We start from the raw sequence: 57,671 nt of genomic DNA on the forward strand, positions 1-57,671 counted from the left end.
AGTGGTGACCGCCTCAATGGCCCGATGCAGGTCAATGGGCCGCTGCCATAGCTGCGCCGCCGCTTGCGGGCTGCGATCATGGGTCGTGGTGCCGGGGTGGTTGACCGCTGCGACAATGTAACTCTTATGGGCCAATGCACTCGCCAACCAGTTCTGATTGTTCCAATTGCCTCTGAATCCATGGGAGAGCACCACCAATGGGTGCTCGCCAGCAGAGGGTGGCGCGTTGCGAACCGCAGAAGCACCGACAAACACCACATCGTCGCCGATCAACTGTGGGGTGACGGTCGTTGTAGCCATAAAATGCTCCCTCCTTTCGGCAGAAGCCAACACCGCGGTCAGCACTGCCCGGGAGGTTGTGCTGACCGTGACCTGGTCTCACCGAACCAGTTCGACCTCGCTCGGGCGCCACTCTTTCGTGAAGAACGACTCAAGGGGGCTGTAGAGGCGCAGGAGCATGAACCAGCCCTTGTCGGGCATGGTTTGTATCCAGTTGCCGGCTTTGGCGTCCGCTGGTTTGGAAGGCCCGAAGTAGATGGTCATGGAACCATCCGCGTTTTCGACGGCCGCCGGTGAAGGGTAGGTTTGACTGCCGGCACGCGGGTAGCGCTGTGGTGTCTGGAGCATGGAGCGCGTCTGGTTATCGTAGACGGTGAAGGACCAGAATTTCGCGGCAGGGATCTTTGGTGGCAGGGTCACCTTGTAGGTCTTTGCGCCATCGAAGGGATTCTTGTCGGCGTCAGAGAAACCCATGAGGTACTGCGAGCCAACGTTGGGCAGCCGCATGATCATGCCCGGCGAATCCATTGTGTAGCCGTAGTAGAAGGCCGTGCGCGAATCAAGCGTACGCGCGCCAGTCGGCGGTAATGCCTTGAACAGGCCTTCCTTGGTAATCAACGGCGGCGGTGTTTCAAAATTGAAGCCGCCTTGCCACAGCATGTTGGCCCACATCGAGTTCGGGTAATAGGCCCAGCCGGGATACTCGGCGGCACGCCAGTTCAGCGCTCGTCCAGCGGCGTTGCCCACGGCTGCCGCGTCGCTGAGGATCTTCTTCATCCGCTCGTCCGGAGCAAAGGGTTTGCCCTTCACGATACCAATGGCCGCCAATTCGCCCATGAGTTCCGGGCTGAACGAGGTGGCGGGTTCCAGCTGTACGAGCTTGTCGAGCATCTCGAAGTAAGAAAAATCGTTAGGCGGGATGGTGTTGAAGGATTTGCCACTGCCCTCGATGAACTTCGTGGGCGGTATCGGGGGGATGGGCTCCAACCGGACTTTGCCGTCGAGTGCCGTGGCAATGCTGGTGCCGTAGCCACCCGGTGTGTAGGGGTAGATCTTCAGCTTGTCCTTGATGAGATCAACAGCAGGTTTCGGGTCGTTGCTCTCCATAAAGGCGCGAACGGCGTAGAGCACATGGTTGGTTTTCGAGCGGCCAATAAAGTAACCGCCATCAGGAACAGGACCCTCGTAGTCCGGCGGCAGAATCAGGTATTTACCGCCTTCACCCCGATCAGGCCCGGGTGCGCCGATGTCGATGATCCAGCCAAACCACATGTCATTAAGCGTGCCGAGAGCCTTCGGTGGCACTTCAACCACCAACGGCCCTTTCGTCAAGTCGAGCGTTGCCACCGTGTAGATAGTATCGGCGTTGGCTGTGAGAAAGAGCGAGTTGGAGTCCATCAACTCGGAGAAGATGACCACCGAGTTGTCTTCAGCGCCAATGCTGTGGAAGCCCTCGCGAATCGCATAGGCCGAGGCGCCCGAAAAACTGTTCACAAATGCATCGACACCGCGTGTGAACGCCAGTGTGTCATAAACATTCTGAGCGGTTTTGGCGCTTGGAGCGCCATCCTTGAATTCCAGCACGCCGATTCGGGTCTCGATACGATCCGGCGTCTTGACGGCGGGTGGAATGTCGGTAGCCGCCTGCGTCGAGGTCAGCACCGGCAGCATCAGGGTAAAAAAGGACGTTAATACGGCGATTGGTTTGAGAATGTGCGCCATGGTTTTCTCCCAGGGGAAGTTTGAAGCATTGACTACTCAAACTGAGGAAGGGCATTGCGCAAAGGATTTTCGAAAGTCAGGCAAACTACAAACCTGGTTCCAGGATCATCGAAGGCGTGCTGAAACTGATACGCCCGGATGACCTTTGACGGATATTGCGCACAGGTGACGGAGCAGCACGGAATGCTCGATCAGTTCTTCCAGCAGACCCAAGCATAGGTGCACATTTGCCATCGCTCCAGCCACCGTCAACTATTGGCCGTTAGCTACCCCTCGTGAAAAGCAGCTTCACGCCCTGAGGAAGTCAGTCAACCAAAATCGAGGTTCTTCAGGAGCGATGAACCACGCTTCCTCAAGGCATTCAAATAGGTGGTTTCATCGTAGAGCATCCTTGTCTTGCAACAGACCCAGGAATACCGGGATGGCTTCCAAAGGATTGATGATTGCCAGCAGGGTAGTGAACATGCCGAAGAACAGGGTGAAGCAGGCGCTCATGGATGATCTGCCCAATCGCGTGGTTGACCGACTTACCTTGGCTGATCAGGAGCAAATCAACTCAAACCACTGCCGCACTGTTCGGAACGTGTGTACCGAAACCGCTGACCTCCAGCAGCAGCGCCGAAGGTCGATTCATCGGCAGGATCACCTGCTCGCGGACACCCAGTCCGCCGCGCGTTCGGCGATCATGATTGAAGCGGCGTTGGTGTTGCCGCCCACCAGCGTCGGCATGATCGAGGCATCCACCACCCGCAGCCCCTCGATGCCATGCACGCGCAATTGGCTGTCCACCACTGCATGCTCGTCGTTGCCCATCTTGCAGGTACCGACCGGGTGATAAATGGTGTCGGTACGCTGGCGCAACAGTTCGATCAGCTGTTCATCGCCGTACAAGCCCGCGCTGAACATATCCTTCAAGCCATAACGCGCCATCGGCGCTTGTTGAATGATGTTCCGGGTCATGCGGTAGCCCGTGAGCAGGGTCTCGACATCTTCGTCATGCCCGAGAATGTTCGGGTCGATGCGCGGTGGGGCGCTCGGGTCGTTTGATTGCAAACCGACGCTGCCGATGCTCTTGGGCCGTAGCACGCAGACGTGGCAACTGAAGCCGTGACCCCAGTGCAGCTTGCGGTTGTGGTCGTCGATCATCGCGATCACCGAATGCAGCTGGATATCCGGGCGTGCAAGTGTGGCATCGGTTTTCAGGAAGCCACCACCTTCGGCGAAGTTGCTCACAAAAGGGCCGCGCCGATGACGGGCATAGTCGATCAATGCCTTGCCCATCTTCACACTGCCGCGCAGTGAGACACCCATCAATGACGTATCCTGGCTCCTGTAGCTGAGCACGACATCCGGATGGTCCTGCAGGTTTTGCCCGACACCGGGCAGTTCGTGCTGCACTGTGATGCCTTGGGGTTTGAGTTCCTCTTGCGGGCCAATCCCCGAGAGCATCAGCAATTGTGGGCTGCCGAAACAACCGGCACTCAGCAGGACTTCCCGGCGTGCTTTTATGGTCTGACGATTGCCCTTGAGGCGCAGCTCGACACCGACGGCTTTTTTGCCTTCGAGCACAATGCGTTCGGCAGCGGCCGAAGTCAGCACCGTGAGGTTCTTGCGCAGGTGTCGAACCGGTTTGAGGAACGCGGTGGCCGTGCTCCAGCGCCGACCGTTGCGGATTGTCACATCGAACTGGCCAACGCCCTCCTGGTCGACGCCATTGAAGTCGGGATTGTGGCGGTGTCCGGCCATCTGCCCCGCCTCGATGAAAGCTTGCGTGACGGGATGCATCGGATTCCTGCCGACATAGAGTTCGCCTTGCGCCCCGTGGTAGTCGCATGCGCCGCGGTGGCTCATTTCACTCTTGCGAAAGTACGGCAGTACATCGGCGAACGACCAGCCGGGATTGCCCAGCGCCTGCCAATCGTCGAAGTCACTGTGGTGGCCACGGATATACACCATGCCGTTGATCGAACTGCTTCCGCCCAGTACCTTGCCGCGTGGCTGGTAGCCGCGACGTCCGTTCAAGCCGGGCTGCGGTACTGTGTGAAATGCCCAATTGACGTGTCGGCTGGGCAGGATCGCCGCAACGCCCACCGGGGCATGGATCAATGGCGAGCGGTCTTCCGGACCGGCCTCCAGCAAACATACCGTGATATCGGGATTTGCACTCAAGCGGTTGGCCAGGACACAGCCGGCTGAACCGGCACCAATGATTACGTAGTCGAATTCCATCACACAATGATCCCGAGCGAGCGAACAGGGGCTGCTTCACCAGGAAGCAACAAAGTTACCTGGGACCGATTGTTGGCTGAAGGCGTTAGAAAATAATTGACCTCTCATGCCAATTATTTGATCTTTGACGACATGACTACATTGATCAGAACAAGCTCGTTTACCGGATTCCGTGAGGTGGCAAGCCAGCTCGGCGGGCAAGCTGACCTCATGCTCGAGCGCTTCCGCATCCATCCGGACGTGCTGATGGACGAGGAAGCACGGGTACCGTTGCGTTCACTGGTCGGGCTGCTGGAGTTTGCCGCACGAGAGCTCGATTGCCCTGATTTTGGCCTGCGCATGGCCGAGTACCAGGACTTGCACGTCTTGGGGCCGATTGCGCTCATCGCTCGAACGTGCGCAACGGCAGGGGAGGCGTTGGAGCAAATCATCCGTTTTATCGGTTACCACAGCCCGGGCATCCAGCTTGATCTGGACCTGAGCGAGAACCAGGCGCCGCGCTTGTTGATCGACATCCGCCTGACCGGACCGACCCCGCGACGGCAAATGGTGGAGCTGGCAATGGGGGTGGCGCATAACGGCATGAAGTTGCTGTATGGCGACAACTTCGTTGCCCAGGCCGTTCTGTTTTCCGCCAATCACTCAGTGGCTCAAGCAAGGTACCGGCGCTACTTCAAAACCGTGGTGTGCACCGGTCAATCCTGTAACGCCCTGGTACTTCGTGACGAACAACTCAATCAGCGGATTGAACAGCAGGCCCCTTACTTGCATCGCGCACTGGAGCAGTATTTCCAGCAGTTCGACTTGCAAGCGACGTCGGATGTTGTCAGTCAGGTCGAGCGCCTGGTATTGCGCATGATGCCGATACAGCGTTGCCGTTTGCCATTGATTGCCGAGCAACTGGGCATGCACGTGCGTATGTTGCAGCGAAGGCTGGCCGAGCAGGGGCGAAGCTTCGATGAAATAGTCGAGAGCCTGCGGCGTGACCGTGCCGACCACTATCTGGCAGAGCGGCACATGCCGATGTCCCAGGTTGCCGGACTGCTCGGCTATAGCGAACAGAGCGTGTTCAATCGCGCTTGCCAGCGCTGGTTTTCCATGTCGCCGGGAGCCAGGCGCCGTCAGTTGTTCGAATGAAAGGTTATCGATCTTCGCGCGGGATCTGATGGCTGGCGAAGTCGAGACCGTCGCCGAAATTGCCGCTATTGCGAATCACAGCCTTTAGCCAGCGCCGCAGCCGCAAGACTTTGGGAGACATCTCATTGCCATTGAGACACAGCAAGCGGTAAGCCGACACTCGCTCCAGCTTCTCCTTGAAAGGCAGGACCAATTGGCCATTCTTCAGGTGCTTTTCGATAAGCCCCAGCGGAGCCATCATCAATCCGTGACCGTCAATGGCCGCCTGCAGGCCATCACTCAGACTTTCAAAAAGCAGCTCACGCTGTGGCGGGATATCCATGCGTCCGGCGGCTTGATTCCAAAGCGTCCAGACACCAGGTGCCTGGGCTAGCGCAATGCGAGGGATACTCTCGATACGTTCCCCGGCAACGAGTCTTGCCGCTATTTGCGGTGCACAGACAGGCGCACCGGATACATCCGCCAGTTTTTCGGAAAATACGTTGAATCGGGTTTGCGTGGTATGGCGAATGGCGATGTCCAGCTCGCGGGCTTCCAGATCGGCCACTCTGGATGAAAACTCCATATGCACGGTGATATCCGGGTTCTCACGTTCGAACTGCGCCATGCCCGCACTCAGGTAGGTAGCCGCGAAACTGGGCGCCACACTGATGCGTAAAGGGCTGGTGTCACTGGCTTGTTTGACCGCCTGAAGCCCGATAGAGATCTCGGCCAGCCCCCGGCTGACGTGAAGCTGCAGCTTGCGCCCGCTTTCGGTCAATTCGATTTGCCGATTGCGTCGAACAAACAGCGCCACACCCAACACGCCTTCCAGCCTTCGAACCTGGTGACTGATTGCTGAAGGCGTCAGGTGCAGGAACGTCGCGGCCTCTTGAAAGGAACCCAGCCGCGCAGCGGCTTCAAAAGCATTGAGCGCGGGTAGTTGTCGCACGCTCTCCGCAGGAATGAGGATCTTCTTTTCACGTGACATTTTGTCATCCAAGTAAAACCAATGTCGTTTGTCGAGCTCACGACCCCGCTCGTACTGTGGTTCACGAGTCGATGACCCGTCAGGCACACCAACGTGCCTCGGAACACGCGATGACCAATACCACGAGCGGGGTAAATACATGAATTCATTTCTGTCGCAAAGGCCTTTGGAAGTACCAGCCGGTTCCTTTGCCGGGCTATTGCTGGAGCGAATCCAACACTACGCAGACAACCCGGCGCTGATCGACGGGCTGAGCGGTGAGCAACTGACCTACGCCGAACTGTCCCGGCATGTGCGTGTGCTTGCCGCCAACCTGATAGAGCGTGGTCTGGAGCCGGGTGAGGTCACCGCCATCATAGCGCCGAACAGCATCTGGTTTCCGGTGGCTCTGTACGGTATAGCCTTCGCCGGCGGCGTGTACTCCACACTCAATCCCATGTCCTCGCCAGAAGACGTGCGAGAACTCCTCAAGCTGGTTGGCGCCACGCGTGTGATCGTCACCCCGCAAGTCTTCGAAAGGCTACGCGACACCTTGATCACGTTGCAGTTGAAAGACATTTTCGTGCTGGGTGAGTCCGCGGGCCTCACGCCGTTTTCCTCGTTGCTGGTGGGCAAGCCTCTGGCCGAAGAGCGCTGCCGTGATGTGCAAAAAGACCTGTTGGCCCTGATGTTCTCCAGTGGCACCAGCGGCTTCCCCAAGGCGGTGATGCTCAGCAATCGCAACTACGTTGCGGCGACCGAGCAGGTGACCGCCGCCCAGGTTTTCCGCAGGTCCGATACCATCCTGGCGGCGCTGCCGTTCTTCCATATCTATGGACAAACCAGCTTCATAGGCTCGGCTCTTTCTCAGGGCGCGCGCTTGATCGTGCTGCCCGCGCTCGACCTGGAAGTGACTTTGCGCGTGATTCAGGACTACAAGATCACTGTCGCTCCGGTCGTTGCGCCCGTTGTCTTGCAGTTTGCCAAGCATCCTTTGGCCGATCACTTCGACCTGTCGAGCCTGCGCTTGGCCATCTCCGGTGCCTCACCCATCAGTGCCGACCTGCTGAAGAGCGCCGCCGATCGATTGAAAGTGCCGGTGCTCAACGGCTGGGGCCTTACCGAATCCACCACCACCGGAGCCGTTTCCGAGCCAGGCATGCCGAAAGAAGCCGAAGGTTCGGTCGGCCGGGTGATGCATGGCATTGAGGTGCGGGTCGTGGAAATCGGCGGCAGCCAAGACGTGGCGCCAGGTGCGGATGGCGAGCTGCTGATACGCGGTCCCAACGTGATGCTCGGCTACTTCAACAATCCGGCGGCAACCGCCGAAACGATCGATGCGCAGGGCTGGCTGCGAACCGGAGATGTAGGCCGGATCGATGAGCACGGCAATCTGCGAATCATCGACCGCGCCAAAGAGTTCATCAAGTTCAAAGGCTTCCAGATCAGCCCGGTCGAACTCGAAAGTGTGTTGTTGATGCACCCCGCGGTGGCGGATGCCGGCGTCGTGCCTAGTCCTGATACCGAATCCGGTGAGGTTCCCAAAGCCTTCGTTGTGCTGCGCTCACCTGTGACCGAAGCCGAACTGATCGACTTCGTCGCACAGCGTGTAACCCCCTACAAGAAACTGCGCGACATCGAGTTCATCGACGCCATTCCGAAAAACCCGGCAGGGAAAATCCTGCGGCGGATCCTGGTACTGCGCGAGCGCGAAAAACGCGAAACCCATGCCGCGTCCGGCGACCGTCTTGAGGATCGAGTCGTTATCACACGCCACGGTAATGTGCTGTCGATCTGCCTGGACCGTCCGCGCAAGATGAATGCCTTCGACCGCGACATGTTCATCGGCCTGGCCAAGGCCATGGCGATCTACGAAGACGATCCAGGCCTGCGTTGTGCGGTATTGCATGCCAACGGCCTGGTCTTCACCTCGGGCATGGACATCGTCAGCACTGCGCCTCTCGCCGCGCGGGGAGAGTTGCGTATCGGCGATCCATCGCTGGTGGATATGCTCGAGATTGACCCGGCCGTTCGCCGTCGGAGCAAACCGCTGATACTCGCCGTGCAAGGCAAGTGCATGAACCTGGGGGTGGAGCTGGCGGCAGCGGCGGACATTGTTATCGCCGCGCAAGATGTCACGTTCATTCAGCGCGAAGTCGCAGTCGGGTTGTTCCCGTTCGGTGGTGCCACTGTGTTCTTGCCGGCAAAAATCGGTCTCGGAAATGCGCTTCGCTACATCCTGACGGCGGAGGAGTTCGATGCTCAGACCGCTTGCCGGATGGGACTGGTGCAAGAAGTCGTACCGCAGAGCCAGCTGATGACGCGCGCCTTCGAATTCGCACGGTTGATTGCGCAGAACTCACCGTCCGGCATCAACGCTGCGCTTGCGTCAGTGCGCCTGGCCCGTGAAAAAGGCCCTGAGGCCGCGCTCGCAACACTGCTAGGTGAAGTCGCCCGGTTGACCGGTGCAGCGGACTTCAAAGAAGGGGCCGCGGCCTTCCTGGAAAAACGGGCGCCAAACTTCAAGGACCTGTGAGTGCCACACCTGCTGCATTGAATCCTTTGCAATGAAAGGGGAGCGGCTGCGCGACAAGCGTGGCCAAACCCGTTGCCGTTTCTCAATCACTACACAAGGACCTCAGCATGAGTGCCCTACATTTGGCCCAGCCCATCATTCCTCCCGCCATGCAATCCTGCTTCGAGCAGCAACGCGCCGCTTACCTTGCCACGCCCGAGCGCAGCCATGCCCAGCGCGTGGAAGACCTCAAGAAGTTGGCGCAGATGCTGAAAGACAACCGCAAAGCACTGATCGAAGCGATCAACCAGGACTACGGCAACCGCTCCACCTTCGAGACGCTGTTCGCCGAGTTTTTCGTCGTGCTGGGAGATATCAAGTCCACCATCAAGCATCTGAAGAAATGGATGAAGCCACAGAAGCGCCACATCGATCTGATGGTCTATCCCACCTCCAGCAACCGTGTCATTCCCCAGCCGCTGGGCGTGGTCGGCGTGATCGTACCCTGGAACTTTCCGCTGATGCTGTCGTTCGGGCCACTCTGCGCCATCTTCGCCGCCGGCAACCGGGCGATGGTCAAGATGTCGGAAAACTCAAACAACCTGACGCGTCTTCTGATGTCCATCACACCGAAGTATTTCCCGCCGCAACAGCTTCAGTTCTTCGAAGACAGCGGCGTCAATGGCTCGGTGGGCCCGGCTTTTTCCTCGATCCGCTTCGATCATCTGTTCTTCACGGGTTCGGGTCAGACCGGCCGTGCCGTGATGGCGAACGCTGCGCGCAACCTGACCCCGGTGACACTGGAGTTGGGCGGAAAGTCACCCGCCGTAGTCGCGCCGGATTTCCCGATGACCCTGGCCGTCGATCGCATCATGTGGAGCAAGGCCTTCAATGCGGGCCAGATCTGCACCAACGTCGACTATGTCTTCATTCCCGCCGGCTCCGAGGCGGACTTCGAACGCGAAGCCCAGCGGGTAATAGCCGAGCGCTACCCCGATATCAATCATGCCGATTACACCTCCATGATCGACCAGCGCGCTTATGACCGCATGCAGGCCACGCTGGATGACGCTGTGGCCAAGGGCGCGCGGGTGGTCAATCTTTTCCCCGACCAGACGCCGGACAAGACCCTGCGCAAATTCCCGCTGACCCTGATATTCAACGTCAGCGACGACATGGTCATCATGCAGCGCGAGATCTTCGGCCCGCTGCTGCCGGTCAAGACCTATACCACTCGCGAAGAAGTGGCCGGTTATGTCAACAAGCACGACAGGCCACTGGCGCTGTATCCCTTCACCAGGGATCGCGCCCTGCAGGACTACTACGTGACCCACATCATGTCGGGCGGCGTATGCATCAACACCGCGCTGCTGCACGTGTCTCAGCACGACATGCCCTTCGGCGGCGTCGGCGCCAGCGGTATGGGCCACTACCACAGTTACGAAGGCTTTCAGACCTTTTCCAAAATGCGCCCTGTCTATCGTCAGGGCTTCTTTGCCGCCACCAGGATGATGCTGCCGCCCTACGACAAGGGGCCCCTCAAGCCCAACAAGCTGATCGAACTGATCACCAAGTTGAAGGGCTGAAGCGGTAAGCCCTGTGTACCTGACTGTTCCATAACGTCTTCAAAGGAGTTTTCCATGCCCCTCTATGAATGCCAGACCGTCAAAGGAACGCTCAGCGAGCGTCAACGCCAATCGCTGGCCGAGTCCATCACATCCATTCACACCAAGGAGACTGGCGCGCCGGCCAGCTACGTGCACGTGCTATTCAAGGAGCTTGAAGCGGGAAGCGCATTCACCGCCGGCCAAGTCGCGACCCCCGCGATAATTCGCGGCCAGATACGTGCAGGACGACCACAAGCGACGCGCCACGCCATCCTGCGCGCAATCACCGACGTTTACATGGCAGTCACCGGGGCCGATGCGAATGCTGTGGTCGTGGCAGTGGTCGACATTCCCGCTTCATGGGCCATGGAAGGCGGTCATATTTTCCCGGAACCGGATCAGCCCCCTGAAGTGGCATGACACGCTTCGCTGCGACGAAAACATTTCCGCTTTTTTTGACGGCCGATAACTTTGCGATCGCCGTACGCGCCCCTTACAAAAAGGAATCACTCATCATGTCCAACGAAAAAACCTTGTTGATCACGCGTCACGGCGCCGTTATGTCCATCAGCATCAATGACGCACCGATAAACCGAATGAGCTTCGCCTACATCGATGCTCTGGAGGCGGCGGTTGAAGAGGCAGCCACCGATTCAAGTGTACGTGCCCTGCTTTTCACGGGTGAAGGTGAGGCCAACTTCTCCGTTGGCATGGACCTCAAGGAGGCGATGCGCGAGGTGCCAGCCCGCGGTGGTTGGGACACTGTGCTTGACCAGCGCCTACGCGTTCTGGCGCGCATCGAGTCCCTGGGCAAGCCGTCCGTTGCCACCCTGTTCGGCTACTGCCTGGGCGGCGGGCTCGAATTGCCCCTGGCCTGCCATTTCCGTCTCGCCGCCGATACTGGCACTCAGATAGGTCTGCCCGAGATGGATCTGGGAACCGTGCCGGCATGGGGCGGTTCGGTGCGTCTGACTCGCTGCATTGGTCGTGACAACGCGCTCGATATGGTGCTGCGTGCCCGCCGGATTGACGGTCACGAGGCCTTGCGCATGGGGCTGGTGCGTTCCGTTCACCCAGTCGCCGAACTCAAGACAGCAGCGATGGCGCTGGCGCAGGAACTGGCGGAGAAGGCACCGCTGGCCGTGGACGGTGTACTGCGCTGTATCGTAGGCGCCGACGAGAGGACGCTGGACGAAGGACTGCGTGAAGAGCGCAAGGCTTTCCTGCACTGCGCGGCGAGCAAGGATCAGGCTGAAGGTGCACGCGCCTTTTTCGAAAAACGCAAGCCGGTATTTACGGGCAATTGACCCTGTGAGGGATGGTGGCCCGGAGTTGTACCCATGATTTTTTGCCTATGCGCTTGAACTGTTTTGTTACCTGTGTGGGTGAGTCATCCCCGTCTTTTTTCTTGCCTTTCTTTTCGGAAGATTTCGAAAGAGCCGGGGCCGCAGCTGATTTCTTTGCCGGTGAAGACTTTTTGTCTTTCAATTCCTTGCTGGCGTTCGCAGCTTCAGTCTGGCACTCAAGATGCCGAGGTGAGGAGGAGGCCATCCCATTGCTTCTGGCCGATTTGAGCCTGACGCGTAGGACAGCGGCAGCAGTCAACCCCTAGTGGACGGTAGGCAATTGTCGCCACGCGCAACACAGGTGGCAGAGTTTCGTTGGTGAAGGTCCCACATCCCCGACGCGTCAATGCCAGGCTTTGGGCTCGAGGTCTACGAGGGCGTGTATGACGGTTTAATTTTATAAGCCCGCGGGTTCAGTCGATTGGCCTGTCGCAGCCTTACCGATCGGATCAGGTCTCTTGCTCACCTCCCACTCTGCGTTGAATTGAACTGATACTCAGAAATTCAGAGCGCGCTCGATTTCCAGGCGTCTCGCGGCGCTGTGCCTCGCTGAAGCGCATGCCCTGATACCCAAGGCGGCCAAACGTTGACGAAATGTGTACAGATTTACATCGCTATATTGATTGATTAGTCTCAATCTTGTTTCTGTTTGTATATGTTGATTTATTAATCAATATATATGCTTGGTTATGGCTTTCGAACGCCCCGGCGCTTTGGAGGCCTACGGGCGAGCGGAAACGACCTCCGCATTCTGCTCGTACAAACACAATAATAAGGTGGACGGGAAGTGAGACTAGTCACAATAAAACACGCCGGCTTGGGTAGAGGTCGTGGTTGGGTGGGAGCACTGGCATTGCTCTGTCTATCGCCAGCCAATGCGGTGTCTTTCAACATCGGTGAGATTGAAGGAAAACTGGATTCCTCGCTGACATTCGGAACCAGTTGGGCTTTGCGCAATCCCGACAAGGATTTTGTAGGCTTCGCCAATGGTGGGCGCGGCGATTCGCGTACAGCGGACGATGGTCGATTAAATTTTAGAAAGGGGGAAGTCTTCTCCCAGGTGTTCAAAGGTGTACACGATCTTGAGTTGAAAAGTGGTGATACCGGTGCGTTCCTGCGGGGCAAATACTGGTACGACTTCGAGCTCAAGGATGGGCACCAACATCTGTATGACATCCAGGACGAGCATCGAGAAGCGGGCGCGCAATCTTCCGGTGTGCAACTGCTTGATGCATTCGTTTATCACAACTATGAACTGGCCGATCAAGCCGGATCGGTGCGAGTCGGTAAGCAGGTGGTCAGCTGGGGCGGCAGCACCTTTATCAGTGGCGGGATCAACAGCATCAACCCTTTGGACGCCAGTGCCTTACGTCGTCCTGGCTCGGAGCTTAAAGAGGGCTTGATTCCGGTCAACATGATCTACGTTCAGCAGTCGTTGAACGATGTCGTGAGTGTTGAAGGCTTTTATCAGTTGCAGTGGCAGAAAACCGTCATTGATAACTGCGGTACGTTCTTCGCGAGTTCAGACATCCTCGCCAGAGGGTGTAATGACCGTTACGTAGTGAAGGGCGCCGATATGAAGCCGGGCGCTTCCGACAACAGTGGCCTCAATGGCAATACCATTTATCTGCCACGCGGGCCCGATGATGATGCCCGTGACAGCGGCCAGTTTGGTGTCGCCTTGCGCTGGTTGGTACCGGAACTCAACGATACGGAGTTTAGTTTTTACGGTTTGAATTATCACAGCCGAACCCCGGTGGGTAACTCGACCATGACCACCGTCAATCCGTTTACCAATCCGTCCTTCGGGGCGGCCCATGCGACTTATTTCCTCAGCTATCCCGAAGACATCCGACTCTACGGAATGAGTTTCAATACCACAGTTGCCGGGGCTTCGGTCGAAGGTGAAATCAGCCATCGACCGAATATGCCACTGGCTTACGACGACCTGACCTATGCCACATTGCGTCTCGCACCGCTGGTGCCATCGGCGATTCCGAACTCGGGAATTCCCGGGGACGAGATCAAGGGCTATACGCGCAAGCCATTCACGCAGGCAACACTCAGCGTGACGCAGACGGTTGACCAGATCTTGGGCGCAAGCCGTCTGATCATGCTGGGTGAAGTCGGTTACAGCCATATATCCGATATCTCGGAAGGCCAGGACGGTAAGCCGCGGTTCGGTCGAGCCAGTGTGTTCGGTCCTGGCGAATACACCGGTGCAGGCGGAATCGATGTCTGCCGCGCGTTACTCAGCGGAAGACCGGAGTACTGCAACGATAAAGGCTTTTTTACTCGTGACTCATGGGGATATCGCCTGCGCGCCGGCCTGACCTACAACGGTGTGGTGGGTGGCCTGGACTTGAGTCCGAACATGGCGTTTTCCCATGACGTGGACGGTTATGGGCCGACCTTCACCGAAGGCAGCAAGGCCATCAGTATCGGCCTCAACGCCACCTATCTCTCTAACTACAGCGCCAGCATCAGTTATACCGATTTCTTCGGCGGTGATTACACCACCAATACGGATCGGGATTTTGTGAGTGCCAGCGTTGGTGTGACGTTCTGAGGAAACAAAGCATGAATACAACAATAAAAACGCTGGGCCCGCTGTTGCTCTGGCTGTCAGTGACTTCGGGTCAATTACAGGCTGCGGTGGATGCGAGTGAGGCGGCTAAACTAGGGACTTCCCTCACGCCTGTAGGTGCCGAAAAGGCTGGGAATACCGCTGGGACCATTCCGGCCTGGACCGGTGGGCTGCCCAAAGACGCCGGCAAGGTCGTGGATGGTTTTCGCCAGGATCCGTTCGCGGCGGAAAAACCGTTGTTTGTCATTGATAGCAAAAACGCCGTTAGTTACCAGGCGAACCTGACTCCGGGTCAATTGGCGATGTTCAAGCGCTATCCGGATACCTACAAAATTCCGGTCTACACCACGCATCGTAGTGCCAATTGGCCTGAGTCGACCTACGAGAAGATTAAGAAAAACGCGCTTCAAACTCAGAGCATTGCCGGTGGCAATGGTCTGGAAAATTACAACAGTCCGTTAGCCTTCCCCATTCCAAAGAACGGTCTGGAATTGATCTGGAACCATATCACTCGTTATCGCGGCGACAGTTATGAACGTGTCACATCGTCTTTCATGACGACGCCATCCGGTGATTACTCTTGGAAGACTGAACGCGACAAATTGGCCTTCAGCGAACAACTGAGCGATTACGATCCGCAAACACAGAAAAATATTCTTTACTACTTCACGTCTGAAAACATTGCGCCAGCACGTGACGTAGGCGGGGTGCTACTGGTCCACGAGACACTTGATCAGGTAAAAGAACCGCGCATGGCCTGGCAGTACAACTCCGGTCAGCGTCGTGTGCGTCGTGCACCGCAGGTGGCATACGACAGCCCTGGTCCGGGCAACCTGCGAACCAATGACCAACTGGACATGTTCAATGGCTCCCCGGATCGCTATGAGTGGAAACTGGTCGGCAAGAAAGAACTCTACATTCCCTACAACAGTTACCGCTTGGCAGACCCGGCCAACACGGTCGAAGATTTGATCCGCCCTGGTCACCTCAATCAGGACAAAACCCGCTACGAGTTGCACCGGGTGTGGGAGGTGGTCGCTACGCTCAAACCGGGGGAGCGCCATGTTTATTCAAAGCGGCATCTGTTCATCGATGAGGATACCTGGAGTATCGTCGAGGCGGATCATTACGACAGTCGTGGGGATCTGTGGCGAGTCTCCGAAAACCATTTGTTGGCGCTCTACGATGTTCGAGTAACCATCTCGGCTGCCGAGATGACCTATGATTTGACGTCCGGTCGTTACCTGGCCAACTATATGATCAACTCGAACAAGAATGCCTACCAGTTTGGGGTGAAAACCAAGAGCTCGGATTTCACGCCAGCGGCATTGCGTAACATAGGCATTCGCTGACCAATACTAAAAAGCCCGCCCTTGCGTGAGCAGGGCGGGCTTTTATTTATGCATGACAAACAAGTACTTCAGTCCGGTAAAGGCCCAACGTATTTGGCTCTCGGCCTCAGCAACGGTTGTTGTTGATACTGCTCGTTGGCATGCGCCAGCCATCCGATGACGCGCCCGACGCCTCCAAGGGCCACCTCCTGGTTGTTCAAATTCAGTTTGCGGCCAAGAAAACTCAACAGCAACAGAAAGGCGGGTGGTTGCTGGGTCAGCTCCTGGGCCACTTGCGTCGCCTTGAGCAGCTTCAAGAACTCGGCATCGCTGGAGAACACTGTCGACATTGCGTCCAGCAGACATTGCGCACGAGGATCGGTCAATGCATGCAGGTTTGTATCGAACCCTGGAATCGACTCGCCTTGGCGATAACGCTGCAATATGGGCGCGGCTGGATCCTTGGCCAAGCAAATTTCTTCCAGCAGCCGTGTGACGGTCTCACTGCGACTGTAGCTCAAGCGTCGACCGCGACTGGCGGCCAGTCCAACGATCGCCGCGTAGTAAGGGGTCACGCCGACGTTCGCGGCAACACGGACGGTATAGGTGGTTGGATCTAATTCATGGTCGATACAGAGGATCAAAGCACGACGTATCAGGTCAGCGAAGGCACTGTCGACACCCAGAAATTCGGCTATGAATTGGTGGAGTGGGCGTGCATCGGGACTGTTGGCGCCCACCGCTAATGCTGCCAGCCAGCGCACGACATCGACGCCTGTACGGGCGTAGCCCTCAGGTGAAAGATCATGGGCGCGCGGATTCTCGTGCTCGATCAGCGGAAACAACACAATCGCTTTTTGCGCAGTCGTCATGCCGTCCAGTGACTTGAGCAATGCACCGACGCCTTTCGGCCGTTTTGGCAATGGTGTACTTTCAAACACTCCAGGGCTTTGCCACATCAACTCAGCGGCTTCTTCAACGGTGGAGTGTTGTGCCAGGTCCACCACGTCTCGCCCGCGGTAGTACAGCCCCTTGTCAGTCAGCAAGGTAATCGAACTGCTGGCAGCGATCCGTTGCAGTTCGGGCATGCCGCCGACATCCACTTTGTTCTTGCTAAGGCGTTCGATGTCTGCGGCCCAATAACGTCGACTGCGCGAACCCTCGACCTTCAGCGAGCGCAGATTTTTGCGACTGACGTAGGCATACAAGGTCGCCAGGCTGATGCCGAGGCGGCTCGCTGCTTCATCGGCGGACAGGTAAAGGTCTTCTTCTTGCGCATCCATCGGGAGGCTCTCAGGTTGATGAATTTCGTACAGATTTACACTTAATAATCGGCTGTATATCGTGCTGTCAACAATCATAACAATACATATATTGATCAATATATGACAGTGCTTGGAGGCTTATCGTGGAAGTAAGGGTGTTGGCGCCTACTGGCGTAATTGGGGCAGGCTTCAAAGTCAGCTCTTTGGAGCGAGGCATCTCTCTCAAGCCTCATGTTATCGCCTGCGATGCGGGTTCCACCGACTCTGGCCCGGCTGCGTTGGGCAGCGGCAAAGCCAAGCTCTCCCGCGACGCCTGCAAGCGTGATCTACGTCTATTGTTGCTGGCCCGACAGACCCTGGATGTTCCTTTGATCATCGGGTCTTGCGGTACCAGCGGCCGTGACACCGGGGTGGACTGGATGGCTGACATTGCCCTGGAGATCGCCGACGAAGATGGGCTGCATTTCAAGTTGGCGTTGATCTATGCCGATCAATCGCCAGAAGTTCTCAAGCAGTGTCTTGCAGAAGGGAAAATCCAGCCTCTGGTTCCCGCCCCTCATCTGGATGAGCAAGTCATCGATAGCAGCCACATCGTGGCAATGATGGGCATCGAACCGTTATCCGCCGCCTTGGATACGGGCGCCAATGTGATCCTCGCCGGTCGCGCCAGTGATTCGGCTTTGTACGCTGTTGTGCCGGAGCGCATGGGTGCGGACCGCGGTTTGACCTGGCACGCCGCGAAAACCATCGAATGCGGTGCCGCTTGCTGCATCACACCGGCGGCCGACGGCCTGATCGCCTACATTCGTGACGATCACTTTGAAATCGAACCGCTGGATCTGGATGCCCGGGTCACGCCGTTATCCGTCGCAGCGCATACGCTTTACGAGAATGCCAACCCATTCCTGTTAACCGAACCTTCCGGCGTGGTCGATACGGAGCACGCGGTGTATCACGCGACCAGTGACCGAAGCGTACGGGTCAGCGGCTCGGATTTTCATCATGCATCGATCTACAGCTTGAAGCTCGAAGGCTCCCAGCTGGTCGGTTACCAGACTGTGGTCATCGGCGGAATCCGCGACCCCAAAATCTTCATGTCTCTTGAGGCGCTGCTACCCAAGGCCCAAGTGTATTTTCAAGCACGTATTGCCGAATTGTTTGGCGATCGGTTGAGCCCGACTGATTACGACATCGACTTTCGCATTTATGGACGGGGTGCCGTCATGGGGGCGCTGGAGGTCGAGACCGATACGGTGCCGACGGAAGTGGGCATCCTCATCACGATCACCGCGCCGTCACAGGAACTGGCGAGCAAAATCGCCAAGTTTGTCAGTCACGTCAGCGCCCATTTGCCGGTGCCCGGGTATGAAGGGTTGATCAGCACCATCGCATACCCGTTCTCGCCGCCGGAATTGGAACGGGGCCCCACGTACCGCTTCAGCGTCAACCACGTTCTGCTGCCCGAGAACCCGCTGGAAATGTTCCGTACCAAATTGATTGAGGTGTGACCATGACGACAATTGCCGAGCTGTGCAGCCTGGTGCGGTCAAAAAACGCCGGCCCATTTGTGCTGACGTTCGACTTGATGTTCACCGACCAAGTCAATTATGAACGCGTCCGAAGAACCCGCCCGGTCACCAAAACGCTGTTGGCACGCCTCTACAAGCAAAAAGAGGAAGACATCACGTTGGTCTATCACGACCAGGCGCGGGCGATCAAAGCGTCGTTTCCCAGGCCGGTGTTTCAGGGTGAACTGTGTGACAGCGACTGCTATGGCGGTCAGCAATATGTTCCGCTGATGTCGATCATCGTTCCCGAGTAATTTATCCGCGCACGACACCATGTATTTCATTGCGTCGTGCGTATTCAGTCTTCAAAACAATAAGGAATACAGGCATGGCGCTGGTTGGTTTTGGCATGGTGATCACGTTCATGTACCTGATCATGAGCAAGCGGCTTTCCGCAATCGTCGCTCTGATCCTCGTGCCGGTATTATTTGCGTTAGCCAGCGGTTTTGGTTCAACCGCTGGAATCATGGTGCTGGACGGCATCAAGCAGTTGGCCCCCACGGCAATGATGCTAATGTTCGCCATTCTGTTTTTCGCGATCATGTACGACGCCGGATTGTTCGAACCGGTGATCAAGCGTGTAATCGCTTCGGTCGGCAGTGATCCTCTGCGCGTTACTGTGGGCACGGCGCTGCTCTCCTCAGCGATCTCTCTCGACGGCGATGGCTCAACCACTGTTCTGGTCGTGGTGACTGCGCTGCTGCCGGTCTATTTGCGGCTGGGCATGAACCCACTGATCATCGCAGCCTTACTACTACTGACGAATAGTCCGATCAATCTGGTGCCTTGGGGTGGACCGACTGCGCGCGCGGCCAGCGCCTTGCATTTGGATGCGATGGTACTTTTCGTTGGCTTGATTCCGGTCATTCTTGGTTGTCTGGCCTTCGCGTTTGGCGTTGCCTTTTGGCTCGGATTACGAGAACGCAAGCGTTTGAATTGGGAGCGGAACGCTACCTCGGTGCCCGCTGCCGAGATCACGACAGGCAAGGCTCGCGACAGTCACCGTCCCGGTTTGATCTGGGTCAATCTAGCGCTCACGTTGGGCCTGGTCGTCGCCATGGGACTACGTCTCGGTCCTTTGCCCGTATTGATGATGGTCGCTTTCGCTTTAGCCTTGGTGATCAATTACCCCAAACTGGCGGATCAAAAGCAGCGGATCGCCGCTCATTCGGACAGTGTGTTGAGTGTATTGGCGTTGATTTTTGCGGCGGGGGCATTCACTGGCATTCTCACTGGGACAGGTATGGTGGATGCGATGTCCAGTCAATTCATCGCTGTGCTACCAGACAACGCCGGTCCGCACTTGGCAATCATCACCGCTTTTGCCAGTTTGCCGTTCACATTCTTCATGTCCAACGATGCGTTTTTCTTTGGCATCGTTCCCCTGCTGGCCAAGGCTGCAGCACAGTACGGCGTCGACCCCATGCACATCGCTCGCGCCGCAGTACTGGGACAGCCGGTGCATGCACTGAGCCCGTTGGTGGCTGCTGGTTATTTGATGAGTGGTTTACTGAGTCGTGATGTCGGTGAATTGCAGCGCTTTTGCTTGAAGTGGTCGTTTCTGAGTGCACTAGTTGCCATTGCCATGGCGTTGATCTGTGGAGCAATCATCTGACTGACATTTTCTAGATGCTCGATGCTATGTGTGGCGCCCAGCATCTTCGACACACTGTGTGCCTTTGCAAACTGGACGGCGACCTTCCACCGAATATCACCAGTACTGCGCCAGCCGCAGCTTGCCTTCTGTATTGGCTCCCGTTATCGAAGCCTTGCGTCAATCGAGGTCGGAGCCAAAGCTGAGGAGCTTCAAATTTAGTTTCAGCTATGAGGTGTGGGTTCAACCGGTCGATGCACGAAGTTAACGTTATGTTTTAACGTGTCAGTTTGCAAAAGGTCTGTGTTGACCAATTCTTCAACACTGATTCGACTTTTTCGATGAGTTGGACAATGGTTTTTTTCATGAGCCAATGGGGTGTTCTGTCGAGACTTTCTGTCGCTTCTTTCTGAATCGGCCCTCATTTCATAGGTGCATGTGAAGGGCTGCTTCTAGCCGATTCTGTTGAAAAAGTAGCCCCCCTGTCTGGCCTGCGGCAAAATCTCTGCATTGGCCAGCAGGGAAGCACACTGCATGATGGGACAGTTATCGAGTGGGCAGGATCGACTGTTTTACTCGTTCAACCTTGAAGATCACATCCCAGCCAATCACCTTCTGCGCAGCATTGATCAGTGTCTCGATCTGAACGACCTGCGCCATTACCTCGCCGATTTTTATAACCCGATCGGGCGTCCGTCGATTGATCCTGAACTGATGATCCGCATGCTGATCGTGGGCTATTGCTACGGCATTCGCTCCGAACGGCGGTTGTGCGAAGAGGCCCATTTGAACCTGGCGTATCGCTGGTTCTGCCGGTTGAGCCTTGAAGATGAAGTCCCCAATCACTCGACCTTTTCCAAAAATCGACACGGCCGTTTTCGGGACAGCGATCTGTTTCGCTGGTTGTTCAACGAGGTGCTGCGGCGTTGCATGGATGCTGGCCTGGTCAAAGGCGAAGGATTTGCTGTGGACGCCAGCATCATCAAAGCAGATGCGAGTCGGCAGCGCGGCGTACCGGGTGATGAACAGGTCAACTGGAGCGACCCGGCCCTGAGCACCCGCGCCGTGCGTGAGTACCTTGAAGCCCTCGATGAAGAGGCTTTGGCCGAAACGCTACCGAAGCGTTTATCACTGATTGATCCTCAGGCTCGCTGGACCGCTGCTCCAGGCGGAACCGCGTTCTACGCTTACTCGGCGAATTATCTGATCGATACCGAACACGGCGTCATCGTGGATGTGGAGACTACACCCGCTCATCGAACGGCCGAAGTCGAGAGTACCAAGACGATGATCGATCGCGTTGAAGTGCAGTTCGACATCAAGCCGGAACGCCTCATTGGCGATACCGCGTACGGTACAGCGCCGATGTTGGCCTGGATGGTGGAGGGAAAAGACATCGAACCTCACGTGCCGGTGTGGGACAAAACCGAGCGCAAGAACGACAGTTTTTCGAGCAACGATTTCCACTGGAATGAAGAGATTGAGGAATACCGCTGCCAGGCCGGCAAGGCATTGCGCAGTGAATGGCGAGCCTTCAAGAACGAGCGTTCACACGTCACCAAGGCCAACACCATCATCTTCCGATCCCGGCAGACCGACTGCGTAACGTGTCCGATGAAAGCCAAGTGCTGCCCGAACACTGCGTTCCGCAAGATCGCTCGCAGCGTCCATGAAGCCGCTCGTGATGTGGCGCGGCGCATTGCAGCAACGCCGGCATATCAGCGCTCTCGCCACGAACGTAAAAAGGTCGAAATGTTGTTTGCCCACCTCAAGCGAATCCTGAAATTGGATCGCTTGCGACTACGTGGCATGAGCGGCGCGACCGATGAATTCACGCTGGCCGCTGCGGTGCAGAACCTGCGACAGCTGGCCAAATTTTCTTCTCAAGGGCCATCGGTCACGGGATAGGTGCGCCTGCACTCAGCAAAAAACCTCAAATTAACCCACTAACTGAGCAGCAACGGTCAACGAAGGGCCGAAAAACCACTCAATGTGGTGAGTCGGTTCTTAGGCGATGATCGTGCCTGAGTTCAGGTCAGCTGAAAATCCGACTTTTTCAACAGAATCGGCCGGTTTCTGCCTGTCAGCAAGATTGAAATGATCGTTGATCCAGGATCAAACACCGCGACGGCGATCAGACCGCCGTCACGGCGTTAGTGCTCAACCGCGAATGAACGCCAACAAATCGGCGTTGATCTGATCCGCGTTGGTAGTCGGCATACCGTGAGGAAAGCCTGGGTATGTCTTGAGCGTGGAATGCTTCAATAGTTTGGCCGAGAGCGGCGCAGAGTCGGCAATCGGCACAATCTGATCATCCTCTCCGTGCATGACCAGTGTTGGCACCTGAATCGCCTTCAGATCTTCGGTGAAGTCGGTCTCGGAAAACGCTTTGATGCAGTCGTAATGAGCTTTTGCACCGCCCATCATGCCTTGACGCCACCAGTTGTCGATTACGCCTTGCGAAACCTTGGCCCCGGGTCGATTGAAACCGTAGAACGGCCCCGATGGCACGTCCACGTAAAACTGTGCGCGGCTGGCGGCCAGAGCCGAACGGAATCCGTCGAACACTTCCAGAGGTAAACCGCCGGGGTTCTTCTGTGACTTAACCATGATCGGGGGAACCGCGCTGATCAGTACGGCCTTGGCAACGCGTCCCGGTTTGGCTCGAGCGGCGTAGCGCGCTACTTCACCCCCACCGGTCGAATGGCCGACATGGATCGCACCTCTAAGGTCGAGCGCATCGGTCAGCTCGATGACGTCAGCGGTATAGGTGTCCATATCGTTGCCCACCCACGTTTGGGTCGAGCGCCCGTGACCGCGGCGGTCGTGCGCGATCACCCGATAGCCTTTGAGCAAGAAAAACATCATCTGGTTGTCCCAGTCGTCCGCGCTCAATGGCCAGCCGTGGTGAAACACGATGGGCGTCGCGTCTTTCGGACCCCAATCCTTGAAGTAAATCCGGGTGCCGTCTTTGGTCGTAATGGAGTTCATGGTGTGCATCTCCTTGTGATCTGGTTTGTGTTGGGTTGTAGAGGGCTTGTTAGCGGCCTGCGTCAACCCGGAAAAACTGGAAAGCGGAACCAACAAACTGGCGGCCACTACTGCTGAACTTGTCAATATGGCCCGACGCTGGAGATCTATTTCCTGATTGGAGTCTTTCATTGGCGGTCTCTCGATCTGTTTTGTTGCTCAGGGAGATTCGCGCCTCGGCCCATCCTCTACACCCCCGTGCGAGCAGGCGACTTGGCTTGGACGCAGGCACAAACCCGACAAGCGATCAGTAGTCCCAGAAGGCCGCTACCCAGCGAAAAGCGTCACCGTCCACCGCCACCCGGCCAACGGAGGGGAACGGCAGGTGAGTAGCCACGAACAGCTCACCGCTCGCCGCCGCCTCTTGCATAAGGCGGACACGGACGCGAATCGATTCCTCAGGGTCATGTTCAAAGCCGTTATGCCAGTCGGGGTGTTCGAAGGCGACCGGGAACAGGGCGTCGCCTGCGAAGGTCAACCGCTCACCACCGGATGTCACGTAGACCACACTGTGCCCCGGGGTGTGGCCGCCGGTGAGCTTGACGACCACGCCTGGTGCCACCTCGTACTCTTCCTCGAACGTGCGCACCTTGCTGCGGTATTCGTTAATGAACTGATTGGCCGTTGCCCGCAGAACGTCCGGCACCGGCGACGGCATGGCGGTGAGGGAGAAATCGGGCGACTCCCAGAAAGCGACCTCGGTGGCTGAAACGTGGATACGAAGATCCGGACGCAGTTGGCTCTTCACCTCATCGACAAGCAGCCCGCCAATATGGTCCATGTGCATGTGGGTGATCACCACGTCGGTCACGGACGCAAGATCGATACCGGCGGCCTTCAGTCGTTTGGGGAACTGCCCGGCCCGCGGAAATCCGGGGAATTGCCCGCCCAGTCCAGCGTCGACGAGGATGAGCTTGTCGCCACTGCGCACAACAAGTACGTTCAGCGCCCAATCAAACGCGTCCGGTCCCAGGAACATGTCCTTGAACCAGGCCGCGCGGGCGGCAGGGTCGGCATTGGTGGACATCGTCTCGGTGGGCAGAGGCAGCACCCCATCGCTGACCACCAGCACGTCAATCTCGCCGATCCGCAGCGCATAGCGTGAAGGAACCAGCTCTTCGAAGCTCATGTTTGACTCCAGCTGGCTGTTGCTTTTCTGATGCGTTCCATCCTTTTGGGTGAGGTAGTTCAGATGCTGTGTCATGGTCGTTCTCCTATTGCTTGGGTCAAGAACTTCAGGCGAAAGCCGCTCTCGGCGCGAGAGCGACGGATTTCCTCGAGAGGTACAGCGATGCCCGGCGGAGCTCGCGGTGCTGGCACGAGCGACACGTTCAGGCAGGGTCTTCAGGCCACCGGAATCATCGGGTCTGCTGCTGCCAGGGCGGTGGCCCGATCAGCTGCAGGCGGGTAGATCCACAGGGTGTTGATCTGCGTCTTGAGCTCTTTGGCCGGTTCCTTGACCAGCTTGAGCTGGCGATCCCAGCCTTCGGTAAACACCGCGCCCCAGGCGCCCAGATCGAGGCAGGTCACGTACTTGGGCTGACGGTAGGGGGTGGGCGCGACACCTAGCAGGTCCGCAGCGACGTTGTTCCCGGCGTGACGGCCTAGAGAGATCGCATGCTGGCAGGACATTGCTGCGAAGTTGCCGAGGTCGTCGGTGGCGGCATAGGCGACGTCTCCAGCAGCGTAGACATGCTCCTGGCCAAGCACCTTCAGGTTCTCATCGACGTGCAAGCGTCCCTGAGCATCACGAACGCTGGACATCTGTCCGGTGAGCGGGCTCGCGCGAAAACCGACAGTCCAGATCACGGTATGGCTTTCAATGCGACGACCATCGGCGAGGGTAGCGCCGTTGGCATCTACCGCAGCCACACTGGTGTTGAGCACCCATTCGATACCCAGGTGTTCAGAGGCCTCGACGATCGACGGGCGAATCTCATCCCCCATGGCAGCTGCGATCCGAGTACCTCGGTCGACGATGATCACGCGGATGTCCTGATCGTCACCGAGTATTGACCGCAGGCGTGCCGGCATCTCGGTGCCGGTCTCGATGCCGGTAAAACCTCCACCTGCAACGACTACAGTGTTGCGGGCAATGCTGACGGGGCGGTTTTTGAGGGATTTCAGGTGGCTCTCCAGACGCACCGCCGATTCGATCTGATCAACATCAAAGGCATGGGAGCCGAGACCTGGCACTGCCGGGCGGGATAATTGGCTGCCAGCCGCCAGTACCAGACGGTCGTAGGTCAACGTGCACCAACGGCCAGCCTCATCGCGGTAGCCAACGGTCCTTGCCAGTTCATCAATGTGCTCGGCGGTGCCTTTGATGAATCGCACACCTACCGAGTCGAACAACCCGTCCAGGGGAGCGAACATTTTGTGTACGTCGCTTTCATAGAAACGGGGACGTATGCGCAATTGCGCCTGGGGCGCCAGCAGCGTGATTTCCACGTCGCTACGACTGTGCTTATCCAGTAGGCGGGCGGCGCTCAATGCACTCCATACACCACCGAACCCCGCACCAATAACCAGAATATGCTGTTTCATCAGTTGTTCCTCAAAAAAGGTTTTCAATGTTCTTGAAGTTGTTCTTCAAGTTTGGTGGAGCGATACATAGGCGTCGAAAGTTAAGGCGTCTATGTTGAGTTCAGCAGGTCGCCCGCTGTGGATTCATGTTATTTCTGGATTCTTTCCGGCGCACTTCTACATCGGTTCAGAAAATCCATACGTCAGTGGTATGGGGGTATACGAAGGTTTGTATTGGATGCAAAAGAGTGCTTTCAGTTTTGCTGGAGGAGGGCTGTTTCGATGAAGCTCAGAAGCTTCTTGGTTTCACAAGGTTTAGGCAGGCAGGCAATCGGCGCAGACATATCGGTGCCAAGGGAAGGGACGGCTTCAGGGTAAGCCGTGATGAATAGAGTGGGAATGTGAAGGCCCATCGCGACGAGCTGCTTATGAAGCTCCAAACCGCTCATTCCCGGCATCTGGATATCGGAAACAAGGCAATGTGTCTGAGCGGGGTCATTCGTGTTGAGAAACGCCAGAGCACTGCAATAAGTTTTAACTTTGTAACCAGTGGATCGCAACAAACTTTCAAGCGCTGTCCGAACCGAGTCATCATCATCGACGATTGCGATAGTCATTGAGTTGCGTATTTGCGTATATTGCTTCATGTGGGGGCGCTCGTGACAGCTTCTGCCGTTACTACAACATACGCCAACTCATAAGGCATAGAAGTATACCAATGTATGATCTGCTAAGACCAAAGTGTAGATGTTCTACTTGAGCGTTCAATAAAATCACCCAGGTGAGTCTTGTGCTACGGAGTCGCGATTCATTTCAGAAAAATCGCGTGTCCGGTTTTGCAAGAGATCTGGGTATACCCATGTACAAGGCGGCACAACCAAGGGATGCATCGGTTGAACCCAGGTACAAGTGACGTCTTGCCGTTGGCCTGCATAAGCTTGAACCACCTCGCTGGCCTCCGGCAAAACGGGTTGTGCAGCGAACCGTTGTTGGATGTCCCCTTACCCATGCGGCCTTGTGCCTAGGCGGTGAACGTGATGAACAGAAATGATCTGCGGCGTGCCGACATCAATCTGTTGATTGTCTTTGAAACAGTGATGCGCGAACGCAACGTGACCCGGGCCGCAGAGAGACTTTTCCTGTGTCAGGCCACTATTAGCACAGCCCTCGGACGACTGCGTTCGATGTTCAATGATCCGCTGTTCATCCGCACTGGCAGAGTGATGGAGCCGACTGCGCGGGCAGAAGAAATTCATGCGCGGCTGACGCCGGCGCTGGATGGCATCGCTATCGCCTTGAGTTGTGCCCAGACGTTCGACCCACTGACCAGTGACGAGACCTTTCATATCGGACTCTCTGACGATGTCGAGTACGCGCTGCTTCCACGTTTGATCAAGCATCTGCGCGATGAGGCGCCAAACATCACGCTCGTGGTGCGCAGAGTGGACCATCGGCAATTACCCCAGTTGCTGGCCTCGGGAGAGATTTCCGTGGGTATCAGCTTTGCGCAAGAACTGCCGGCCAGTGCCCATTGCAAAAGCCTGCGGCCGATGCACCCCATGCTATTGCGCGCCGATTCGGACCCCGGCGCCCTTGATCTGGATGACTTTTGCAGGCGGCCTCATGTGGTTGTCTCTTCGATGGGAAATGTCATCGACGATGCCGACCATGCCCTGAGCCTGGTTGGTCGGCAGCGCAGGGTAGTCCTGGCTGTTCCGCAGTTCAGTGCCTTGCCCGCTTTGCTCGCCGGCAGCGACATGATTGCGATCGTACCGGACTACGTCGCCCGGGCCATGGAGCGAATGGAAGGGATGCGTGCCGACTTTGCGCCGTTGACGCTACCGGCGCCGGACTTGTCCATGGCCTGGCGCGGCGCGGCCCACAACGACCCTCGGGAACGCTGGTTGCGTTCGTACTTCTGTCGCTATCTCGGTCAGCATCAAGAGCAGTCCGTGCCTCTGGCCGTAGCGTGAATTGAGGCTACGTTGTTCCGTGAAGCATCTCCCCGGCAGGTCGTGCGGCGGCGCTGTTTCTGGCCAGTGATGAAAGTGGCTTTATCACCGGCATTGACCTTTGTGCTGACGGAGGGCTGGGTCAGATCTGAGTTCTAATAGTGCTGGAAGTTGTTGTAGGCTCTATCAACCAGGGGGGCGTCCGTCAAAAAACTAAAATCCGGGCATCCATCCGCAGCCACGCAAGCTCGCTCCGATGGATAACAACATGCAGATATTATGGAACGATGGTGAGCGCACCTTCTGTCGGGAGCTGCGCTCGGGTGTGAAAGGCGACCGCAGTGTTCTCGTTGCACGACCCACTGCTGAACAACCGCTTCCGGATTGTCTTGGCCGTTTCGCCCACGAGTTTGGCCTGAAGGATCAACTGGATGGCTCTTGGGCGGTGCGTCCGATCGAGATGGTGCGGGAAAGTGGGCAGATGTATTTACTGCTGGAAGATACGGGTGGCACGCCGCTTGTGCAGCTGTTGGTTGCCCCCATGGAAACGCCAACGTTCCTGCGTCTTGCGATCAGCATCGCGCAGGCATTGGGAAAGCTCCACCAGCGCGGACTCGTCCATAAAGACATCAAGCCCTCTCATATTTTGGTGAACTGCTCCGACGGTCAGGCTCGGCTTACAGGGTTCGGCCTCGCCTCGTGGTTACCGCGTGAGCGGCAGGCGCCTGAGACCATCGCCGGCACACTCGCCTACATGGCGCCTGAGCAGACCGGCAGGATGAATCGCTCGATCGATTTGCGCAGCGACCTCTATTCCTTCGGCGTCACGCTTTACCAGATGCTGACGGGCTCGCTGCCGTTTACGGCATCTGACCCGATAGAATGGGTGCACTGCCATATCGCCAAAAAACCGCAGCCACCGAGCGTGCGGGTCGAAACCGTCCCCAATGTGCTTTCCCGGATTGTCATGAAGCTGCTCGCCAAGACCGCCGAGGAGCGCTACCAGACGGCTGCGAGTGTTGAACATGATTTGCGGCAATGCCTGGCAGACTGGGAGACCTTGGGCTACATCAATGCCTTTGCGTTGGGCGAGCAAGGGACATCCGATCGGCTGATGATTCCCGAGAAACTCTACGGGCGCGAGTATGAGGTCAGTACCTTGATCGCCGCGTTCGATCGGATCATCGCAAGCAGCGCGCCGGAACTCATGTTGGTCACCGGCTATTCCGGTATTGGCAAATCCTCTGTGGTCAATGAACTGCACAAAGCGCTGGTCCCGCCGCGAGGACTCTTCGCTGCCGGCAAGTTCGATCAATACCGGCGCGATATTCCCTATTCGACGCTGGTGCAGGCATTTCAAAGCCTGGTGCGCACGCTGCTTGGCAAGAGCGACACAGAACTGGCGCAATGGCGCGACGCATTACAGAGCGCACTGGATGCCAACGCGGGGCTCATGACTGACCTCATTCCCGAACTGAAACTCATCATTGGTGAGCCGCCACCGCTGCAGACACTTGAGCCTCAACAGGCGCAACGTCGTTTCCTTCTGGTGTTCCGGCGCTTTATCGGTGTATTTGCCCGGGCGGAGCATCCGCTTGCCCTGTTTCTGGACGATCTGCAGTGGATCGACGCGGCAACGCTCGACCTGCTGGAGGATCTGTTGACCAGCTCGGATGTGCGGCATCTGATGCTGGTGGGTGCCTACCGCAACAATGAGGTGAATGTCACGCACCCGCTAACGGGCAAACTTCAAGCCATTCGGAATGCGGGGGGCAGGGTAGATGAAATCACTCTGGTACCGCTCGCGAAGGGACACATTGAGCAGTTGATTGCGGATGCGTTGCATGACGAGCTTGCGCACATTGAGCCCCTGGCGCAGTTGGTGCTGGACAAAACCGCCGGCAACCCGTTCTTCGTGATCCAGTTTCTGCAAACCCTCGCTGACGAACAACTGCTGACCTTCGATCATCAAGCAAGGCAGTGGTGCTGGAGTGCGGATCGCATCCATGCCAAGGGTTACACCGACAACATCGTGGACCTGATGGTCGGCAAGCTGACCCGCTTGCCGACTGAAACGCAACTGGCATTACAGCAGCTTGCCTGTCTGGGGAACGTTGCCGGGACCACGACGCTTTCGACCGTTCTGGGCATCCCCCAGGCACAGATCCGCACGGTATTGTGGGAAGCCGTACGCCAGGAGTTGGTCCAGCGACTGGAAGGCGCTTATGGTTTTGTTCATGACCGTATTCATGAAGCGGCCTATTCACTGATCCCCAAGGGAGCTCGCGCCGAGGCTCATCTGCGAATCGGCCGGCTGCTCGCAGCGCAGACGCCCCTGCAAGGGCGGGAGGAGGCGATCTTTGACATCGTCGGCCAGCTCAACAGCGGCGCAGTGCTGCTCACCGATCAGGCCGAGCGGGAGCAATTGGCAGAGCTCAACCTGATGGCCGGCCAGCGTGCCAAGGCGTCAACGGCCTATGCTTCGGCGCTCAACTATCTCACCACGGGTGCGCAGCTGTTGGACGACAGCTGTTGGACGCGGCTACATGGGTTGATGTTCGCGCTGGAATTGAACCGGGCCGAATGCGAGATGCTGACTGGACAGTTATCAGTTGCGGACAAGCGCCTGGCGGCGCTCTCGGATCGCGCCACGACTACTATCGAACGAGCCAATGTCGTGTGTCTGCAAATGGATGTCTACCTGCTCATGGATCGCAGCGATGGCGCGGTCGCTGTCTGTCTCGCCTATCTGCGGCATGTGGGCATCGAGTGGTCGGCCCATCCGAGCGACGATGAAGTGCGCCAGGAGTACGACCATATCTGGTCGTTACTGGGCGATCGGGAAATCGAGGAACTCATCGATTTGCCGCTGATGGAGGATGCGGGCTCCCTCATGACCGTCAGCGCTCTGAGCAAGCTCTTCCCGCCTGCCTTGCAGACAGATGCGAACCTGACGGACCTGTTGATCTGCAAGGCGGTCAGTCTGAGCCTCGAAGGGGGCAACTGCGATGCCTCATGTGTGCATTACGCCAATGCATTCAGAGTCGCCGGACGGCGTTTCGGCGACTACCAGGCTGGATTTCGATTCGGCAAACTCGGCTGCGAACTCGTTGAACAACGAGGCCTGAAGCGATTCGAAGCCAGTACCTATCTTTGCTTCTCAAATTTTGCCGTGCGCTGGATGAAGCCCGTAGAGCAATGCCGTGACCTGCTGCGCCGTTCATTTGTTGCGGCGAACCGGATCGGTGATCTGCCGTATGGTGCTTATGCGGGCAACAGCCTTACCTCCGACTCCCTTTTCGCCGGCGAGCCATTGTCCGAGGTACAAGACGAAGCCGAACGTGGCCTGGATTACGCCAGGAAGGTGCGTTTCGGGCTGGTCACCGATTTCATCGGCACACAACTGGCGCTGATCCGGATGCTCCGGGGTTCGACACCAATTTTCGGTTGTTTTGATGATGGACAATTTGATGAGTCAGGCACCGAAATCCACCTGTCCAGCAATCCGGACCTGGCATTGGCCGAGTGCTGGTATTGGGTCCGCAAATTACAAGCCTGCTACCTGGCCGACGACCCCGTGGCAGCCATGCAAGCCGCGGCAAAGGCACAGCAGTTGCTATGGACGTCATACCTGTTCTTCGAGGAGGCTGAATTTTACTTCTATGACGCGCTGGCTCGTGCCCGATGGTGCGACAGTGTCCCGATGGACGAGCGTGCGCAGCACTTGATCGCAATGGCGACGGATCACCGGCAACTCCAGATATGGGCTCAACAGTGCCCAGAGAATTTCGCGAGCCGGGCCGCGCTGGTCGACGCCGAAATCGCCCGCGTCGAAGGGCGGATGATCGAGGCCGAGTTGCTTTACGAACAAGCCATCCACTCGGCGCAGAAGAGCGGCTTTGTCCATATCGAAGCGCTTGCCAACGAACTGGCGTCTCGCTTCTACGCGGCCCGCGGTCTTGGGAAAGTAGCCCGCGTTTACCTGCAAGACGCCCGCTACGGCTATCTGCGTTGGGGCGCAGATGGCAAGGTGCGGCAGCTTGAGGCGCGGTATCCATTGCTGAGGACCGAAGAGCAATCGCTTGGCCCGACAACGACGATGGTCGCACCGGTCGAACACCTCGATCTGGCCACCGTGATAAAGGTCTCGCAGGCCGTGTCGGGAGAAATCGTCCTGGAAAAACTCATCGACATGATCATGCGCACGGCCATCGAACAGGCTGGTGCCGAACGTGGCGTGTTGATTCTGTCGGACACGGGTGAGCACCGCATCGCAGCACAAGTGACCACTGGCAGCCATTCGATGCAGTTGCGCGATGAGCCGGTGACTTCGGCGCTGCTACCGGAGTCACTTCTCTACCATGTCCTGCGCACCGGTGAGAGCGTTTTTCTTGATGATGCCCTGACCGAGGCGCCGTTTGCCGAAGACCCTTACATACGTCAGCACCACGTCCGATCGGTTCTCTGCCTGCCGTTGATGAACCAGGCCAAACTGACCGGTGCGCTCTACCTCGAAAACAATCTGACCGCCCGTGTGTTCAGCCCGGCCCGGATTGCCGTGTTGAAACTGGTGGCCTCACAGGCTGCCATTTCGCTGGAAAATGCCCGTTTGTACCGTGAGGTTGCGGAGCGCGAAGGGAAGATTCGGCGTCTCGTAGACGCCAACATCATCGGGATCCTCGTATGGAACTCCGACGGTGACATCATCGAGGCCAATGACGCATTTCTTCGCATGGTGGGATACGAGCCAGAGGATCTGGTCTCGGGTTGTCTGCGCTGGAGAGATCTGACAACACCGGAATTTCGTGAACTCAGCGAGCACTTTTTGGCGCAAGCGGTGCGGACCGGCTATGCCCAACCCTACGAGAAGGAATATTTCAGAAAGGATGGTAGTCGCCTGCCGGTGATTGTCGGTTTGGCTATGTTCGAAGCCAGCAGCAAGGAAGGAGTTGCTTTCGTGCTGGATCTGACCGAGCGCAAGCAGGCGGAAGAAAAAGTCCGCGAAAGCGAACGACGCTATCGCGAAGTGCAAACGGAGTTGGCCCACGCGAACCGCGTCGCGACCATGGGGCAGCTTGTGGCTTCGATTGCTCACGAAGTCAATCAACCGATTGCGGCGGCCATCCTCAATGCCGACGCCGCGCTGCGCTGGCTGAACATGCAGCCGCCGGAGGTCGAAGAGGTCCGGACAGTGCTTGGCAGTCTCATCACGGATGCCAATCGGGCAGCCGATGTATTGGGTCGGATTCGTCGGCATATCCGCAAGGCACCACCGCAAAAGGGGGCGGTGGACATCAATGCTGCGATTCGCGAGATGGTCGAATTCACCCGTGGCCAGATCATGAAGAGTGGGGCCTTGATTCTGACTCAACTCAACGATGATTTGCCCTTGATCGAAGGCGACCGGGTCGAACTGCAACAGGTGCTGCTCAACTTGATCATGAATGCGCTCGAGGCCATCAATGGTGTGAGCGAGGGTGAGCGCCAATTGCGCATCAGCGCTCAGTTAAATGACGCCGGTTGTGTGCTCGTCAGTGTGAGCGATTCGGGGCCAGGATTCGCCTCGGAGAACACCGAGCAGATTTTCGCTTCTTTCTACACCACCAAGCCCACCGGATTGGGCATGGGGTTATCGATCTGTCGCTCGATCATCGAGGCGCATGGCGGCCGCTTGTGGGCAAGCGTCAACCAACCCCGCGGTGCTACTGTTCAATTCACACTACCTGTCGAGCATCATTGAATCCACGGCACTCTGTTCATCTGCAACCATGTACTCGGCTTAATACTTAGGTTTAGGGGGAAGTATATGAATGGTTGCTTGAAGTAAGCACATGTACAAATGAAACTTCGCAGCCCTGGCGATATATTGCATGTCAAGGGCTGCGGGGAATTTGTCATGAATACTCTAGCTGTTAAGTTGGTAGGTGGGTTTTCATCGCTTCGCTCAGGAATCGTTTTTTGTCTGACGCTAATGGAAATGGAACTCGCCGGCTATTTGACGTCGCTGGTGCTTGAAAGTGGCTTGCTCGCCGAGCGCTGCGATAGCAGCGAGTTGCCAAGAAGTTCTTTCATGTTTCCATTAAGGTTAGTGCATGTAGAAAAGGACACAGGTGATTTGCCAATAGGCTCGCACTTGATTAGCCCGCGCAAATTTTATGTGCATCATGGAATATACCTTGGGTGTGGAGACGTAGCTCATTACTCTGGATTCAGCGGTTCATTCAAGCCAGGCCCCATCGAAGTGACTGATCTTGAAAGCTTCGCAAACGGCAAACCAGTCTGGGTAATGCAGGAGTCATGTGGGTTTTCAAGCGATGAAATTGTCAGTCGTGCGTGTTCAAGAATAGGTGAAAGTCAATACAGTATTCTGTCTAATAACTGCGAACATTTTTGCAGTTGGTGTATTAGTGGGAGAAGTTTTAGTGCTCAAGTCAGGGCGTTTCTCCATTGCCCACGTTATCTGCTTTCTTTTGTCTTGGCGTTAGAATTGTATTTTGTTGCATGATTTCCCCTGTGTTTTCGGGTATGACACATGTTTGTGTGCACGCTTACGCAACATAAAGTGTTGTGCTAAACTTTTTCTTCAACTGATCAGAGGGGGTGTGCATGAGCGGGAATCCACCAATCAACGAGAATGAGCCAGGCAGTAACGGTTCTATGGTATTCGTGGTGGATGACGACGCTTCCATGCGCAACGCATTAAGCAATCTTTTACGCTCCGCCGGCATCCAGGTCGAGACGTTCGCATCCACTGCGGAATTTCTTCAACAGCCAAAGTCAGCTTGCGCAAGCTGTTTAATCCTTGATGTACGACTTCAAGGTAATAGTGGTCTTGAGTTCCAAAGCCAGTTGGTCAAGTCCAATGCCAATATTCCAATTATTTTCATCACTGGGCACGGGGACATCGAAATGTCCGTTAAGGCGATGAAAGCCGGTGCGGTGGATTTTTTGGCAAAACCGTTCCGTGAGCAGGACCTTTTGGACGCGGTGTCTGCCGCACTGCAGGCCGATGTCAGACGCCGGCAAATTGAGCAGCAGTTTTCAGATCTGCATGCCCACTATCAGACGCTGACAGCTCGTGAGAAAGAGGTAATGGCCCTTGCTGTCAAAGGTCTGATGAATAAACAGATTGCAGGGCAGATGAATCTGAGCGAGATCACTGTGAAAATTCACCGCGGGCATGCAATGAAAAAAATGCACGCAAAGTCGTTTGCTGATTTGGTTCGGATGGCAGAGTCATTAGGGGAGCGCCTTGATCGTTGATCAGAACAACAGGTTTGAATGGTTCCTGTTTTTTTGGACGCACCCGATTAATCGCTTTTTGGCTGTCAGCCTGTATTCGCCGCTCAGGTAGGGCGGCAATGAGGGCATCATGCCCCCGTGCGAAAGGCAATTACTGGAACTTCACCCATCTAAATCGAAAGACCAGACCGACATTCGTGCTCTGCCCCTTCTTGCCGAGACGCATGTTCGATCAAGAAGCCACACCGTTTGAGTACTTTTGCCGAGCCGATATTTTCAGCGTATACGGTGGCCACCAGTTGTTTAAGGTTCCAATGCAACTGCGCCTCCTGGATCAGATGCCTCACCGCCAGCGTTGCCAGTCCCTGTCCGCAAGCGTTTTGGGCAATCCGGTAGCCGACTTCTGCCGACCGCTCGGTCATGTCGATAGCGTAGCAACGAACGGCTCAGCGTATTTTGTCGACATCGGGCCTGAAGCATCCGGATCAGTCGAGTGGCAGCGATATCGTTAATCTCGTTCCTTTGTCCGGCGCGCTGTCGATCGTGAATTCCCCGCCCAGCATGCTGATGCGTTCCTTCATTCCCACCAGCCCGAACGAGTTCAGTTTTTTGCGATCCGTCATGCCTACGCCGTTGTCCTTGATCTGCAGATAAAGCTGGCGATCCTCCCTGGAGAGTTCGATATGCACCTGTGTCGCTTGCGCGTGCCGGGCAATATTCGACAGCGATTCCTGCACGATGCGAAACAGGGTCGTGGCGGATTTTTCATTCAGATCGCAACGGAAATTCTCGTCTTTGGCCGACATCGTGCAATCGATCGCGCTGCGCTGCCGGAACTCTTCAAGTTGCCACTCGATCGCTGCCTGCAATCCCAGATCGAGTACGGGTGGTCGCAGATCATTGATGATACTGCGCACGCTGCGGATGGCTGTATCGAGGTGGTTCAGCGCATCGCTGGCCTTTTCGTTGAGCTTGGGGTGCATGGTACTGGTGCGTGCCTGCAACATTGAGACATCGATTCGCAACGCCAGCAGACTCTGTCCCAGCTCGTCATGGATGTCGCGTGCGATCCGCTTTCGCTCTTCTTCCTTGATGTGCTCCTGATAGGAGGCCAGTTCACGCAGCTGCCGCTTCGACTGGAGCAATTCTTCGGCCTGCATCGTCAGTTTGCGCTGCAAGTAGAACAGGTCGACAAACACGCGGATCTTGGCGCGAAGAACCTCGGCCACGATCGGCGAGAAGATGTAATCCACTGCGCCGGACGTATAACCGCGGAAACGCTCGGAATCCGTGTCGGCCTCCGCTGTGACGAAGATAATGGGCGTGTGGGCCGACTTCGGGCGGCCGTGAATGAGTGCAGCGGTTTCAAAACCGTCCATCACCGGCATTTTCACGTCGAGCAGAATGACGGCGAAGTCGCGCTGCAATAGCAGGCGCAGCGCCTCGCGTCCGGAAGTCGCCGTGGCGACATCGAGGCCCATGTCGGTGATCACCGCGGCGAGCGCGGTGAGCTTGGCGGGATTGTCATCCACCAGCAAAACGGATGCTGGCACGCCATCAGGCGGGGCAGGGTGCCGCACCTGGGCTCTCTCATTGAATACCGGAGGTTCTTGCTGCATGTTTATGCCACTTCGGTTTGCACTAGCGCCACATGGCGTTACGGCAACACCGGTAAAATCGAGCCGGCCTTGCGCACCTTTTCACCTTTGCTGTCGCGCAATGAGCGCAGTGCAGCGTCATCGATAGAGCCATTTGCGCATCAGTGACAGCAGCTGGTCGGTATCCACCGGCTTGCTGACATAGTCCGAGGCGCCTGCCTCGATGCACTTTTCACGGTCACCCATCATCGCCTTGGCCGTCAGCGCAATCATGGGCAGGGCTTCGAATCTTTTGAATGTACGGATCTGGCGCATGGTTTCAAAGCCATCCATCTCGGGCATCATGATGTCCATCAGCACGATGTCGGTATCAGGCTGCTGCTGCAGCAGTTCTATGGCGGTTCGGCCGTTTTCGGCCGTGGCCACCAGCATGTTGTTGGACTCAAGCACGCTGGTCAGGGCGAAAATATTGCGCACGTCATCGTCGACTACCAGGGCCTTTTTACCCTCGAGACTGTCCGGACCCTCATAGAGTTTTTCCAGCATTCTGCGCTGGTTCTGCGGCAACCTGGCTACGACACGGTGTAGAAACAGCGCGGTTTCGTCGAGTATGCGCTCGGGGGACTGAACTGCCTTGATCACGCCCTTGCCGAGCAGTGTCCTGAAACGCTCGTGTTCCGGTTTGGTCAGTGTCTGTGCACCATAGACGACGATCGGCAATTCCCGCATGGCGTGGTCTTGCTGCAAGGCCTCGAGAAACCTGATGCCGGACGCGTCGGGCAGTTTGAGATTGATTGCCATGCAGTCGTAGCGTTTCTTTGCCAGTTTCTTCAAGGCCTCCGCGCCGCTGGCGGTCGTTTCGATCTTCACGTCGGTGTTGCCGAGTAGTTCCAGGATGCGGTCGCGGCTCCCTTCGTTGTCGTCGATGAGCAGCAGGTTCCTGGTCTTGCGCCCTGCGAATGCCACGATACCGACCAGTGCATTTTGAATCTCCTCGGCTGTGACCGGCTTGAGCAGATGGTCGAAAGCACCATAGCGCAGCCCGCGTGTGTGGTCGTCAGCGTTCGAGATGATCTGGACCGGAATGTGACGCGTGGCGAAATTGCGCTTCAACTGCTCGAGCAGCGACCAGCCATCGATGTCCGTCAGGCCCGGGTCCAGCGTGATCGCGGCGGGTTTGAAGCGTTCGACAAGCTCCAGCGCATCCGCGCCACGGGTCGAGACGATAGCCCTGAAACCCTTCTGGTGCGCGGCCTCGAGCAGAATGCCGGCGAATCGGGCGTCACCCTCGAGCATCAGCAGCACCTGGTCCCCGGGTTGGACAGACTCACGGTCGTCCGGTATCTGTGCAGGGGGGCCTGGCATGAGGTCGCGCTTGACTTGGCCAGGTACTGCCTCAGTCGTTGATTCGTCTAGCGTCTGACGCTGGGCATCCTGAGTACGCAAGGGCACGTACAGGGCGAAAGTACTGCCCTTGCCGATCTCACCGGGGATCAGCCGCAGCTCACCGCCCAGCCGGTGTGCGAGCTCGCGGCTGATCGACAGGCCGAGGCCGGTGCCGCCGTATTTGCGTGAGGTTCCGGTATCCGCTTGCTGGAACGCCTCGAAGATGAGCTTCTGCTTGCTGTCAGGTACGCCAATGCCGGTGTCGGTGACCACGAAGGCGATCACCGCATCGGCACGATTGAGTTCGCTGTTATCCGCGCTCCACCCGGACACAGCGGGTTCGATGCTGATCTTGACGCTGCCTTGCTCGGTGAACTTGAAGGCGTTGGACAGCAGGTTCTTGACCACCTGCAGCAGGCGCTTTTCGTCGGTCCAGATGACGGGGGGCAGGGCAGGCGCCAGTTCAATCGTGAAGGTCAGGCCCCGACTTTCGGCGACGGGCCGGAAGGTGCGTTCGATCTGGTCGTGCAGATCGGCGAACAGCGCTTCATTCAGATCCAGGGTGACCGTGCCCGACTCGATCTTGGACAGATAGAGAATCTCGTCGATCAGCTCCAGCAAGTCTTTGCCCGCGCTTCGGATGGTCTTGGCATATTCGACCTGCCTGGGCGTGAGGTTGTGTTCCGCGTTGTCGCTGAGCTGCCGGGCCAGGATCAGCAGGCTGTTCAATGGCGTTCTGAGCTCATGGGACATACTGGAGAGGAATTCGGACTTGTACTTGGAGGTCAGCATCAGCTGTTCCGCCTTCTCCTCCAGCGACAACTTGGTGATTTCGACTTCGCGGTTCTTGCGCTCGACTTCGGCTTTCTGCTCCGCCAGCAGTCCGGCCTTGTCCCCCAGTTCCTCGTTGGTCTGCCTTAATTCTTCTTGTTGCCTTTGCAGCTCGTGCGCCAGCGATTGCGACTGCTTGAGCAGTTCTTCGGTACGCATATTGGCTTCGATCGTGTTGAGCACGATACCAATCGATTCAGCAAGCTGATCAAGGAAGGTTTGATGAATGATGCTGTAGCGCGTGAACGAAGCCATTTCGACGACGGCCTTGACCTTGTTCTCGAACAGAATCGGCAACACGATGATATTGAGCGGGGCGGCCGCACCCAGTCCCGATGAAATCGCGACGTAATTGGCGGGTACATCGGTCAGCAGGATGCGCCGCTTCTCGTAGGCGCATTGCCCGACCAGGCCCTCGCCGAGCCGCCACTCATCGTTCACATTGATGTTGCCCTTGTACGCATAAGCGGACAGCAGTTTGAGCTTCGCAGGATCGGACGGGCTCTCGTTCATCATGTAGAACACACCGTGCTGGGCGTTGATCAGTGGAGCCAGTTCAGACAGCACCATCTTGGAGACTGCCGCCAGATCGCGCTGGCCCTGCAGCAGACGGTTGAATTTCGCGAGATTGCTCTTGAGCCAATCCTGTTCCGCGTTTTGCCGCGTGGTTTCCCGCAGGTTGCGGATCATCTCGTTGACGTTGTCCTTCAGTTCCGCGACTTCACCCTTTGCTTCCACCTCCACGTATCGGGTCAGGTCGCCCTTGGTCACGGCAGTCGCCACGTCGGCAATTGCGCGTACCTGATTGGTCAGGTTGGCCGCCAGACCGTTCACGTTGTCGGTCAGGTCGCGCCAGGTGCCGGCAGCACCCGGCACGTTGGCCTGGCCCCCCAGCTTGCCCTCGACGCCCACTTCACGCGCCACCGAGGTCACCTGATCGGAGAACAGCGCCAGGGTATCGGTCATGCCGTTGATGGTGTCGGCCAGTTCGGCGATCTCGCCCTTGGCTTCCAGTGTCAGTTTCTTCTTCATGTCGCCGTTGGCTACGGCGGTCACCACTTTTGCGATGCCTCGTACCTGGCTGGTCAGGTTGGCCGCCATGAAGTTCACGTTTTCGGTCAAGTCCCTCCAGGTGCCGGACACGCCTTGCACCTGTGCCTGACCCCCGAGCTTTCCTTCGGTGCCGACTTCGCGCGCCACCCGCGTCACTTCGGCGGCAAAGCTGTTGAGCTGGTCCACCATGGTGTTGATGGTGTTTTTCAGCTCCATGATTTCGCCCTTGGCTTCCACGGTAATCTTGCGCCCCAGGTCGCCTTTGGCCACCGCCGTCGTCACGTCGGCGATGTTGCGCACCTGGTTGGTCAGGTTGGCCGCCATGCTGTTGACCGAGTCGGTCAAGTCTTTCCACGTTCCCCCGACACCCGTCACCCTGGCCTGGCCACCGAGCTTGCCGTCAGTCCCCACTTCGCGAGCCATGCGCGTCACTTCGTCGGCAAAGGTCGAGAGCTGGTCCACCATGGTGTTGATGGTTTCCTTGAGTTGGAGAATTTCACCTTTCGCTTCGGCGGTGATCTTGCGTGACAGGTCGCCGTTGGCCACCGCCGTCGTCACGTCGGCAATGTTGCGCACCTGGGTGGTCAGGTTGGCCGCCATGCCGTTGACCGAATTGGTCAAGTCCTTCCAGGTACCGGACACGCCGGTCACTTCGGCCTGTCCGCCCAGTTTGCCTTCGGTGCCGACTTCCAGCGCGACGCGTGTCACCTCCGAGGCGAAGCTGGACAGCTGGTCGACCATCGTGTTGATGGTGTTTTTCAGTTCGAGAATCTCGCCCTTGGCTTCAACGGTGATTTTCTTGCCGAGGTCGCCTTTGGCCACCGCCGTCGTCACCTGTGCGAGGTTGCGCACCTGGGTGGTCAGGTTGGCCGCCATGCCGTTGACCGATTCGGTCAGGTCGCGCCAGGTGCCTGATACGCCGCGCACTTCCGCCTGACCGCCCAGCTTGCCTTCGGTACCGACTTCCAGCGCCACTCGGGTCACCTCCGCAGCGAAACTCGAGAGTTGGCCGACCATCGTGTTGATGGTGTTTTTCAGCTCGAGAATCTCACCCCTGACTTCGACGGTAATCGTCTTGCCCAGATCGCCTTTGGCCACTGCGGTCGTCACGTAAGCGATGTTGCGCATCTGGGTGGTCAGGTTGGCGGCCATGTCGTTGACGGAGTCGGTCAGGTCTTTCCAGGTACCGGACACCCCTTTGACATTGGCCTGCCCACCGAGAATCCCTTCAGTGCCGACTTCGCGCGCCACGCGGGTCACTTCGGATGCGAAGGAGCCCAGTCGAGTCACCATGGTGTTCACGATCCTGGCGGATTTGAGGAACTGGCCCCGCAGTCTCAGGCCGTCGAGTACCGGTGGTACCTGCTGGCTCAGATTACCTTCGGCAACCGATCCGATAACGCGAATCATCTCGCTCATCGGGCTGATGAGGTCGCTGGTGAGCGCATTGCTCGAGTTGACGATCTTTTGCCATGAGCCTTTCATCATCGGCAATTGGATACGCTCATCGACCTTGCCCTGCTTGCCGATCAGTCGCGCCACGCGTTCGAATTCGGTGGCGGTGTCGGCCGCCATGTCGATGATCTCGTTGAGCGTGTCGGCGATCTTGCCCGGCATGCCGGTCCAGTCTTCCGGCATACGCGTGGTGAAGTCGCCATTGCGCAACGCCTTCAGCGCTGCCAGCAACGTCTTCATGTCGAAAGCTTCGATCGGTGTGGTCACTGTGGCCATGTCTATGTCCAGTCAAAGTGGATGCCACGCGCAAGGCGTCATGCAGGAGCCGGCATTGCAGTATTGACCATGCTCAATACTGAGCGTTGGCTCACGAAATATTAGCAAGGTTGGCGCAATGCCCCGGATCCTGGGGAAATTGGCCGGGAACAGGCCGTTCCAGCCGACTTCACCCGCAGTCCGGAGAAGTGGGCACTGACGCCTGAGGCAAAAGTGCAAGTGCGCTATCTGCCTGCTAAGGTCAAACTCTGCAGAAGATTCCATGGCTTGCCGGCCACTGCCGAATGGAAAATACAGATGAGTGACCACAAAATCAGAGTCTTGCTGGTGGACGATCACAGCATCGTGCGTAGCGGCGTGCGACGCATGCTGGAGACTGCCGGCGAGATCGACGTTACGGGTGAAGCAGAGACGGCACACGACGCAATGCTCCTGGTCCGGGAGCAGGATTTCGACGTGGCGCTGGTAGATATTCAACTGCCCGACAAGACCGGCCTCCAACTCCTCAAGCTTATGCGTGCAGAGAAGCCCAAGCTCGCCGTTCTGATGTTGAGCATGCATTCGGTCGAGGCCTATGCGTTACGCGCAATCAAGCACGGCGCAGCGGGATACCTGACCAAGGATATTTCCGCAGCCACCCTGGTTACGGCGGTTCGCAAGGTGGCCTCAGGCGGCAAGCACGTCAGTCCTGAGCTGGCAGAAAAACTGGTCAACGCTATCGGCAAGGGCGACGGGGCACCCCACGAAGGGCTATCCGACCGGGAGCTTGAAGTACTCAAGCTCCTCGCTTCAGGCGAGAGGATTGTCCGCATCGCTCAGATATTGCACTTGAGCCCGAGTACCGTCACGACGTACCGGGCACGTATCCTGGAAAAAACAGGGATGGACAGCAACGCGAAACTCGCCCGTTATGCACTCGAAAACGGCCTGTTGACTTAGAACGCCCTGCCATCCGACGCAGTCGGGCCATTCAAGCGTTTTCGGCAGCCTCCACATGCTGCGGTAAACGCCCTGACGTCATTGAATCGTCCTGATCCAGCCTGCTTGTAGTGGAATCACTACAGGCGTTTGGCCGATATCTCCACAAAGAAGTCCTGCTTACGTCGATAGTGGGGTCCGTTCCAATCAAGCATATTGGTCTCTCGGAAAATCTTCGTCCGCTCAATGGCGTTGTCTGGGTCAACGTCTTGTACAGCCATGTCAATAAAGTAAGGTGAAATCATGCAGGTCACCAACACAGAATCATTGACTGCATGGATGCCAGCCAGAGATTCAGGCCCTTTGCGCCTGTTTGTCGTTGAGGATTCGAACGTCGTGCGAGCGCTACGGCACACGGTGTCGCCGCAGATCGCGGGCCTCTCACTTGCCGGGGCGTTCCACCGCGCATCGACCGCCATCGCCGCCATTCGGCGTGAACCGCCCGATGTCGTCTTGCTGGACGTCAACCTCAGCGACGGTAATGGCATGGAAGTATTGCGTGTGGTCGCATCCGAGTATCCGCTGACAAAAGTCATAGTGGTCAGCAATTGCGCTGATCCGACACATTGGAAGTACTTTACAAAAGCGGGAGCCTACGCTTTCTACGACAAGAACCATGAACTTGCCATCATGCGCCGCATGTTGGAGCGTTTAGCCAAGTCCCTGTTGCCAACAGATTTTTCCTGTTGGCATGCATGAGAGCAAACTTCACGAGTCAGAAAAGACTCCGGAATTGATATTCGTAAGTTGAGCAAGGAGTGCAGGCTGCATTCATGTTGAATCAATGTTCCAACTGGAGGTCGTCATGATGATAGGTTATTGGTTATGTGCGTTGCTGTGGGGTGTGGTGCTGCTGGAGGAAATCCAACTCATGCCCCTTCAAGAATGGAAAGACGAGGGTCTGAAAAGGGTTCTGTTGTTACGCCGGACCAGAACCCGGACCGGCTACTTTATTGCGTTGATCGCGGGTGCCTTGTGCCTTTATAGCGAAATCCTGGTGGCACCGGTCGATCAGAGCATTTTCAGTCCGGAGCTGATACTTGCCCTGTGTGGTGTTCTTTGGGGTGCTTATCTTTCCGTAGTCTGTATGAAGGGCAAGCGATAGAGGCCTGTCTCCATGACTACTGCGGGAAATTGATATTTCACAGCCGTCGGCCCGATTTGCGGCTGTTCGAGGCAGATTCAACACACTGGATTGGGTGTAGGCGGGATCTTGGTTAAACCGGCGCCAGCAGTACCTTGGGTGCTGCTAGCGGGGCTTGAGGCTGCACATTTGTGTCAGCCGGGGACAGGCTACACCGATCAGCTGTTGGCGTGATCGGTCGCCTTGGCCTTGCTTTGAGCGACAGCGGCTTCAGCCTTCTGTTTCTGTGCCACCTGGAAGGCTTCCATCGAGACTTTCCGGGCCGACTCCATGCGTGCGAAGGTCTTGTCACCGCCACCTGTGGCCATCGCCAGGGAAGAGGCGGTCAGGGCGGCGACTACGAAAAGGGCTTTCATGGATTTCATTTGGATATCCTCAAGTGAAACTTTGTTAACAACTAAAAGCGGGATCTATTTACTGAAGCTGAACGTCCTTGTTCAACCCGGATTTACCAGCCAGCCAGGGCGGCGTTGCCCATTGTCCTGGTGCCTTGCTCCTTACGCGCTTCGGTTTCTCTGTCTTTTGCCCAGGCGGTGAGCAGTACCATCGCCCCGAATCCACCGACGATGAGTACCGGATAGGCTGCCAGCAACTCCACCAGCGAGTACTTCCAGGCCAGCGGACGGCCAACACCCAGCATGGCGGCATAGAACCACGACACGGCAGAGAGGGCGCCGGAGAACAGCGCGAGCATGCGCAGGCTGAAGGAAAGGTTGAGTAACGAACCGGTTTTTTTCAGCGCCGGCAAGACAGCGCTATGCAACAGGAAGCCGTTGAAGGTCAACAGCACAACGATGCCGATTTTGGCCTGCAGTTTTGGATTGAGGAAATATTCCATTCCCTTGCCGGCATAATCGATTCCGACAATACCAATGCCCGTAATCCAAAGCACTACAAGTGCAAGCGATACGGTTTTTTGAAGGCTTTCCATGTGCGCGTCATCGTGGTGACCTGACGCATCCCCCTTCAGGAGTTGCTTGACCATTGCAATGTCACTGGTCAAGACCAGCCCGATTGCCACACAGCAGGCGATAAGATGAAAATATACAACGCCCAAACGCACATATTCCACGGTGGACGAAGAGAACATACTAAGTTCCATGGTTACCTCTCGGCTTCAATAGTGAATCAACTTGGCTTTCGGCACGGCTTGATTGGAGTTTGCCGTTGCTGACCGCCATTTAGATCCAGCCATTGTTATCAATTAATCTTGCGACATTACGCCATCAAGATAATAGTGAGTTTCACGAATGAACTTTTAGTCATTCGAACATGTCCATTTTCAGGTAACAAAAAACCTCAATCGCACTGAGCGCAGAGAAGGTTTAACTTCCACTTCTGGGGGGCTGCGAGGCCCGGAACCCGATCGACGAGCGTATCAGGCAATGCTGGTTGGGTCGGCGGGGCTTCCACCCCATTCGAGGAAACGGATCTTGTGAACCTCACCCTCACTGTCTTCGTAGACCAGGGTCACCGGCACCACGCCGGTCTTGTCGGATGTATCGGTGCGCTGCAGTACCCGTTTCACATCGATTTCCATTCCGTAGTGGTATTCGACGGCTGAGAGATGCGCGCCGGGTTCTTGCAGGCTGTTCTGGTCGAAGACACTGGGTGCGAGACTGGAAATCACTGCACTGACAATTGTGGCCATGCTCATAAGGCTGTACCTCCACTGACGTTTGCTTGACAAGGACCTAATGTGACACGTCGAGAAAGTGAAGTTCACTTCACCGCGACGAACGTGCCCGCCTGAAAAGCCTGTAGTGGCTGCAAACTCCCGGCAATTCCCCGCGCTTGACGGCTCTCGACCATTCGTCCTTTAACCCCCGAATTTGTTGGTCAAAGTCCATTTTTTGCGAGAGGTCATGACATGTCATGACGGATTTTCACGCAAGGTGAACCCGTGTTTTCAATTCAGTCGGATGAGTCCTGGCGATCGCGAACGCTGCTATCGAGCCAGGGAAAACATGTCGGGTATTGGACGATTTTTGCCTGTTAATGCGTGCTATCAGTGATTACATTGCTGCAACAGGTGCACTAAATTTCTGCAGTCAACCCGTCTTGTTCATCGCTGGGTCAGTTCTCACACTGGGGACCACCATTTGATAACGGCTTCTGACTGAAGGAGAAATGACCATGGTATCTGCGATCCGGTTTAACCAGTTTGGCACCCCTGAAGTACTGAACCTGCAGACACTGAGCGAACAAGCGCCAGGCCAGGGCGAGGTCTGGCTTGAGCAAGAGGCTGTAGGTGTGAACTTTCTCGACGTGACCCAGCGTAGGGGAGCGGTGCCCGTTTCATTGCCATCCGGGCTTGGGCTTGAAGGCGCTGGGCGTGTCGCCGCTGTGGGGGCGGGTGTCAGCAACGTGCGAACAGGGGATCGCGTGGCCTATGCCACCGGCCCCTTGGGTTCCTATGCTTCGGCCCGGCTTTATCCGGCAGAGCGGCTGGTGAAAATTCCGGATTCGCTGTCATTTGACGATGCGGCAGCCGTCATGTTCAAGGGCATCACGGCGCAGTACCTGTTGAAAGCCACCTATCCCGTAGGCCCTGGCACAACCATTGTGCTCTACGGCGTGGCTGGAGGGCTGGGGGAAATCATGGTGCCGTGGGCGAAGCACTTGGGTGCCACCGTGATCGGCGTGGTTTCAAAGCAGGCCAGTGTCGAGAAGGCCCTGGCATCGGGATGCGATGAAGTCCTGGTGTTCGATGCTGAAAGCCTGGCTTGCGAGGTGGCTCGTATCACCCAGGGCAAGATGGTCGACGTCGTCTATGACCCAATTGGGCGTGTTTCTTTCCAGGCATCCCTGGATAGCTTGCGACCGCGAGGGCTGATGGTATCGTTCGGCGCTTCATCAGGTGCACCGTCAGCCGTGGAGCTATCAACGCTCAATGCCAAAGGCTCGCTGTTCCTCACACGTCCTTCGTTGGCAGCCCATACGGCAAGCGCCTGCGAGTACCAGGAACGAGCGCAGGATGTGTTGGCCGCCATCGGTGCGGGTATTATCAAACCTTCGGTCCGGGCAAGCTACTCTCTGGCGGACGCAGCATTGGCGCATGCCGACCTGGAGTCGGGGCGTTCATCGGGGGCGATCATTCTAAAACCATGAATCTTGATGTTCTGAATAGTCAGCACAGTGACGAAATCGCTGCATTTCTGGCCGTGGCCTCGCAAGGTTCATTTGTCGGGGCCGGCCGGCTATTGCAGCGACACCCGACAGTCGTCTCGAAACGACTCGCCGCCATGGAAAAGCGCCTTGGCGTTCGGCTCGTGGAGCGATCAACCCGTCAGGTTCGAATTACTGAAACAGGTGCCAGGCTGGAGCAGCGCCTTCGCTCAGCCATCGACTTGATGAATGAAGCGCAGCAGCAAGCGTCCGAGGGCGCCAGCGAAATCCGCGGTACTTTGCGCCTTGCATTGCCGGCAGCCATGGGCAGGCGTTGGCTTGGCCCGATGCTGCCGGAGTTTCTCAAGGCTCATCCGCATGTCTCGATCCTCGCTGACTATAGCGAGCGTCTGGTCGACATCATCGATGAAGGTTTTGACGCGGCGATCCGAATCGGAGAGTTGGAAGACAGCCGGTTGATCGCCAAAAAACTGAGTGACCATCGCCGGATATTGTGTGCCTCGCCTGCCTATATCAGACAGCACGGTATGCCCGAATCGCCACAGGACCTGATCAGGCACAATTGCCTTCGCTTCAGCGGCCTTGCGTCTTTTCCCCAGTGGAGACTCCATCGCGGCAATGAGCTGCAGACGGTTTCTCCCAAAGGAAACCTGACGGCCAATGACAGCGAATCATTACTTGCCGCGGCCCGCGCCGATGCGGGAATACTGGGGGCCGGTGACTGGCTGATGAGTCGTGACATTGCCGCCGGGAGGCTGTTGCATGTCCTTCCTGACTGGCAACTGGATGCCGCCGGCGGGGTCTATCTGGTCAGGCCATCGGCCAGGTTTCCGAGCGCCGTGGTCGTCGCCTTCAAACAATGGATCGAGTCAAAGTTCATCCCCGCGCCTCCATGGGCCATTTGACTGGCTGACCTTTGGTTCCCACCTGACCGACACATGGCTGCCGGTCAGGTGTGTTTATAAAACCCGGTGGTGACTCACGTTTTCCATTGGATCAAAGCCAATACAGGATAGCAGTGGACCACAACCAGCCGATGCAGAGGGTGATAGCAAGGTAGATCGCCACAATCATCAGAGGCTGATTCCACATGACACACCTCCCATAACCGCTTTTCTTTACATGGGTGCCTGGTAAAACGGGCGCTCGTATGAGAAATACCGCAATCATCAATCCATTTGAGTGAAAAACGCATTCGTCAGAACACTCCAAGGGTAAATTCCATCGCCAGTACAGCGGACAACGCCAGCGTCATCACCAACGCGATAAACATCAGGCTCAACTCAGCGAGCTGCTTATAAAGGGGCAAAGGCCGTTTCGTGATTCGAGCGATTGATTTATTAGTGGAAGCCATCACCCATCCTCACGTTTGTGTGGAACACGCACCACAGGCTTGACCTGGGCAACAAGGCGATGGAACTGCATGGTAGTGTCGCTTGTTTCATTTCTCACCCCTCGCGTCATGCCGAATCCGGCGAGTCCCGCCGTCTCCATGATGTCCGGGACGACAGCTGTTGCGGGTACCAGGGGTGGTGCAACTAATGAGCCATTTCAATAGGGCGAAGAAAAAACTCAAATGAATTAGCAAACTGTTTCGGGGGGATTCAAGCGAGAGAAAGGATGAGGGGGGGATATTCCTCAAATTTGGTGGCAAACACCTGGTTGGGTGGGTGTAGTACCCCATTTATGGAGAGAGTAGTGGCGCTGTTTCACCGATCGCTTTTGGTTGGGGCTGCTTGCTCCAGAGGCGAGGTGGATTCAACGGGGCGGGAAGGGCCGCTTCTGTCTGTGGTTCAAACCGGTCGAAGCAATACACTGAATTCTGTTTAAAAGACCAGTGAGTTTCCGGCACCGCACATTACCCCGCGGAGAAACACCGATGCCGGGAATCACGTAACCGCTACTCAAGCAGCTGATCAATCAATACCGCGTTGGTGTAGATCAAACTGCCGTCACTCGCTCGGTGTCCAACCAGATGGAATTGACCACGTTCGTCGTGCAGATAGACGCGCATCTGGCAGTCGGACAAGGGGGCGTATCCCTCGGGCATGATCAAATCCATCGAGTCCATATCGACATCGACCATGGCTTCCCGCTCGTGGGTCTTCTGCAAGCGCTCTTCGGCCTCCTCCAGACGAACATGGAGAGGTCCGTCGACGTAGAAATGGACTTCCCCCATCGGGGTGGACTTTTGGGCGCCGCTGGGTTTGCACCAGCCTTCGATCGTCAGTGCACTCATGACGAAACCTCCCATGTGGATTGCTGGAATCTGTAGCTTTCGTTCGTGCTCAATGCCATCACTTAAGTTTGATGACTGCACAAGGGCAGGGTTCGATTTTTGGCGCCGCTTTTGGCCGATTCCTGCTGTGCGTCATCAGACATTGAGTATAGCCGGTCGCCGGGCCTCGCTTGCCAGCCCACGGTATAACCCGATGGGCTCTATACTCCTTACGGACTTTGCCGCCCGGTTGGGTGGTATTTGTCTGCCCTGCTTGGACGTCAGTGGCGATGCTTTTGCATAACCAATGAACAACAGGAATAGGATGAAGAGGAAATGGCAATAGCAATTATCCTGATACTAATCGTTATTGCATCAGTGCTATTCCACATACTGGCGCCCTGGCATGCGACGCCGGCAGCTTCCAACTGGGGGTCCATAGACACCACCCTGTTCATCACCCTGATCATCAGCGGAATATTCTTCATTGCCATCACGGTATTCATGGCCGTCGCGGTGATGCGGTATCGCCACAAGGAAGGTGCCAGGGCGGCCTACCAGCCAGAAAACAAAAAGCTGGAACTGTGGTTGATTATCGTGACCTCACTAGGTATTGCCGGGATGTTGGCGCCAGGCCTGGTTGTCTACAACGATTTCATCCGCGTGCCCAAAGATGCCTACGAACTTGAAGTAATCGCCCAGCAGTGGCAGTGGGCCTTTCGTTTTCCCGGCCAGGACGGGAAGTTGGGCAAGTCGGATATCAAGTTTGTCGATTCCACCAATCCCCTCGGTGTTGATCCCAAGGATCCCGCCGGGCAGGACGATGTGCTTGTAATGAATAATGAAGTTCGCCTTCCGCGCGATCGGCCGGTGAAAGTCTTGCTGCGCGCTAAAGATGTCCTGCACGATTTCTATGTTCCGCAAATTCGCAGCAAGATGGATATGGTGCCGGGGATGGTGTCGTACTTTTGGTTTACGCCGACTAAACCCGGAAAATACGAAGTCCTTTGCGCTGAATTTTGTGGTGTCGGTCATTACAACATGCGCGGCCATATGATCGTGGAAGAGCAGGGCGTCTTCGATCAATGGCTAAAGGGCCAACCGACTTTTGCGCAGACATTGACGACTGCGGCCAAACCCGGTCGAGACAGCGTGGTGGAAAAAGGCCGCCAGTTGGTCGAGCAACTTGGCTGCAAGGCCTGCCATAGCCAGGATGGCGGTGCCAGTCTCGGCCCGGGATGGAAGGGGTTGTACGGCCGCGTTGAACAGCTTGCCGATGGCACCAGTGTGCAGGTCGACGAGGCCTACCTGAAAGAGTCGATTCTCGATCCGAAGGCCCGGCTGGTGCAGGGCTACCCGCCGGTCATGGTGGCCTATACTCTCAAAGACGATGAACTGGGCGCTGTCATCGCCCTGATCAAATCACTGGGTGCTGCGGGGCAAGGCGATGAGCCCTCGACCGGCGAAGCATCGAGCCCGGGTGAGGACCTGGTGGCGCAGGGGCAGCGGCTGGCCGGGTCGCTTGGCTGTCTGGCCTGCCACAGTGTCGATGGCAACAAGGGCGTCGGCCCCACCTGGCAGGGCCTGTATGGCAAGACGGAAACCCTTGCCGACGATACAAGCGTAAAGGTCGATGAGGGCTATCTCAAGGATTCGGTTCTTCATCCCAACGCCAAAATCGTCAAGGGCTTTGCAGCCGTCATGCCGACCTTGGCTGCGAGTGACGAGGAACTCAATGCACTGATCGCTTTCATCAAGTCCAAAGCGAATGCTGACACTGACGCAAACAAGGCGGAGCCAGGGAAGTAGCCGTTAAGCAGCCAGGAATACACTGAAACTTCGGCAAGAGGATGACGTGATGGCCTATGCGGAGCAAGCCGAAACAGAAGCACTGCACGAGCCCAAAAGTTTCCTGACCAAATACATCTGGAGTCAGGACCACAAGGTCATAGCCATTCAATATTCGTTGACGGCCATCTTCGTGGGGCTTATCGCGCTGGTGTTGTCCGGTTTGATGCGCATGCAGATTGGTTTTCCCGGCAGCCTGGAGTTCATGGACGCCAGTGCTTACTATCAGGCGATGACCATGCACGGCATGATCATGGTCATTTACTTGCTCACGGCCTTGTTTCTGGGTGGCTTCGGCAACTATCTGATCCCGCTGATGGTGGGCGCCCGCGACATGGTCTTCCCCTACGTCAACATGCTCAGCTACTGGTTTTACCTGGTGGCGGTACTGGTGTTGCTCAGCAGTTTTTTTGTCCCTGGCGGCCCCACAGGATCGGGCTGGACGCTCTATCCGCCACAGTCCATCACTCAAGGGACACCGGGGGTCGAGTGGGGCATTGTCCTGATGCTCATCTCGCTGGCGATTTTCATTGTCGCGGCCACCATGGGCGGGTTGAACTACGTCACCACGGTGTTGCAGGCGCGCACGCACGGCATGACCCTGTTTCGCATGCCGCTCTCGGTATGGGGCATCTTCATGGCCTCGATCATGGCCTTGCTGGCGTTCCCGGCGTTGTTTGTCAGTGCGGTGATGATGCTGTTCGACAAGCTGTTGGGCACCAGCTTCTTCATGCCGGCGATGATCTCGCTGGGGCAGCAGCTCGATCATCAGGGTGGCAGCCCGATCCTGTTCCAGCACCTGTTCTGGTTCTTCGGCCACCCTGAGGTCTATATCGTTGCTCTCCCTGCGTTTGGTCTGGTCTCCGACTTGATCAGCACCCATGCGCGTAAAAACATCTTCGGCTACCGAATGATGGTGTGGGCCATTATTGCGATTGGCGTACTGAGCTTCGTGGTCTGGGCGCACCATATGTATGTCAGCGGAATGAACCCGTACTTTGGTTTCTTTTTCGCCGTCACCACCTTGATCATCGCAGTGCCGACCGCGCTGAAAGTCTATAACTGGGTACTGACCCTGTGGCGGGGCGATATCCACCTGACCGTGCCGATGTTGTTTGCCCTGGCCTTTATTGTCACCTTCCTGGTTGGCGGCCTGACCGGGTTGTTTCTGGGCAATGTGATCGTGGACATACCACTCTCGGACACCTATTTCGTCGTGGCCCATTTTCATATGGTCATGGGGGTCGCCCCGGTCCTGGTGGTGTTCGGCGGCATTTATCACTGGTTCCCGAAAGTCACCGGGCGCATGTGGAATGACACCCTGGGCAAGTTGCATTTCTGGATAACCTTTCTGGGCACCTACGCCATCTTCTTCCCCATGCACTACCTGGGTTTCCAGGGCATGCCTCGTCGCTACTACGCCTATGAAAACTACGCGTTCATCCCGCAGTCCGCGCAAGACTTGAATGCCTTCATTACGGTGGTCGCATTGACTGTCGGCGTTTCCCAGCTGCTGTTCCTGTTCAACCTGACCTGGAGTGCATTCAAGGGCAAGCCGGCCGGCAGTAATCCCTGGGGCGCGGCCAGCCTGGAATGGCAAACGCCGGACACTCCGCCGAAACACGGCAACTGGGGAGAGAAATTGCCGGTCGTGCATCGCTGGGCCTATGACTACAGTGTGCCGGGGATAGAGCAGGATTTCGTTGCGCAAACGGTCTGCGCCGAGGAGCTGGAGCACATGCGGCAACTCAGTGCCGGGACTAAGACAGTGGACGTTCGGACATGAACAGGTTGCTATTGAGAAACGTCGATGGCGCCGATCCCGGCGGCAGTTGGAGTCGCGATCCCGAGGGTATTCAGGCCGCTGAGGATGCCAATAGAAGGCAAACCGCAAGGGTCGGCCTGCGCTTGTTTCTGGTGGTGGTGAGTTCGTTATTCTTCCTCTTCCTGATCGCCTTTGTTGCCCGTTCTCAAATGGACGACTGGCTACCCCTGACAGAGCCTTTGGCGCCGTTAGGCAATCTCCGGCCGCTCTGGTTGAATTCGGCTTTTCTGGTATTGAGCTGCATCGCACTGCAGTGGTCGCGCCTGGCCGCCCGAAAGGCGCGGCCAGGCGCAACTGTCATTGGTTTTGCATTGGGGGGAGTCTTTGCCATTGCCTTTCTGGCGGGGCAACTCTGGGTCTGGCAGCAATTTGTCGCCTGGGGCTACTTTGTCGCCAGCAATCCGGCCAATAGTTTCTTCTATCTGTTGACCGGCCTGCATGGGCTCCACCTGCTGGGCGGGCTGATCGCCTGGTGCTGGATCGTCGCTAAATTCCTGCGTCATGTGCCACTGGCGCAACTTGGCGCCAGTGTAGAACTCTGTGCCATCTATTGGCATTACTTGCTGGGCCTGTGGTTCGTGCTATTCGCGCTACTGGCCAGCACGCCGCAAACCTATGAAGCCATCGCCAGATTCTGCGGCCTGAGGTAACAGCCATGGCATTGCACCCACAAGCCCAAGCCCAAGCCGAGATCAGTTCATCCAATCCACCAGGCTTGCCGCCAGCACCGGGATGGCAGGGCATCGCCAGCGATTGGTCCTCGGATAAAGAGGCCTTCAAGCAGGTGCCCTGGGGCAAGGCGATGATGTGGATATTCCTGCTCAGCGATACGTTTATATTCACCTGTTTTCTCACCGGCTACATGTCGGTACGCATGACCATCACCAGCGCCTGGCCGAACCCCAGTGAAGTGTTCGCATTGACGATCGGCGGCAGGGAAATCCCGCTTATTCTGATCGCCATCATGACCTTTGTACTGATCAGCAGCAGCGGCACCATGGCCATGGCCGTCAATTTCGCCTATCGCCGCAATCGCGCGAAAACCACGGCCCTGATGCTGGCGACCGCTGCCCTGGGGGTGACTTTCGTCAGCATGCAGGCATTCGAATGGAGCAAGCTCATCGCAGAAGGGGTTCGTCCCTGGGGGAACCCCATGGGAGCCGCGCAATTTGGTGCCAGCTTTTTCATGATTACCGGTTTTCACGGACTGCATGTGTCAATCGGCGCCCTCTATCTCAGCATTGTGGCGCTGAAAGTCTGGCGCGGAGACTATGAGCGCTCCGGAAACTATCAGAACGTCGAGATAGCCGGGCTTTATTGGCACTTCGTGGATCTGGTGTGGGTATTTATTTTTGCATTCTTCTATTTATGGTAGAGGAGCACGAGTGATGGCACATGCTCAGGGTCAGCAACATCCAATCAGTTTGTACCTTAAGATCTGGGGGCTGTTATTTGTCCTCAGCACGCTGTCGTACCTTGTCGACTATTTCCACTTTCATGGTTATCTTCGGTGGTCCCTGATTATCACTTTCATGTTGTTGAAGGCAGGTTTGATTGTCTCCATCTTCATGCATATGGCATGGGAGCGCCTGGCGATGGTCTACGCCATATTGGTGCCACCTTTGTGTTTACTGGTGCTCATCGGGCTGATGGCCACCGAGGCAGACTATGTCTTCCTCAGCCGGGTCATTTTCTTTGGCCAGTAAGCCGCTTTCCGATGGCCTCGAGTCTGCGGGCGTTAACCCGATATCACTCGCTTGAACTGATGCCATTTGTGCTGCCAGGCCACCGTCCAGTGGGGGGCTGCCGCTCCTGTGCCGGCGATCTTCAGCTTCGGATGCTGTTTGATTACCTGATCCAGTACCGACTCCTGATTCGGTTCAACATCCACGAAGAAGATATGTTTGCCTTCTTTTACTGCCTGTTTGAAGTTGCGAAAGTGAGTGTTCGGCACCTGGAACCCAAAAAAACCGCCTTCCCAGATGCAGAAGCCCAATACAACAATGGCAAGGAAGATAAAGGGCATCCAGCCTGCGGGGGATTCGGTCCAGCCCATCCAATAGGCGCCAAGCAGGACCAGCGCCGCGAGTGGAACACCGATCACCGCACCAATCTCACCAGAGTGAACAGCATCCTGTTCCATTAACGAGCTGATCTCGTGGAGGTGATGTTCTTCTACATCAGCAACTTTTTCACTGAGTACATGAATCTGTTCGGAGTTGATGCCGCTGGCTTCCAGTTCATTTTCAACGTTTTCAAGATCGTTGAGATTGTCACTGATGTAATAGTGTCGGTTCATGCCACACCTCCCGTCTCGGGTTTGCTGTAGACCTCCTGTGTCCGGCAGCAGTTGGTAGTTGTACTGTGGGGAACGTTGCACACTCCGTGCAGACTGAAAAAAGTATAGCACTCGCCACCCTGCGGACCGGTCGCTAGCTGATCTGCACAATGACCGGACCTTCCGTCACGATCGGCGGGTTTGCGTGGATATTCGATGCATTTTTCTGAACCCATTCACGGGCGACTTTCAGGCTCGCATCGCTGCCGGCCTTGTCCGTGCAAACAGTCACCGATGTGCCACCATCACCCGTATTCAACAGTGTGTAGCTAACGAGGCCAGGCACTGTCCGCAAGGTCGCTTCGATGTCGCCCTTGCGCTCTTCCATCAGCTCGAAAAGCTGCTTTGCTCCAGTACCCAGGTAGGTTCTTATCACCGCATACATAGTCGTCTCCCTTGGGAGTGCCGCCTTTATGCCAATCCAGATCCGTTGATGGCCGCTATCACTTGAGGTTTCGGTTCGTCCTGATTCATTAAGCTTAGCCAAACGCCGACGACAGTCGTAATGCGACGACCACCGGCCGTTTCTGGCCGATTGCTGTCTGGTGGCAGATTAGTGGCTATGCTTGGTCAGGTACCTGTACGCGTTGAAGGGGAACACCGTCCAGCAGGCTCGTGAAAACGTGATCATCTCGCTTGAGGCGTCATCACAATTTGCCCTTGTGCCACGGAGTCGTCACTAACATGAACAAAAAAGAAGCCAAAGCCAAAGTAAAAGACCTGCTCTCGTCCGGAGTACCTAGATCGGAAGTATTCACCCGGCTCTCAGGCCATGGGGTCAAGGACAGACTGCTTGCCCGCTTGATCGCTTCAACTGCTGACCCCTACCTCTGCGATATACATGACAGCAAGGTTAATGCCGTTATTACACTCATGTTTATCCAGGCTGCACTCGCTCTTCTACTCGGTTTTATTATAGGTTCAACTATTGGGCCTAACGCTAGATGGGTAATTGGCGGTTTGGGCGCACTTGTTCCGCTCTTGTTTGCCTGGGGGTTCTACAATCATCTGGCAGGCGCATACAATGCGTACATTGTTCTATCCATGGGCTCGACGGCGCAGCAAGTGGAAGGGTTGATTTCAGGCTCTGTCATAATGTTTGTCAGCTCGGCCATAGGCATCGGAATGTTTGCTTATATATTCTACGTTCGCCAGAAGTTATTTCCGGATTTGGCTTTTTTTACACCGAGAAAAGTCAAGGGGCGATATGTCTTCTCTAGTTGAAGAAGCCGTTAAAGATAAGTCAATTGAATGGTGCGAAATAAATAGTTGGATTCTTGAGTGAGGGCGCGGGGGCAGATCTGTTTTTCACGTTAACCTGAACAGTGATGGTTCCAGGCTCGCTGCGGGAAAATGAGGAATTGAAATGCAATGGCCGAAAGGAGAAATTGAGCAGATCAGGTTGACCTTCGGCGTCCTCGGAGTGTTCGCGTTGATTCTGCTAATTTTTGTCGATTCCTATGGCTACCGTGGAGCCGATATTGAGTTCATTCGAGGCAGGGCAGTTCATTTCATGGGTAATAAAGTGCCTGTAATCACAATTAGAGATTCGGAGTCCGGTCGATATAAACAGCTTGATTTTCGATTGACCCAGGCACCTGGATTGTTCAGGGAGGCAAAAGGTAAAGAGATTGAGTTGTCTTTCATAAATGGCAGCTTGCTGGACTGCAGTGTTGACGGCGTGAAGCTTTGCTTTGCTCAGTGTTCTTCAGGAAATGAGTGTGAAGAGTTTTATGAGTCCAGGGAAAGCAGCAAGACGCGTGATCGCTTATTTGAGTATTTCTTGTTCTTTGCATTTGCTCATCTGATACTCATGTGGAAAAGCTGGAAGCTCAGGAACGGCCACTAATTTGTCAATGGATAACTCGATGGAAGGCCAAGACTCCTGGCTTGATAACTGCAATCGAATGCCGTGACTATTCTTTTTTGGTTATAGAGCCAACAGGAGCCGGTCAGTGACCGCTCTCATAAAGCGTAGAGTTTTACTCACACTAATGGCGTTGTTTGTAATGGTTCCGCCGACAGCATTTGCTGCATTCTTCGCTACCGGTGGACTTTTTCGGGGCGATAGCGACGGTCCGGGCCTGACCGTCGCAAAGCCAGCAGCAGCCAGTCGGAAATGTCCACGAAACCATGGGCGATTCACTCCGGGGCACACAGGCATTCAGCTTCCCTGCGCCCTCGGTTCCCGACTGGGAGCGCGGCGCCTACAAAGTCGCCATTATCATTTGTCGTCCATCTTTGTTGACGATTGTGGCCGGCGCTCAGTGCTCTCTTCGGCGTTGGGCGCTTCTGGAATACTCCCTGGCGTGAACACATGGGTCTGCAAGTCGCTGGCATCGACTTCGGCGACACCATGAACCGAACGGGCCAGATCAATGGCCTGTTCACACTGTCTATGAGTGTTGACGCGGCCGCTTAACCCCACTATGCCCGCATGGGTTTTGACATTGATATGCAGGCTAAGGGTCGGATCGGAAAATGCCAGGGCCGACTTCACCTTGGCGGTAATCCATGCATCGTGAACGGCCATTTCCAGACCATGAGAGTAATGCTGGAAGGAGTGAATTTTCATGGCTGAACCCTCTCTCGCGTAATCAGACGTACTGTCCATCCCATTTGCTGTGCTGCCCTCTGCCTGTCAGGTGAACGCTATGGATACCTGATTCGTTCTGGAGCGCTCGCCACGCAAACATTGACAGAAATTAATTAT

The 57,671-nt window shown here is 56.5% G+C and carries 49 protein-coding genes and 1 pseudogene (1 of these 50 running past the window's edge); 27 read left to right on the plus strand and 23 right to left on the minus strand.

The features are described from left to right. The 4 genes from AC07W4_RS13070 to AC07W4_RS13085 all read right to left on the minus strand — a co-directional run. Window positions 1-300 carry the 5' portion of an alpha/beta hydrolase family protein gene (locus AC07W4_RS13070; RefSeq protein WP_495032745.1) on the minus strand. The gene continues 615 nt to the left of window position 1, outside the view, so 300 of the gene's 915 nt are visible here — the first part of the coding sequence; the start codon lies at window positions 298-300; its stop codon lies off the left edge, out of view. A gap of 78 nt (window positions 301-378) precedes the next feature. Next, a complete protein-coding gene (locus tag AC07W4_RS13075) occupies window positions 379-2,001 on the minus strand; it encodes a DUF1254 domain-containing protein (protein ID WP_495032699.1) in 1,623 nt (540 codons plus the stop codon). Window positions 2,002-2,376: 375 nt separating this feature from the next. After that, window positions 2,377-2,496, minus strand: a complete 120-nt coding sequence (locus tag AC07W4_RS13080) for a MarC family protein (protein ID WP_495032700.1) — start codon at window positions 2,494-2,496, stop codon at window positions 2,377-2,379. Between the two features lie 147 nt (window positions 2,497-2,643). Continuing rightward, complete coding sequence (locus AC07W4_RS13085) at window positions 2,644-4,230, minus strand: GMC family oxidoreductase (RefSeq protein WP_495032701.1); 1,587 nt, start codon at window positions 4,228-4,230, stop codon at window positions 2,644-2,646. Window positions 4,231-4,362: 132 nt separating this feature from the next. Here AC07W4_RS13085 and AC07W4_RS13090 point away from each other — a divergent pair, with 132 nt between their 5' ends. Further along, window positions 4,363-5,367, plus strand: coding sequence for an AraC family transcriptional regulator (locus AC07W4_RS13090; RefSeq protein WP_495032702.1), 1,005 nt, complete (start codon window positions 4,363-4,365; stop codon window positions 5,365-5,367). Between the two features lie 4 nt (window positions 5,368-5,371). On the opposite strand, the gene AC07W4_RS13095 is transcribed toward AC07W4_RS13090, so the two are convergent. Beyond that, window positions 5,372-6,337 (minus strand): LysR substrate-binding domain-containing protein, encoded by a 966-nt coding sequence (locus AC07W4_RS13095; RefSeq protein WP_495032703.1) that lies wholly within the window; start codon window positions 6,335-6,337, stop codon window positions 5,372-5,374. 139 nt (window positions 6,338-6,476) lie between these two features. On the opposite strand from AC07W4_RS13095, the gene AC07W4_RS13100 reads away from it, so the two are divergent. From AC07W4_RS13100 to AC07W4_RS13115, 4 genes are all read left to right on the plus strand, one after another. Continuing rightward, entirely contained in the window at window positions 6,477-8,852 is a 2,376-nt protein-coding gene (locus tag AC07W4_RS13100; protein WP_495032704.1) for a crotonase/enoyl-CoA hydratase family protein, read from the plus strand. 107 nt (window positions 8,853-8,959) lie between these two features. Next, the gene (locus AC07W4_RS13105; protein WP_495032705.1) at window positions 8,960-10,417 is read left to right on the plus strand and encodes a coniferyl aldehyde dehydrogenase; all 1,458 of its coding nucleotides are present in this window, start codon (window positions 8,960-8,962) and stop codon (window positions 10,415-10,417) included. A 54-nt stretch (window positions 10,418-10,471) separates the two neighbouring features. Beyond that, entirely contained in the window at window positions 10,472-10,858 is a 387-nt protein-coding gene (locus AC07W4_RS13110) for a tautomerase family protein (protein ID WP_495032706.1), read from the plus strand. Next, window positions 10,855-11,745: an enoyl-CoA hydratase/isomerase family protein gene (locus tag AC07W4_RS13115; protein WP_495032707.1), complete on the plus strand. Its 891-nt coding sequence runs from the start codon at window positions 10,855-10,857 to the stop codon at window positions 11,743-11,745. The genes AC07W4_RS13110 and AC07W4_RS13115 overlap by 4 nt, the downstream gene beginning before the upstream one ends. On the opposite strand, the gene AC07W4_RS13120 is transcribed toward AC07W4_RS13115, so the two are convergent. After that, the gene (locus tag AC07W4_RS13120; RefSeq protein ID WP_495032708.1) at window positions 11,732-11,989 is read right to left on the minus strand and encodes a hypothetical protein; all 258 of its coding nucleotides are present in this window, start codon (window positions 11,987-11,989) and stop codon (window positions 11,732-11,734) included. The genes AC07W4_RS13115 and AC07W4_RS13120 overlap by 14 nt on opposite strands. Window positions 11,990-12,622: 633 nt before the next feature. Between AC07W4_RS13120 and AC07W4_RS13125 the strand changes: the two genes are divergently transcribed. After that, entirely contained in the window at window positions 12,623-14,353 is a 1,731-nt protein-coding gene (locus AC07W4_RS13125; RefSeq protein WP_495032709.1) for a DUF1302 domain-containing protein, read from the plus strand. 11 nt (window positions 14,354-14,364) lie between these two features. After that, window positions 14,365-15,723 carry a DUF1329 domain-containing protein gene (locus tag AC07W4_RS13130; protein WP_495032710.1) on the plus strand — a complete coding sequence of 453 codons (1,359 nt, stop codon included), beginning with the start codon at window positions 14,365-14,367 and terminating at the stop codon, window positions 15,721-15,723. 68 nt (window positions 15,724-15,791) lie between these two features. On the opposite strand, the gene AC07W4_RS13135 is transcribed toward AC07W4_RS13130, so the two are convergent. Continuing rightward, complete coding sequence (locus AC07W4_RS13135; RefSeq protein ID WP_495032711.1) at window positions 15,792-17,063, minus strand: citrate/2-methylcitrate synthase; 1,272 nt, start codon at window positions 17,061-17,063, stop codon at window positions 15,792-15,794. Between the two features lie 47 nt (window positions 17,064-17,110). Here AC07W4_RS13135 and AC07W4_RS13140 point away from each other — a divergent pair, with 47 nt between their 5' ends. The 3 genes from AC07W4_RS13140 to AC07W4_RS13150 all read left to right on the plus strand — a co-directional run bounded on the left by AC07W4_RS13140 (window position 17,111) and on the right by AC07W4_RS13150 (window position 20,150). Continuing rightward, window positions 17,111-18,475: an acyclic terpene utilization AtuA family protein gene (locus tag AC07W4_RS13140; RefSeq protein WP_495032712.1), complete on the plus strand. Its 1,365-nt coding sequence runs from the start codon at window positions 17,111-17,113 to the stop codon at window positions 18,473-18,475. A gap of 2 nt (window positions 18,476-18,477) precedes the next feature. Beyond that, complete coding sequence (locus AC07W4_RS13145) at window positions 18,478-18,789, plus strand: DUF4387 domain-containing protein (RefSeq protein ID WP_495032713.1); 312 nt, start codon at window positions 18,478-18,480, stop codon at window positions 18,787-18,789. Between the two features lie 74 nt (window positions 18,790-18,863). Continuing rightward, a complete protein-coding gene (locus tag AC07W4_RS13150) occupies window positions 18,864-20,150 on the plus strand; it encodes a CitMHS family transporter (RefSeq protein WP_495032714.1) in 1,287 nt (428 codons plus the stop codon). Between the two features lie 256 nt (window positions 20,151-20,406). Here the strand turns inward: AC07W4_RS13150 and AC07W4_RS13155 are convergent, their stop codons facing one another. Further along, window positions 20,407-20,544 (minus strand): hypothetical protein, encoded by a 138-nt coding sequence (locus AC07W4_RS13155; RefSeq protein ID WP_495032746.1) that lies wholly within the window; start codon window positions 20,542-20,544, stop codon window positions 20,407-20,409. A gap of 119 nt (window positions 20,545-20,663) precedes the next feature. Between AC07W4_RS13155 and AC07W4_RS13160 the strand changes: the two genes are divergently transcribed. Next, window positions 20,664-22,037 (plus strand): transposase, encoded by a 1,374-nt coding sequence (locus AC07W4_RS13160; protein ID WP_495032747.1) that lies wholly within the window; start codon window positions 20,664-20,666, stop codon window positions 22,035-22,037. Between the two features lie 252 nt (window positions 22,038-22,289). Here AC07W4_RS13160 and AC07W4_RS13165 read toward each other — a convergent pair whose 3' ends face one another. The 4 genes from AC07W4_RS13165 to AC07W4_RS13180 all read right to left on the minus strand — a co-directional run bounded on the left by AC07W4_RS13165 (window position 22,290) and on the right by AC07W4_RS13180 (window position 26,332). Continuing rightward, a complete protein-coding gene (locus tag AC07W4_RS13165; protein ID WP_495032748.1) occupies window positions 22,290-23,120 on the minus strand; it encodes an alpha/beta fold hydrolase in 831 nt (276 codons plus the stop codon). A gap of 286 nt (window positions 23,121-23,406) precedes the next feature. After that, the gene (locus AC07W4_RS13170) at window positions 23,407-24,363 is read right to left on the minus strand and encodes an MBL fold metallo-hydrolase (protein WP_008046268.1); all 957 of its coding nucleotides are present in this window, start codon (window positions 24,361-24,363) and stop codon (window positions 23,407-23,409) included. 140 nt (window positions 24,364-24,503) lie between these two features. Then, entirely contained in the window at window positions 24,504-25,706 is a 1,203-nt protein-coding gene (locus AC07W4_RS13175) for an NAD(P)/FAD-dependent oxidoreductase (RefSeq protein WP_495032715.1), read from the minus strand. Between the two features lie 233 nt (window positions 25,707-25,939). Beyond that, entirely contained in the window at window positions 25,940-26,332 is a 393-nt protein-coding gene (locus tag AC07W4_RS13180) for a response regulator transcription factor (RefSeq protein ID WP_495032716.1), read from the minus strand. A gap of 390 nt (window positions 26,333-26,722) precedes the next feature. Here AC07W4_RS13180 and AC07W4_RS13185 point away from each other — a divergent pair, with 390 nt between their 5' ends. The 4 genes from AC07W4_RS13185 (at window position 26,723) to AC07W4_RS13200 (ending at window position 34,900) form a co-directional block, all read left to right on the plus strand. Beyond that, window positions 26,723-27,658: a LysR family transcriptional regulator gene (locus tag AC07W4_RS13185; RefSeq protein ID WP_495032717.1), complete on the plus strand. Its 936-nt coding sequence runs from the start codon at window positions 26,723-26,725 to the stop codon at window positions 27,656-27,658. A 247-nt stretch (window positions 27,659-27,905) separates the two neighbouring features. After that, on the plus strand, window positions 27,906-33,377 hold the full coding sequence (locus AC07W4_RS13190) for a trifunctional serine/threonine-protein kinase/ATP-binding protein/sensor histidine kinase (protein ID WP_495032718.1): 5,472 nt from the start codon (window positions 27,906-27,908) through the stop codon (window positions 33,375-33,377). 156 nt (window positions 33,378-33,533) lie between these two features. Further along, on the plus strand, window positions 33,534-34,142 hold the full coding sequence (locus AC07W4_RS13195; protein ID WP_495032719.1) for a lecithin retinol acyltransferase family protein: 609 nt from the start codon (window positions 33,534-33,536) through the stop codon (window positions 34,140-34,142). A 101-nt stretch (window positions 34,143-34,243) separates the two neighbouring features. Beyond that, entirely contained in the window at window positions 34,244-34,900 is a 657-nt protein-coding gene (locus AC07W4_RS13200) for a response regulator transcription factor (protein WP_495032720.1), read from the plus strand. A gap of 149 nt (window positions 34,901-35,049) precedes the next feature. Here the strand turns inward: AC07W4_RS13200 and AC07W4_RS13205 are convergent. The 3 genes and pseudogenes from AC07W4_RS13205 to AC07W4_RS13215 form a co-directional block, all read right to left on the minus strand. Further along, window positions 35,050-35,307: pseudogene (locus AC07W4_RS13205) on the minus strand (GNAT family N-acetyltransferase); the annotation flags it as partial. 57 nt (window positions 35,308-35,364) lie between these two features. Beyond that, window positions 35,365-36,498, minus strand: coding sequence for an ATP-binding response regulator (locus AC07W4_RS13210; RefSeq protein ID WP_495032721.1), 1,134 nt, complete (start codon window positions 36,496-36,498; stop codon window positions 35,365-35,367). A gap of 117 nt (window positions 36,499-36,615) precedes the next feature. Beyond that, window positions 36,616-41,478: a response regulator gene (locus AC07W4_RS13215; protein WP_495032722.1), complete on the minus strand. Its 4,863-nt coding sequence runs from the start codon at window positions 41,476-41,478 to the stop codon at window positions 36,616-36,618. Between the two features lie 297 nt (window positions 41,479-41,775). Here AC07W4_RS13215 and AC07W4_RS13220 point away from each other — a divergent pair, with 297 nt between their 5' ends. The 3 genes from AC07W4_RS13220 to AC07W4_RS13230 all read left to right on the plus strand — a co-directional run bounded on the left by AC07W4_RS13220 (window position 41,776) and on the right by AC07W4_RS13230 (window position 43,561). Beyond that, window positions 41,776-42,417, plus strand: coding sequence for a response regulator (locus AC07W4_RS13220; protein ID WP_495032723.1), 642 nt, complete (start codon window positions 41,776-41,778; stop codon window positions 42,415-42,417). A 282-nt stretch (window positions 42,418-42,699) separates the two neighbouring features. Continuing rightward, on the plus strand, window positions 42,700-43,155 hold the full coding sequence (locus tag AC07W4_RS13225) for a response regulator (RefSeq protein WP_495032724.1): 456 nt from the start codon (window positions 42,700-42,702) through the stop codon (window positions 43,153-43,155). Between the two features lie 106 nt (window positions 43,156-43,261). After that, window positions 43,262-43,561 carry a hypothetical protein gene (locus AC07W4_RS13230; protein ID WP_008046277.1) on the plus strand — a complete coding sequence of 100 codons (300 nt, stop codon included), beginning with the start codon at window positions 43,262-43,264 and terminating at the stop codon, window positions 43,559-43,561. Between the two features lie 197 nt (window positions 43,562-43,758). Here the strand turns inward: AC07W4_RS13230 and AC07W4_RS13235 are convergent, their stop codons facing one another. The 3 genes from AC07W4_RS13235 to AC07W4_RS13245 all read right to left on the minus strand — a co-directional run bounded on the left by AC07W4_RS13235 (window position 43,759) and on the right by AC07W4_RS13245 (window position 45,257). Beyond that, complete coding sequence (locus AC07W4_RS13235; RefSeq protein ID WP_495032725.1) at window positions 43,759-43,965, minus strand: co-regulatory protein PtrA N-terminal domain-containing protein; 207 nt, start codon at window positions 43,963-43,965, stop codon at window positions 43,759-43,761. Window positions 43,966-44,048: 83 nt separating this feature from the next. Next, a complete protein-coding gene (locus AC07W4_RS13240) occupies window positions 44,049-44,702 on the minus strand; it encodes a hypothetical protein (protein WP_495032726.1) in 654 nt (217 codons plus the stop codon). Between the two features lie 276 nt (window positions 44,703-44,978). Further along, a complete protein-coding gene (locus AC07W4_RS13245; protein WP_495032727.1) occupies window positions 44,979-45,257 on the minus strand; it encodes a DUF2790 domain-containing protein in 279 nt (92 codons plus the stop codon). A gap of 479 nt (window positions 45,258-45,736) precedes the next feature. On the opposite strand from AC07W4_RS13245, the gene AC07W4_RS13250 reads away from it, so the two are divergent. Continuing rightward, window positions 45,737-46,711, plus strand: coding sequence for a quinone oxidoreductase family protein (locus tag AC07W4_RS13250; protein ID WP_495032728.1), 975 nt, complete (start codon window positions 45,737-45,739; stop codon window positions 46,709-46,711). Beyond that, window positions 46,708-47,634, plus strand: a complete 927-nt coding sequence (locus tag AC07W4_RS13255; RefSeq protein WP_495032729.1) for a LysR family transcriptional regulator — start codon at window positions 46,708-46,710, stop codon at window positions 47,632-47,634. The genes AC07W4_RS13250 and AC07W4_RS13255 overlap by 4 nt, the downstream gene beginning before the upstream one ends. Window positions 47,635-47,927: 293 nt before the next feature. Here AC07W4_RS13255 and AC07W4_RS13260 read toward each other — a convergent pair whose 3' ends face one another. Continuing rightward, entirely contained in the window at window positions 47,928-48,083 is a 156-nt protein-coding gene (locus AC07W4_RS13260) for a hypothetical protein (protein ID WP_008053349.1), read from the minus strand. 546 nt (window positions 48,084-48,629) lie between these two features. Next, the gene (locus tag AC07W4_RS13265; protein ID WP_008053351.1) at window positions 48,630-48,968 is read right to left on the minus strand and encodes a hypothetical protein; all 339 of its coding nucleotides are present in this window, start codon (window positions 48,966-48,968) and stop codon (window positions 48,630-48,632) included. A gap of 315 nt (window positions 48,969-49,283) precedes the next feature. Between AC07W4_RS13265 and AC07W4_RS13270 the strand changes: the two genes are divergently transcribed. Genes AC07W4_RS13270 through AC07W4_RS13290 form a run of 5 tightly spaced genes read left to right on the plus strand, consistent with a single transcriptional unit; the run spans window position 49,284 to window position 54,326 of the window. Continuing rightward, entirely contained in the window at window positions 49,284-50,756 is a 1,473-nt protein-coding gene (locus AC07W4_RS13270; RefSeq protein ID WP_495032730.1) for a c-type cytochrome, read from the plus strand. A gap of 49 nt (window positions 50,757-50,805) precedes the next feature. Next, window positions 50,806-52,581: a cytochrome c oxidase subunit I gene (gene ctaD, locus AC07W4_RS13275; protein WP_495032749.1), complete on the plus strand. Its 1,776-nt coding sequence runs from the start codon at window positions 50,806-50,808 to the stop codon at window positions 52,579-52,581. Further along, a complete protein-coding gene (locus AC07W4_RS13280) occupies window positions 52,578-53,270 on the plus strand; it encodes a cytochrome c oxidase subunit 3 (protein ID WP_495032731.1) in 693 nt (230 codons plus the stop codon). Before ctaD ends, AC07W4_RS13280 begins: the two co-directional genes overlap by 4 nt. A 5-nt stretch (window positions 53,271-53,275) precedes the next feature. Further along, window positions 53,276-53,995: a heme-copper oxidase subunit III family protein gene (locus AC07W4_RS13285; RefSeq protein ID WP_495032732.1), complete on the plus strand. Its 720-nt coding sequence runs from the start codon at window positions 53,276-53,278 to the stop codon at window positions 53,993-53,995. A 13-nt stretch (window positions 53,996-54,008) separates the two neighbouring features. Beyond that, window positions 54,009-54,326: a cytochrome C oxidase subunit IV family protein gene (locus AC07W4_RS13290; RefSeq protein ID WP_008053359.1), complete on the plus strand. Its 318-nt coding sequence runs from the start codon at window positions 54,009-54,011 to the stop codon at window positions 54,324-54,326. Between the two features lie 32 nt (window positions 54,327-54,358). Here the strand turns inward: AC07W4_RS13290 and AC07W4_RS13295 are convergent, their stop codons facing one another. Further along, a complete protein-coding gene (locus tag AC07W4_RS13295) occupies window positions 54,359-54,919 on the minus strand; it encodes a magnesium transporter (RefSeq protein WP_495032733.1) in 561 nt (186 codons plus the stop codon). A 133-nt stretch (window positions 54,920-55,052) separates the two neighbouring features. Further along, window positions 55,053-55,343: a hypothetical protein gene (locus AC07W4_RS13300; RefSeq protein WP_495032734.1), complete on the minus strand. Its 291-nt coding sequence runs from the start codon at window positions 55,341-55,343 to the stop codon at window positions 55,053-55,055. A 299-nt stretch (window positions 55,344-55,642) separates the two neighbouring features. On the opposite strand from AC07W4_RS13300, the gene AC07W4_RS13305 reads away from it, so the two are divergent. Next, entirely contained in the window at window positions 55,643-56,182 is a 540-nt protein-coding gene (locus AC07W4_RS13305; protein WP_495032735.1) for a hypothetical protein, read from the plus strand. Window positions 56,183-56,324: 142 nt separating this feature from the next. Beyond that, on the plus strand, window positions 56,325-56,807 hold the full coding sequence (locus AC07W4_RS13310; RefSeq protein ID WP_495032736.1) for a hypothetical protein: 483 nt from the start codon (window positions 56,325-56,327) through the stop codon (window positions 56,805-56,807). Window positions 56,808-57,182: 375 nt separating this feature from the next. On the opposite strand, the gene AC07W4_RS13315 is transcribed toward AC07W4_RS13310, so the two are convergent. Further along, window positions 57,183-57,533 carry a BON domain-containing protein gene (locus tag AC07W4_RS13315; RefSeq protein WP_495032737.1) on the minus strand — a complete coding sequence of 117 codons (351 nt, stop codon included), beginning with the start codon at window positions 57,531-57,533 and terminating at the stop codon, window positions 57,183-57,185. Between the last annotated feature and the right edge of the window lie 138 nt (window positions 57,534-57,671).

It is taken from the genome of Pseudomonas sp. GW821-FHT02A08, from assembly GCF_059422045.1.

What these genes read in the sequence shown, in the direction of transcription:
- AC07W4_RS13195 (WP_495032719.1), top strand. Translation starts at nt 33,534, where the DNA reads ATGAATACTCTAGCTGTTAAGTTGGTAGGTGGGTTTTCATCGCTTCGC.
- AC07W4_RS13185 (WP_495032717.1), top strand. Translation starts at nt 26,723, where the DNA reads ATGAACAGAAATGATCTGCGGCGTGCCGACATCAATCTGTTGATTGTC.
- AC07W4_RS13315 (WP_495032737.1), bottom strand. Translation starts at nt 57,533, where the DNA reads ATGAAAATTCACTCCTTCCAGCATTACTCTCATGGTCTGGAAATGGCC.
- AC07W4_RS13130 (WP_495032710.1), top strand. Translation starts at nt 14,365, where the DNA reads ATGAATACAACAATAAAAACGCTGGGCCCGCTGTTGCTCTGGCTGTCA.
- AC07W4_RS13100 (WP_495032704.1), top strand. Translation starts at nt 6,477, where the DNA reads ATGAATTCATTTCTGTCGCAAAGGCCTTTGGAAGTACCAGCCGGTTCC.
- AC07W4_RS13190 (WP_495032718.1), top strand. Translation starts at nt 27,906, where the DNA reads ATGCAGATATTATGGAACGATGGTGAGCGCACCTTCTGTCGGGAGCTG.
- AC07W4_RS13245 (WP_495032727.1), bottom strand. Translation starts at nt 45,257, where the DNA reads ATGAGCATGGCCACAATTGTCAGTGCAGTGATTTCCAGTCTCGCACCC.
- AC07W4_RS13090 (WP_495032702.1), top strand. Translation starts at nt 4,363, where the DNA reads ATGACTACATTGATCAGAACAAGCTCGTTTACCGGATTCCGTGAGGTG.
- AC07W4_RS13115 (WP_495032707.1), top strand. Translation starts at nt 10,855, where the DNA reads ATGACACGCTTCGCTGCGACGAAAACATTTCCGCTTTTTTTGACGGCC.
- AC07W4_RS13260 (WP_008053349.1), bottom strand. Translation starts at nt 48,083, where the DNA reads ATGGCTTCCACTAATAAATCAATCGCTCGAATCACGAAACGGCCTTTG.
- AC07W4_RS13225 (WP_495032724.1), top strand. Translation starts at nt 42,700, where the DNA reads ATGCAGGTCACCAACACAGAATCATTGACTGCATGGATGCCAGCCAGA.
- AC07W4_RS13305 (WP_495032735.1), top strand. Translation starts at nt 55,643, where the DNA reads ATGAACAAAAAAGAAGCCAAAGCCAAAGTAAAAGACCTGCTCTCGTCC.
- AC07W4_RS13085 (WP_495032701.1), bottom strand. Translation starts at nt 4,230, where the DNA reads ATGGAATTCGACTACGTAATCATTGGTGCCGGTTCAGCCGGCTGTGTC.
- AC07W4_RS13180 (WP_495032716.1), bottom strand. Translation starts at nt 26,332, where the DNA reads ATGAAGCAATATACGCAAATACGCAACTCAATGACTATCGCAATCGTC.
- AC07W4_RS13300 (WP_495032734.1), bottom strand. Translation starts at nt 55,343, where the DNA reads ATGTATGCGGTGATAAGAACCTACCTGGGTACTGGAGCAAAGCAGCTT.
- AC07W4_RS13265 (WP_008053351.1), bottom strand. Translation starts at nt 48,968, where the DNA reads ATGAGTGCACTGACGATCGAAGGCTGGTGCAAACCCAGCGGCGCCCAA.
- AC07W4_RS13150 (WP_495032714.1), top strand. Translation starts at nt 18,864, where the DNA reads ATGGCGCTGGTTGGTTTTGGCATGGTGATCACGTTCATGTACCTGATC.
- AC07W4_RS13095 (WP_495032703.1), bottom strand. Translation starts at nt 6,337, where the DNA reads ATGTCACGTGAAAAGAAGATCCTCATTCCTGCGGAGAGCGTGCGACAA.
- AC07W4_RS13120 (WP_495032708.1), bottom strand. Translation starts at nt 11,989, where the DNA reads ATGGCCTCCTCCTCACCTCGGCATCTTGAGTGCCAGACTGAAGCTGCG.
- AC07W4_RS13170 (WP_008046268.1), bottom strand. Translation starts at nt 24,363, where the DNA reads ATGACACAGCATCTGAACTACCTCACCCAAAAGGATGGAACGCATCAG.
- AC07W4_RS13175 (WP_495032715.1), bottom strand. Translation starts at nt 25,706, where the DNA reads ATGAAACAGCATATTCTGGTTATTGGTGCGGGGTTCGGTGGTGTATGG.
- AC07W4_RS13250 (WP_495032728.1), top strand. Translation starts at nt 45,737, where the DNA reads ATGGTATCTGCGATCCGGTTTAACCAGTTTGGCACCCCTGAAGTACTG.
- AC07W4_RS13165 (WP_495032748.1), bottom strand. Translation starts at nt 23,120, where the DNA reads ATGAACTCCATTACGACCAAAGACGGCACCCGGATTTACTTCAAGGAT.
- AC07W4_RS13215 (WP_495032722.1), bottom strand. Translation starts at nt 41,478, where the DNA reads ATGGCCACAGTGACCACACCGATCGAAGCTTTCGACATGAAGACGTTG.
- AC07W4_RS13210 (WP_495032721.1), bottom strand. Translation starts at nt 36,498, where the DNA reads ATGCAGCAAGAACCTCCGGTATTCAATGAGAGAGCCCAGGTGCGGCAC.
- ctaD (WP_495032749.1), top strand. Translation starts at nt 50,806, where the DNA reads ATGGCCTATGCGGAGCAAGCCGAAACAGAAGCACTGCACGAGCCCAAA.
- AC07W4_RS13255 (WP_495032729.1), top strand. Translation starts at nt 46,708, where the DNA reads ATGAATCTTGATGTTCTGAATAGTCAGCACAGTGACGAAATCGCTGCA.
- AC07W4_RS13230 (WP_008046277.1), top strand. Translation starts at nt 43,262, where the DNA reads ATGATGATAGGTTATTGGTTATGTGCGTTGCTGTGGGGTGTGGTGCTG.
- AC07W4_RS13290 (WP_008053359.1), top strand. Translation starts at nt 54,009, where the DNA reads ATGGCACATGCTCAGGGTCAGCAACATCCAATCAGTTTGTACCTTAAG.
- AC07W4_RS13240 (WP_495032726.1), bottom strand. Translation starts at nt 44,702, where the DNA reads ATGGAACTTAGTATGTTCTCTTCGTCCACCGTGGAATATGTGCGTTTG.
- AC07W4_RS13160 (WP_495032747.1), top strand. Translation starts at nt 20,664, where the DNA reads ATGATGGGACAGTTATCGAGTGGGCAGGATCGACTGTTTTACTCGTTC.
- AC07W4_RS13145 (WP_495032713.1), top strand. Translation starts at nt 18,478, where the DNA reads ATGACGACAATTGCCGAGCTGTGCAGCCTGGTGCGGTCAAAAAACGCC.
- AC07W4_RS13285 (WP_495032732.1), top strand. Translation starts at nt 53,276, where the DNA reads ATGGCATTGCACCCACAAGCCCAAGCCCAAGCCGAGATCAGTTCATCC.
- AC07W4_RS13220 (WP_495032723.1), top strand. Translation starts at nt 41,776, where the DNA reads ATGAGTGACCACAAAATCAGAGTCTTGCTGGTGGACGATCACAGCATC.
- AC07W4_RS13105 (WP_495032705.1), top strand. Translation starts at nt 8,960, where the DNA reads ATGAGTGCCCTACATTTGGCCCAGCCCATCATTCCTCCCGCCATGCAA.
- AC07W4_RS13310 (WP_495032736.1), top strand. Translation starts at nt 56,325, where the DNA reads ATGCAATGGCCGAAAGGAGAAATTGAGCAGATCAGGTTGACCTTCGGC.
- AC07W4_RS13135 (WP_495032711.1), bottom strand. Translation starts at nt 17,063, where the DNA reads ATGATTGTTGACAGCACGATATACAGCCGATTATTAAGTGTAAATCTG.
- AC07W4_RS13235 (WP_495032725.1), bottom strand. Translation starts at nt 43,965, where the DNA reads ATGAAATCCATGAAAGCCCTTTTCGTAGTCGCCGCCCTGACCGCCTCT.
- AC07W4_RS13200 (WP_495032720.1), top strand. Translation starts at nt 34,244, where the DNA reads ATGAGCGGGAATCCACCAATCAACGAGAATGAGCCAGGCAGTAACGGT.
- AC07W4_RS13270 (WP_495032730.1), top strand. Translation starts at nt 49,284, where the DNA reads ATGGCAATAGCAATTATCCTGATACTAATCGTTATTGCATCAGTGCTA.
- AC07W4_RS13280 (WP_495032731.1), top strand. Translation starts at nt 52,578, where the DNA reads ATGAACAGGTTGCTATTGAGAAACGTCGATGGCGCCGATCCCGGCGGC.
- AC07W4_RS13075 (WP_495032699.1), bottom strand. Translation starts at nt 2,001, where the DNA reads ATGGCGCACATTCTCAAACCAATCGCCGTATTAACGTCCTTTTTTACC.
- AC07W4_RS13110 (WP_495032706.1), top strand. Translation starts at nt 10,472, where the DNA reads ATGCCCCTCTATGAATGCCAGACCGTCAAAGGAACGCTCAGCGAGCGT.
- AC07W4_RS13080 (WP_495032700.1), bottom strand. Translation starts at nt 2,496, where the DNA reads ATGAGCGCCTGCTTCACCCTGTTCTTCGGCATGTTCACTACCCTGCTG.
- AC07W4_RS13295 (WP_495032733.1), bottom strand. Translation starts at nt 54,919, where the DNA reads ATGAACCGACACTATTACATCAGTGACAATCTCAACGATCTTGAAAAC.